The sequence below is a fragment of the Myroides indicus genome (assembly GCF_004364575.1).
Classification (GTDB): Bacteria; Bacteroidota; Bacteroidia; order Flavobacteriales; family Flavobacteriaceae; genus Flavobacterium; species Flavobacterium indicum_A.
Window position 1 is genome coordinate 57,672 of record NZ_SOAG01000007.1, and the last position, 45,426, is coordinate 103,097.

The following is a 45,426-nucleotide window of genomic DNA, read 5'->3' on the forward strand; positions in this document are numbered from 1 at the left end:
ATTACAGGACCTAGCATTTTACAAGGTCCACACCATACTGCCCAAAAATCAACCACCACAGGTTTATCTGATTTCAATACTACTTCCTCGAAAGTAGCATCTGTTATTTCTAATGCCATTGATATTTTATTTTAGTTACTTCAACAAATCTAATAAATAATTTAAACTTACCTAATCGAATCATATTAATTTTATCTATGAACTAATTGTTAAAACTAATTCAATTTAAAATTAACTTGCAATCTTTCTAACTCTTCGAGAAATTCTGCCACAATATTCACCCTGCTATTCTTACTGTTCATTTCCAACTTATTAATCACCCTATATTCTTCTTTTTTTGTTTCCATTGCCGGAACATTCTCTAGTTCAATATCCATTTCCTCCATAACTTCTCCATCATAATCTACATCTATCTGAGGTTTCCCCATTACAGGAATAAAAGTTTCATCTTCCGTTATTTTTTCAATTTCAGCAATTTCAAACGACACGGGTTTATCTCCCCGGTATCTATCAAAAATCTCTTTCATCTTTGTTAATTGAACCGGATGCAGTTCTTTCACATTCATATGTACCACTATTTTTTTGGCATAGGTCGGAATAACTTCATGAAGAAGCTTCACTTCCATAAACTGGATACGAGGTTCGCCTTTTTCTCCGGTATCTTTCCGTATCCACCCTTCTCGTATCTGAAGTTTTACATATACAAAAGTATTGTTAAGCAGAAAGTGTCTGAACTTTAAAAACTCTTCATTAAACATTCTAAAATCATAACTTTCATCATATCCTTCAATTGAAAACATAGCCCAATCTTTGCCCTTAGCAGAAGTTCTGAACTGAACATTATTAATCATTCCTCCAAAACTTACAGTTCTTCCTGTTAAAGCTTCCAGATTTCTCAACTCTTCAACCCTGAGATTACAAAAATAATTCATCTCAAATCTAAAATCATCCAGAGGATGTCCTGAAATATAAATTCCAACTACTTCCTTTTCCTTTGCCAGCTTTTCCATTGTCGACCATTCTTCACAAGAAGGTAAAAAAGGTTCCGGAATTTGTACTTCACTACTCTCTCCAAATAGGCTAACTTGAGCAGAATTTTCATTTTCCTGAAATTTAGCTCCGTATTTTACTGCTTTTTCTAAAAAAGTATTAGAATCTGATGAATCTATATAAAAATATTGCGCTCTGTGGGTATTGTCAAAACAATCAAACCCACCTGCCAATGCCAGATTTTCAAAAGCTTTTTTATTTGCTGCACGCAAATCAATTCGCTTTGCTAAATCAAAAATGGATCTGTATTTGCTGTTTTGTCTGTTTTCAACGATGGTATTTACTGCTCCTTGACCAACTCCTTTTACTGCCCCCATACCAAAGCGGATTTCATACTTTTCATTTACTGTAAACTTGTAAAAGGATTCATTCACATCTGGACCAAGTACCTTTAATCCCATTCGCTTACATTCTTCCATAAAGAATGTAACCTGTTTAATATCGTTCATATTATTTGATAAGACTGCCGCCATATATTCTGCCGGGTAATGTGCTTTTAAATATGCTGTTTGGTAAGCTACCCAAGCATAACAAGTAGAGTGAGATTTATTAAAAGCATAAGAAGCGAACGCTTCCCAGTCTTTCCATATTTTTTCAAGAACTACCGCATCGTGTCCTTTTTCTACCGCCTGATTAATAAACTGAGGCTTCATCTTATCCAAGACATCTTTTTGTTTTTTCCCCATGGCTTTACGCAAAACGTCGGCCTCACCTTTTGTAAAACCTGCCAATTTCTGAGACAAAAGCATTACCTGTTCTTGATATACTGTAATTCCATATGTTTCCTCCAAGAATTCTTTACAAGCTTCTAAATCATATACAATGGGTTCTTCTCCATTTTTACGACGAATAAAAGAAGGAATATATTCTAGTGGTCCCGGGCGATAAAGAGCATTCATCGCAATCAAATCTGCAAAAACGGTAGGTTTTAACTCTCTCATGTACTTTTGCATCCCCGGCGACTCATACTGAAACACTCCTACTGTTTCTCCCCTTTGAAAAAGCTCGTATGTTTGTATATCATCAATGGGAATTGTATCGGGATTAATCTCTATTCCTGTTCTATACTTGACAAGCTTAACAGTGTCTTTAATTAATGTCAGTGTTTTTAAGCCCAGAAAGTCCATTTTTAACAATCCAGCACTTTCAGCTACTGAATTATCAAATTGGGTAACATACAAATCGGAGTCCTTTGCTAAAACAACCGGGACAAACTTTGTGATATCATCCGGCGTAATAATAACCCCGCAGGCGTGTATTCCCGTATTCCGCATAGAACCTTCTAAAACCTGAGCCTGACGAATAGTTTCTCCCGCTAAAGTATCTTCTTTGGCTATGCTGATTAATTCTCTTACTCTGTCAAACTCCTCACTTCGCAAAGCCCCTTTTATCATGTTTTCTTCTTCAGACAGAAATCGGGCGAGATTCCATTTAGATGGCATCATACCCGGAATTAGCTTGGCAATTCTATCTGCTTCAAATAAAGGCAGATCTAAAACCCTTGCTGTATCTCGAATGGCTGATTTAGTTGCCATTTTACCATAGGTAATAATCTGCGCTACCTGATTTGCTCCGTATTTTTCAATTACGTAATCCATTACTCTGCCACGTCCCTCATCATCAAAGTCAATATCTATATCTGGCATCGAAATCCTATCAGGATTCAAGAAACGCTCAAAAAGCAAATCATACTCAATAGGATCTAAATTTGTAATTCCCAAGCAATATGCTACTGCAGAGCCCGCAGCAGAACCACGTCCCGGTCCAACAGAAACCCCCATGTTTCTTGCTGCCGCAATAAAGTCCTGAACAATTAAAAAATATCCTGGGTAACCTGTTCGCTCAATAGTTGCCAATTCAAAATCAAGCCGTTCCTGTATTTCTTCTGTTATTTCTTTATACCTCTTTTTAGCTCCTTCATAAGTTAAATGGCGTAAGTAATTATTTTCTCCTCTTTTGCCATTACCACCATCTTCTAAATCTCTGGTATCCTGAAATTCATGCGGTATAGCAAATTTAGGCAGCAGTACATCTCTGTGTAAAACAAAGGATTCTACTTTATTTATTATTTCTTCAATATTATAAATCGCTTCCGGCAGATCTTGAAAAAGCTCTTTCATTTCTGCCTCTGTCTTAAAATAATATTCCTGATTAGGCAATCCGTAGCGATATCCTCTTCCTCGACCAATGGGAGTAGATTGTTTTTCGCCATCTTTCACACACAGCAAAATATCGTGTGCATTTGCATCTTTTTTTTCTAGATAATATGCATTATTAGTCGCTACTATTTTAACTTTATGTTTACGGGAAAATTCAATCAAAACCTGATTGACACGGTTTTCATCTTCTTGTTCATGCCGCATAATTTCGATATACAAATCTTCTCCAAACTCACTTTTCCACCACAGCAATGCCTCTTCTGCCTGCTTTTCTCCCACATTGAGAATTTTACCAGGGATTTCTCCATACAAATTCCCGGTTAAAACAATGATATCTTCTTTATATTTTTTAACGACTTCTTTATCTATACGCGGAACATAATAAAAACCATCTGTATAAGCTATAGAAGCCATTTTTGCTAAGTTGTGATAACCCCGCTTATTTTTTGCGAGCATTACCACCTGAAAGCCATTATCTTTTTTAGTTTTATCTGCGTGATTTTCACAAACAAAAAACTCGCAGCCTACAATAGGAACTAATGGAGGCAAAGCTTTTTCTCCTTGTTCTATACGTGATTTATTCTGTGCTTCAATTCCTTTATTGTAATCACTAACCGCCTTTACAAATAAAAAGGCTCCCATCATATTTCCATGATCGGTCATAGCAACTGCCGGCATTTTCATTTCTACTGCTTTTTTAATCAAGCCGGGAATTGATATTGTAGATTGAAGAATAGAAAATTGGGTATGTACATGTAAGTGTGCAAATTGTGCTTTTTCGAATCTTTGTTTGGCTTCTTCAGAAATTACCTCTGTTGTATCCCCTTGTTGTTTTTGAAGTCTCTTCCTGATGTCATCAGAAGCTTTTTTTAGATTAATATGCTTTAATCCTACAGGTCTAAAAGGCTCTGGATTTACTTTTATATAATTTTCAATGTAGCCTTCTTCAACCTGAAGTTCTTCAACGCTAAATGCATTTCGTTTAATCAACTCTAAAAAGCAACGCGTAGTGGCTTCAACGTCCGCTGTAGCATTGTGTGCTTCTGCAAAAGGCTCTCCAAATAAATAAGTATGAAGCTCTGTTAAAGTAGGTAATTTATATCTACCTCCTCTACCACCGGGTAACTTGAGCATTTCCGCAGTTACTTCAGTACAAGTATCCAATACTGGTAACTTCGTCATTATAGAATCTATTCCTATCCTATAAAATTCGCACCCCATGATATTGAGGTCAAACCCTACATTTTGACCGACTATAAAGCGTGTTTTTGATAGAGCTATATTAAACTTTTCTAATACTTCTTTCAAAGAAATTCCCTGCTCTTCTGCCAATTCAGTGGAAATTCCATGAATTCGCTCCGAATCATATGGTATATTAAATCCCTCGGGTCTGACAAGATAGTCCTGATGTTCAATAAGATTTCCCATTTCATCATGTAATTGCCATGCAATCTGAATACATCTCGGCCAGTTATCTGTATCTGTAATAGGTGCAGACCAACTTTTAGGAAGTCCTGTTGTTTCGGTATCAAAAATTAAATACATACTTGATTTTGTGGATATTAATGTCAAAAAAAGTTTTATTCAGCCTATACAAAGGTACAAAAAAAGACCGCTTTAAAAAACGGTCTTATTATTAAAACAAACTCTTATTCTTATTTCGCCTCCCCTAAAGGAATTCTAAAAAACACTCCATCTTGGAAAGACTTTTTATCAACGTATTTCTTTTTAATAAATACCACCGCAGCTCCATCAGGAATATCATCAGGCATCTCACCTACTCCTCCTGTTTCATCAGGAGGTAACAAAGAAGCATTCATGTTAATGACAAATCTCCCTGAAATACTACCTGGCACTTGTTTTTCCGCCACATCAAAAATTACAAAGCCCGGATTTTCTATCTCTTTTTCATCTTTCCCTTTTATATCCGTACCATAAGATCCTATTACTTTTTCATCATCATCTAATAAAAAATATTCCGCAAATATTCCTTTAGTTTTATCAAATTCATATTTGGTTCCAAATTCATATTCAGGAACTGTAATCATTAGTTTTGTAGAATCCGTTACAGCTTCTATAACCAATCCTTTTCCACTAACAACTAAGGCTTTAAAATCCTGAGGTCTATATTCTGTAAATCTATTGTACGGAGACTGATTCAAAGCAGTAGTATCTGTAATTGCATCAAGGGTCATTTGAGCATGCATTCCGGGTGTTGCAAATTTAACATCGTTTTCACACGCTACAAAAGCTAAAGCAACTGCAAGTATTCCAAATATTTTTTTCATAGCAACTAACTCCTTTTTAATGTTCTATTAGGCAAAAATAGATTTTTTTGTCGATGAAAAAAACTTTTTTTAATATAATTTTAACCTTTAACATTTAATTTTTTTAATTGAAGTATACGTAGTTGTTTTTTAATAAAAAGAATTATATTTGCAAAAATTTTTAACCGAGGTCGGGTACCTCAAATAAATTAATAAAATATGTCTGTAAAAATTAGATTACAAAGACACGGTAAAAAAGGAAAACCTTTTTATTGGGTAGTAGCTGCTGATTCACGCGCTAAAAGAGATGGTAAATACTTAGAAAAAATTGGTACTTACAATCCTAATACTAACCCTGCAACTGTTGATATCGATGTTGACTCAGCTGTAAAATGGTTAGATAATGGCGCACAACCAACAGATACTGCAAGAACATTACTTTCTTACAAAGGAGCGATGTTAAAACACCACTTACAAGGCGGAGTTAGAAAAGGTGCTCTCACGCAAGAACAAGCTGATGCTAAATTTACAGCTTGGTTAGAGGAAAAAGCTGCTAAAATTAGCGCTAAAGCAGAAGGTTTATCTACTTCAAAAGCTGCTGAAAGAGCAAAACAAATTGCTGCCGAAAAAGAAGTTAGTGCAAAACGCGCTGCTGCTGCTCAGGAAGCAAAAGCTGCATCAGAGACTGCTAATGCAGAAGAAACTGTTGAATCAACAGAAGAAAACAACGAAGAAACTCAAGCTTAACCTAACAGCGATATGCGTAAAAAAGACTGTTTCTATTTAGGCAAAATCGCAAAAAAATTTAGCTTTAAAGGGGAGGTATTGATTTATTTAGATACTGACGAACCTGAGTTATACGAAAATTTGGAATCAGTGTTCGTTGAATTCAACGGACAACTGGTTCCTTTTTTTATTACACACGCTTTTTTACATAAAAACGATTTTTTGAGAGTTCGGTTTGAAGATTGTGACTCTGAAGAAGAAGCTGATAGTTTACTTGGCTGCGAACTTTATTTGCCATTATCTATGTTACCGAAACTTGATGGCAATAAATTTTATTATCATGAAATCATCGGATTTGATGTATTTGACATCAACAAAAAATATATAGGAAAACTCAGCTCTATTAATGACAGTGCTTCACAACCTTTATTTATCATCGATTTGCATGGAATTGAAATTTTAATTCCTATGATTGATGCTTTTATCCATTTAGTAGACCGAAACAACAAAAAATTAATACTGGATATCCCTGAGGGATTAGTTGAGCTGTATTTATAAAATTTTGAATCCAAAATCATTAAGGTTGCTATTTTATATTATCATCTTTATTTCGTTTTTTAAAGGTTAGGTATGTTTCAATTTAAACAATTCACTATACAGCAGGATAAGTGTGCGATGAAGGTAGGTACGGATGGAGTAATATTAGGAGCATGGACACCGATAGACAATAATCCTTACAATGTGTTAGACATAGGATCAGGCACAGGACTATTAGCCTTAATGATGGCACAGCGCACAGGTGCAGAGCAGATAGATGGAGTAGAAATAGACGAAAACGCACATGAGCAAGCTGTAGAGAACTTTGAGAACAGCCCTTGGGGTGATAGACTATTCTGTTACCATGCCGATTTAGAGACCTTCGCTAATGAGATGGAAGAAGAGTATGATTTAATTATCTCTAATCCTCCTTTCTATAGTGAAGATTATCACACAAATGATAAGCAGAGAGATACTGCTCGCTTTCAGGATGCGATGCCTTTTGATTTATTAATTGAAGCAGTAGAATATTTCTTGTCTGAGAAAGGTGTCTTTAGTGTAATTATTCCTGCTAAAGAAGAAGAGACACTAATGCGATTAGCAGCCGAGTTTGGTATCTATCCATTCAAGGTAACTCGCGTTCGAGGGAACGAACAAGCTGAAATCAAACGTAGCTTAATTGCTTTTTCACGTCAATTAGTGGAAAAAATCCCCTTAGATGAGCTAACTATCGAAGTAGAGAGACATCAGTACACCCCAGCATTTGAGGCACTTGTGAGAGATTTTTATTTAAAATTATAAAAAAAATTACTTTTATTTTGTTTATTCCAAAATAAATTAATGATATTTGTACCAACGAAAACAAAGAAGAAAAAATGAATACAGTTTATACAATGATGATGACAATGATGATGTGGAGAAATCCGCAGGGCTTGTTATTTGCATAAACTTAAATTCTAAATAACATATATAAAGCCCTTGCAATAGCGAGGGCTTTTTTTTTACACCAAACCAAACAGTATATAATTAGATAAATATAAATACCATGATTTTCAATACTAACACAATGATGATGGCAATGATGATGATGAACATGATGATGTTCACGACGCCCTATTGCCTAAAGCCAACGAGTTAGTTATAATCTAAACAAAGAGATTAAAATACTTGAAGTCCTTTTGGCAATGCCGAAAGGACTTTTTTTATGCCCTTTACTCAGTAGGGGTTAAGTACTGAGAAAATAAAAAACGAGTAACTAAAACATTAAAAAATATAACCATGAGCAATCTAAATTTTTCAACACAAGCATTACACGCAGGACACAATGTACAATCTACAGCAGGAACAAGAGCTGTGCCTATCTATCAGACATCATCGTATGTATTCGAAAATGCTGATCATGCAGCAGGAGCTTTTAACCTGTCTATCCCAGCGTATATCTATACAAGATTAAACAACCCTACTAACGATATCTTAGAACAACGCTTAGCAGCACTTGAGGGAGGTATCGGAGCAGTGGTAACAGCATCAGGAGCATCTGCTATCTCTACAACGTTCTTAACATTATTAAAAGCAGGAGACCACATCGTATCATCTAATAGCTTATACGGAGGAACTTATAACTTATTTAATGTTACTCTTCCAAGATTCGGTATCAACACCACTTTCGTAGATCCATCTGATGTAGAGAACTTCAGAACAAATATTCAAGAGAACACAAAAGCAATATTCGTAGAGAGTTTAGGTAATCCGAAGTTAGACATCATTAACCTAAAAGCAGTAGCAAAGATTGCACAAGAGTTTAAAATACCTTTCATCGTAGATAACACTGTTGCCTCTCCTGCTCTACTTAACCCTATCGAATATGGAGCTAATATCGTAGTACACTCGCTGACTAAGTATATCACAGGTAATGGTACTTCTCTAGGTGGAGCGATTATCGATGCAGGGACATTTGATTGGTCAAGTGGTAGATTCCCAGAGTTCACAGAACCTTCTCCAGGATACCACGGACTAATATATCACCAAGCGTTAGGTAATGCCGCTTTCATTGCCAAAATCAGAGTAGAAGGATTAAGAGATTTAGGTGCTGCACTTAGCCCATTCAATGCCTTCCAAATCATCCAAGGATTAGAGACATTGTCTATCCGTATCCAAAAGCACAGTGAGAATGCTCTTGCATTAGCAGAGTGGTTAGAGAAACAAGATGCTGTAGCATGGGTAAACTATCCTGGTCTGAAGTCAAGCCCTTACCACGACTTAGCAAAAGAGTACTTGCCTAAAGGACAAAGTGGAGTGGTAACATTCGGATTGAAAAAAGGATTTGAAGCAGCGAAGACAGTAGCTAACGAGACAAAACTATTCTCACTACTTGCTAACATCGGAGATACTAAGTCATTAATCATTCACCCTGCTTCTACTACACACCAACAATTAAGTGTAGCTGAACAAAAAGCAACAGGAGTAGCACCTGACTTAATCAGACTATCTGTAGGAATAGAAAACATAGAAGACCTAAAAGCAGATTTAGCTAACGTATTTAAAACATTATAAGATGAGGACCCAAACAGACATACTAAAACACATTCCGATAGACCCACACACAGGAGCCATAGCTGTACCAATCTATCAGACAACGACATTCGCTCAAGAGGCACCAGGAGTAAACAAGGGATTTGACTACACTCGTACTAATAATCCTACTCGTCAAGCTTTAGAAGAATTAGTTGCTTCATTAGAGAACGGTGCGAAGGGCTTTGCCTTCGGAAGTGGACTTGCTGCAATAGATGCAGTATTCAAGACACTAAGCCAAGGAGACGAAGTAATAGCTGTAGCGAATATCTATGGTGGAACTTACAGACTACTGAATGAGGTGTATGCGAAGTTTGGGATAAAGGCTCATTATGTAGATACAACAGTAGCCGCTAATGTAGAGAAAGCAATCAATGACAAAACAAAATTGATATGGATAGAAAGTCCTACTAACCCTACACTGCGTATATCAGATATACAAGCTATCACGAGTATCGCTAAGCAACATAACGTATGGGTATGCGTAGATAACACCTTCGCTACCCCAATAGCGCAGAAGCCGTTAGACTTAGGAGCTGATATCGTGGTACACAGTGCTACGAAGTATATAGCAGGACATTCTGATGTAGTAGCAGGATTAGTAATAACCAAAACAGAAGAAATCGGAAAGGTCATTAAGTTTCACCAAAACTCAACAGGAGCTATACTAAGTCCCTTCGATAGCTTCTTAACCATCAGGGGTATTGAAACACTCTTGTTGAGATATAAAGGTTGCTCTGAGAATGCTGTCCAGATTGCAGAATACCTCAGCACGCATCCGAAGATAGACAAGATATATTATCTAGGATTAAAAAGTCATGAAGGATATGAACTTGCTAAGAGGCAACAAAAGTATTTCGGGGGCGTCATCAGCTTTGATCTAAAAGAGAATACGAGAGAAGCCGCCTTACAAGTCATACAGAGTTTAAAGCTCTTTACCCTAACAGAAGGTTTAGGAGGTATAAAGAGTTTGAGCAATTATCCCTTTGAGATGTCTCATGGCTCAGTACCTAAAGAGACTAAAATACAAGCTGGGATAACAGAAAGTCTAATACGACTATCTATAGGATTAGAAGAAACAGAAGATTTAATAGAAGATATCAAACAAGCATTAGCACAATAAATAACAATAGAATACCATGAGTCGCTTACAAGAAATAACAATCACTAATCACACACTACCAAACGGAAGTACACATACTTTTCACTTCACCTATCAGGTGGTGGGACAACCTTTACACAGTGCTCCTATCGTATTGGTTAACCATGCTTTGACAGGGAATAGTCAAGTAGCTGGAGACAACGGCTGGTGGAATAGTTTAGTGGGTTATGACAAAGTAATCGATCTCAACAAATACACAGTAATCGCTTTTGATATCCCTGGCAATGGTTTTAACCAACAAGAGAGACACCTCATCCAAGATTATAAAGTACTAACGACTAAAGTTATCGCTGAAGTGTTTTGGAAAGCCTTAGACCGATTACACGTAAGTCACCTTTACGCAATCATCGGAGGAAGCTTAGGAGGAAGTATCGCATGGGAGTTAGCTTTTATAAGACCGACGGCAGTAGATCATTTAATCCCTATCGCGACAAGTTGTAAAGCATCAGATTGGTTAATAGGTAATGCCTTAGTACAAGACAGCATACTGAACAACTCATCAAAGCCGATAGAAGACGCTCGTATGCATGCTATGCTACTCTACCGCACTCCTGCATCGCTCCAGCAGAAGTTCGCCAATGGGTATAAAGAAAGTGAAAACCAATATGCGATAGAGAGTTGGCTTAAATATCATGGGCAGACTTTAGAAAGTCGATTTAAGCTACAAGCTTACAAGCTAATGAATCACCTACTCAAAACAATAGGTCAAGAACAGACCCAAGATAGTCTAAAGGCTTTTGCTCAACTAACAAGTGCACAGATACACTGTATAGCAGTAGATACAGATTATATGTTCACAAACAAAGAACAAGAACAGACAGTCGCTTTATTAAAGGACTGTTGCAAACACATTACATACCAAGAGATTCAATCAATACACGGCCACGATGCCTTCTTAATTGAATACGAACAATTAAACAATTTATTAAAACCATTATTCTAAAATCAGCACATCATGAAAATAGTAAAGTTTGGAGGAAAGTCTCTTGCATCAGGGCAAGCTTTTGACAACGTAAACAATATCATTAAGAAAAAGGTAAACGAAGGGCCTATTACCATAGTAGTTTCTGCTATCGGAGATACAACAGATACCTTAGAGAATATATTAGACTTAGCAAAGACTAAACAAGATTATACAACTGCTTTTGAAGCATTCAAAAACAGAGCATACCACAACGAAGCAGATATACATACAGAAATAGAAGTATTGAGCAAATTATACGAAGGAGTTTCTTTAATTGAAGACTATGGGTTAAAAATTAAAGACCAAGTATTAGCACAAGGAGAATTAATATCAAGTAAGATATTAGCTGCTCAGTTAAATGCCAAAGGGATAAAAGCCATTGCTGTAGATAGCCGTCAATTCTTTATCACAGATAACAACTTCGGTAGTGCACAAGCATTAGATGAAGTATCGAAAAAGAAGACACAAGCTTACTTTGCTAACTTAGACAAAGGGACTATTGCAGTAGTAACAGGGTTTATCGGTGCAACTGAGAAGGGAGAAACGACTACGCTAGGTCGCAATGGTAGTAACTACTCAGCAGCTCTATTAGCTAATTTTATCCAAGCAGATGAATTGCAAAACTATACTCACGTAGACGGTATCTATACTGCTAATCCAGATTGGGTAAAGAACGCTCAAAAGATAGAAGAACTTCACTTCGATGAAGCAAATGAGTTAGCCAACTTCGGAGCTTCTATCTTACATGCTAAAACGATATTACCTCTGGTAGAAAACAATATTCCTCTGCGTATCTTGAATACATTAAACCCAGATAACAAAGGAACATTAATCTCTAACAAGACTACTGCTAAAGGAATCAAATCTCTTTCTGTACAGTCTAATGTTGCCTTAATACAGTTTGAAGGACGTGGATTATTAGGTATCGTAGGAGTTGATGCACGTGTATTTACAGCATTAGCGAATGAAGGAATTAGCGTAGGTGTTATCTCTCAAGGTTCTTCAGAACGTGGATTAGGTTTTATCGTAGAAGAGAAAGATGCTGATAAAGCAGCAGAAGCACTAAATAGAGAATTCTCTAATGATTTCTATACTCGTGATGTGAATAGTATCTCTATCATCCGAGATATAGCAGTGATTTCTATCATTGGTCAGAACCTAAGCACATTTGACAAGCCTTATGCAGCATTAGTAAAGAATAAGATCGTTCCTATTCTTTTCAACAATACGGTAACAGGAAAGAACGTAAGCTTAGTTGTTCGTAAAGAAGAAGCGAAGAAAGCATTAAATGTCATCCACGGGCAAATATTCGGTATCGCGAAGAAGATAAACATCGCTGTATTTGGACACGGATTAGTAGGAGGAACTTTAATCGACCAGATCTTACACTCAGCTCAATCTATAGAAGGCAAAAAGAATATAGCTCTTAACATCTTCGCCATTGGTAACTCTAAAAAAGTATTACTAAACGATGGAGGTATTAACTGTAACTGGAGAGAAGATCTAAAAGAAAAAAGTGTTGCTTATACTATTCAAGAGGTAATCGACTATGCGAATGCTAATCACTTAGAGAACCTAATAGCGATAGATAATACAGCTTCTGGAGAGTTTATCAAGAATTATATTCCGTTAGTAGAGAATGGTTTTGACCTTATCTCATCGAATAAGATAGCAAACACCATCTCTTATAGCTTCTACAAAGAGCTTCGTCAAACATTAAAGGCAAATCACAAAGAATATCTATACGAGACAAACGTAGGTGCAGGTTTACCATTGATTGATACGATTAAACTACTTCATTTATCAGGAGAAAATATCACGAAGATAAAAGGAGTGTTCTCAGGAAGTCTAAGCTATATATTCAATAACTACTCTATCCAAGACAGACCATTCAGTGAAGTGCTGAAAGAAGCGATAGAGAAAGGATATACAGAGCCAGACCCACGAGAAGACTTATCTGGTAATGATGTAGGACGTAAGTTATTAATTCTTGCTCGTGAGTTAGACCTACAAAACGAGTTCGAAGAAATTAATATCCAAAACTTAATTCCAACAGACTTACAAGCTGTGGATACACCAACGTTCTTAAACAATTTAGAGAAGCTAAACCCTTATTTCGATAAGATAAAACAAGGCTTAGCACCAGATACAGTACTTCGCTATGTAGGAGAACTATCAGGTGACTTACAAGAGGACAAAGGAGTATTAGAAACAAAGCTAATCGAAGTACCTACTAGCTCAGCATTAGGACAGTTAAAAGGTTCAGACAGTATATTCGAGATATACACAGAGAGCTACGGAGACAACCCTATCATTATCCAAGGAGCTGGAGCTGGAGCATCTGTTACAGCACGTGGAGTGTTTGGAGATATCTTAAGATTAGCTGATAAATAAATTGGTTAACAGTGGACAGTGAACAGTTTTTTGCCTTCGGCATTGTGCACACATAGTATATCAATGTAGAGACGGATTATTATCCGTGTCACCCAAGGTTCATCAAGTCTATTAAATCTTAAAACAGGTAACTGAAAACTGTGAACCGTTATAGTGTCCCACTTTATGCTACCATTTAATACTATAATAATCATATTAGATCATAATAGTCAATTATGTAAAAAGACTTTATACAAGCGACTACTTTTGATTTGTATTTGATATATAACTATTACCCAAAAACTAAAGACTAACACCGTTAACTGTCCACTGTGAACCGTTAACCGTAAACTAAATAAAGATGAATACAACTAACAATGAAGAAGGCTGTTGTTTTGAGACACAAGCCATAAGAACACAGACAGAGCGCTCCCAATACAATGAGCACTCTACACCACTATACCTAACCTCTAGCTTTGTCTTTGACGATGCAGAGAATATGCGTGCTGTATTTGCAGAAGAAATACAACGATACTCTTACTCTCGCTTTACTAACCCTAACCAAACAGAGCTGGTTGAGAAGATACGTATATTCGAAAAAGCAGAAGCAGGTTTTGCCTTTGCTACAGGTATGGCGGCTGTGTACTGTAGCTTGTTCCCATTATTAAAAACAGGTGATCACATTGTTTCTTGTTCTAATATTTTTGGTTCTACGAGAGGGTTATTCAGTAATACCTTTCCAGAGTGGGGAGTTGAGACGAGTTACTTTGACCTTAATCAAGTATATGATGTAGAGCGTTTAATCAAACCTAACACTAAGATACTATTTGCAGAAAGTCCTACTAACCCAGGAGTGGACGTATTAGACTTAGCCTACTTAGGAGAAATAGCAAAGAAACACAACCTTATTTTTATCGTTGACAATACCTTCGCTACACCCTACCTACAGAACCCTATTACCTTAGGAGCTCATATCGTAGTGCACTCTGCTACGAAGTTAATTGATGGACAAGGTAGAGCCTGTGGAGGAGTAACTGTAGGATATAAAAAATACATCCATAAGATATATCTGTTTGCCCGTACCATAGGTGCTAGTATCTCTCCATTTAATGCTTGGGTATTATCTAAGAGCTTAGAGACATTAGCTATACGAGTAGACAGACATTGTGAGAATGCCTTGACTATAGCAGAGTATTTAGAACAACACCCTGCAGTAGAGTTTATCAAATACCCTTTCTTGCCAAGTCATCCACAATACGAAATTGCTAAAAAACAAATGAAACAAGGGGGTAACATCATTGCCTTTGGGATTAAAGGAGGACTAGATACTGGTAGAACATTCTTAGATGCTTTACAGTTATGTAGTCGCACTGCTAATCTTGGAGATAGTAGAACTATCGTTACCCACCCTGCTTCTACCACACATAGTAAGGTTCCTGCAGAAGAAAAAGTAGCCACAGGTATTACAGACAACCTGATACGTCTATCTGTCGGTTTAGAGAATACAAAAGATATTATCCGTGACTTAGAACAAGCTTTAACTACTGCACAGTAAAACAAGTTCAAGACACTTCAAAAACATTGATTAAAAGAGAAAATTATGTCAACAACACTTATACATACTGATATCAGAAGCCTATTAAAACAAAGAACATTAGTACTCGATGGAGCAATGGGTACAATGCTTCAGGCTTACCGATTCTCAGAAGAAAACTTTAGAGGAGAGCGCTTTGCTGATTTTGCTCATCCTTTAAAAGGAAATAATGACTTGTTGTCTATAACTCAACCTGACGTTGTAAAAGAAGTACACAGACAATATCTTTTGGCAGGAGCTGATATTTTATCTACGAATACCTTCTCGGGTACTACCATTGCTATGGCAGATTATCACCTTGAAGATATAGTATACGAACTAAACTACCAATCGGCTAAGATAGCGCGAGAAGTAGCAGACGAAGTAGAAGCTTTAGACCCTAATAAACCTCGTTATGTAGCAGGAGCTATTGGACCAACGAATAAGACAGCGAGTCTATCTCCTGATGTAAATAATCCAGGATATCGTGCCATTACTTTTGAAGAATTGCGTATAGCGTATAAACAGCAAGCAGAAGCATTATTAGACGGTGGATGTGACTTACTATTAGTCGAGACTATATTCGACACCCTTAATGCTAAAGCAGCTTTATTCGCTATAGACGAGATACAAGCAGAACGAGGTATCGATATTCCAATTATGATTTCAGGTACGATAACTGATGCTTCGGGGCGTACCTTGTCAGGACAGACTGTTGAGGCTTTTCTGATTTCTATAGCCCATATCCCTTTATTGAGTATAGGGTTTAACTGTGCTTTAGGAGCAGAACAATTAGAACCGTATGTAAAACAACTGAGTCAACACGCAGCAGTGAATATTTCTGCTCACCCGAATGCTGGTTTACCAAATGCCTTTGGAGAATATGACCAAACACCAACAGAGATGAAAGAACTAATCGATAGCTTCTTGAGTCAAAACTTGGTACAGATTATTGGAGGTTGTTGTGGTACTACACCAGAGCATATTAAGTTAATTGCTCAGGCAGTAGCAGAACACAGTAAAGATAGACAGCCAAAGCAATACAACCTAAAGCCTGTGCTTGCATTATCTGGATTAGAACCACTATATGTAACTGCCGAGGCTAACTTTATCAACATAGGAGAGCGTACCAATGTTACAGGTTCTCGTAAGTTCCTACGTCTGATTAAAGAAGAGAAATTTGACGAAGCCTTAGCTGTTGCAAGAGAACAAGTAGAGGGTGGTGCTCAGGTTATAGACATTAATATGGATGAAGGACTGTTAGACGGTGTACACTGTATGACTAACTTCCTTAATCTTATAGCCTCTGAACCAGATATTGCGAAAGTTCCTATTATGATTGATAGTTCTAAATGGGAAATTATCGAAGCAGGACTACGCGTAGTACAAGGTAAAGCGATTGTGAACTCTATCAGCCTAAAAGAGGGAGAAGAGTTATTTACCGAACACGCTAAATTAATTAAACGCTATGGAGCTGCCACTGTAGTAATGGCATTCGACGAAAAAGGACAAGCAGATTCTTTAGAAAGACGTATAGAGATATGCCAACGTTCTTATGATATATTAGTCAACCAAGTGAACTTCGCACCTCAGGACATCATCTTTGACCCTAATATATTTCCTGTTGCGACAGGAATGGAAGAGCACAACAACAATGCTTTGGACTTCTTTAATGCCACCAAATGGATTAGAGAGAACCTTCCTTACGCCAATGTAAGTGGTGGTGTAAGTAATGTTTCTTTCTCGTTTAGAGGGAATAATAAAGTACGTGAAGCGATGCATGCAGCCTTCTTATATCATGCGATACAGCACGGTATGAATATGGGTATAGTGAATCCTGAGATGTTAGAAGTGTACGATGAGGTAGACAAGGATCTAATGAAACACGTAGAAGACGTGTTGCTAAATAGACGTGATGATGCGACTGAACGCCTACTTGACTTTGCCGAAAGTATTAAAAATGAAAGTGCTATTCAATCAACCGAAATCAAAGTAGAGGAATGGCGTTCAGGTAGTATCCAAGACCGACTAACACATGCATTAGTAAAAGGAATAGAAACTTACGTCATAGAAGATACAGAAGAAGCTCGCCTAAGCGTGCCTCAACCTATCCAAGTCATTGAACAATACCTAATGAATGGAATGAATGTAGTCGGAGACCTATTCGGAGCAGGTAAGATGTTCTTACCACAAGTAGTAAAGTCTGCACGTGTGATGAAGAAAGCTGTAGCCTATCTACTTCCGTTTATTGAAGAAAGTAAAAAACAGAATGCAGAAGCCTCTGTAGGTAATGCTGGTAAGATACTTATGGCCACTGTGAGAGGGGATGTACACGACATCGGTAAGAATATCGTAGCTGTGGTATTAGCTTGTAATAACTATGAGATTATAGACCTTGGGGTAATGGTTCCACCTGAGAAGATCATTGAGACAGCTATTAAAGAACAAGTGGATATCATCGGACTAAGTGGATTAATCACACCTTCTTTAGACGAGATGGTACACTTAGCTAAAGAATTAGACAAGGTCAATAGCAATATTCCAATCATGATTGGTGGGGCAACAACTTCACGTGTTCATACAGCCGTGAAGATAGCACCAGAGTACAAGAATTGTGTTGTACATGTACACGATGCCTCACGTTCAGTGACCATTGCTAATCAGTTATTACAAAAAGAAGTTGAAGCAACATTTAAAGATAACATCAAAGAAGAATATGATCAGCTAAGACGCGATTACTTAGGTAGAGCAAGAGACAAAAGCTATATCACAATAGAACAAGCAAGAGCAAACAAAGTCAAGATAGAATGGGATGCTAAAGACATTGTCAAACCCAACTTTATCGGTACGAAAACCTTAACAGTAGAATTAGACGAATTATTGCCATTTATAGATTGGGCACCGTTCTTCCGTTCTTGGCAGTTGTATGGTAAGTTCCCTCAGATATTAACCGATGAGGTAGTCGGACAGACAGCTACTCAAGTATATGATGATGCCTTGATTATGTTAGACAAGATTATTAATGAACGTTGGTTCGAAGCACGAGGTGTCTTAGGCATTTTCCCTGCAAATCAAGTTAATGATGATGATATCGAAGTCTACAATGAACAAGGAGAAACATTAGATAAGTTATTAACACTGCGTCAACAATCATTAAAGAATATCAAGGCTCCGAATATTGCCTTAGCAGACTTCGTTGCTCCAAAAGAAAGTGGATTAGAAGACTATATTGGTTTATTCGCTGTCTCAACAGGTTTTGGAGTAGATGAAATAGCAAAAGAATACGAAGATGACCTTGATGACTATAACGCTATTATGGTGAAGGCCTTAGCAGATCGTTTAGTAGAAGCCTTTGCAGAATATCTACACCGCCGTGTCCGCAAAGAGATTTGGGGATATGCTTCTGCAGAACGCCTTAGTAATGAAGAACTGATAAAAGAAGCATATCAAGGTATCAGACCTGCACCAGGATATCCTGCTTGTCCTGATCATTTAGAAAAAGGTACAATATGGAAACTCCTACAAGTCGAAGAACGAATAGGTGTTAGTCTAACAGAAAGTTATGCGATGTTCCCTGCTGCTGCAGTATCTGGTTACTACTTCGCCCACCCACAGAGTAGATACTTTGGGTTAGGTAAGATAGAACAAGATCAATTAGAAGATTATGCCAATAGAAGAAATATATCAATAGAAGAAGCTGAACGTTGGTTATCTCCCAACTTAGCACAAAATAATAAATTAACGACGAACGAATCATGAAAGTAACAGAACATATCCAAAAAGCAAACGGTAAAACACAATTCTCTTTTGAGATATTACCTCCCTTAAAAGGGCAAAATATTCAAGGAATATTTGACTCTATCGAACCGCTAATGGAGTTTGATCCTCCTTTCATAGACGTAACGTATCATCGAGAAGAATATGAGTACAAAGAAGCAGGCAACGGACTGTGGGAAAAAAGAACAGTTAGAAAAAGACCAGGAACTGTCGGCATTTGTTCGGCTATCCAAAATAGATTCAAGTTGGACGCCATACCGCACATCTTATGTGGAGGATTCACCAAAGAAGACACCGAAAACTTCCTCATAGACCTTGATTTCTTAGGTATTGATAATGTTGTAGCCCTTAGAGGTGATGCTGTGAAGAACGAAACTTACTTCAAACCAGAACCTAAAGGAAATAAGTATGCCTCTGAATTAGTCACTCAGATTGCAGAGCTTAACCAAGGTATCTACTTAAACCCTGAATTAGAGAACACCAGTAAAACTGACTTCTGTATTGGGGTAGCGGGCTACCCAGAGAAACACATGGAAGCACCTAACTTTGATACCGATCTAAAATATCTAAAACAAAAGATCGATAACGGAGCAGAATACATTGTTACTCAAATGTTTTTTGACAACAGTAAGTTCTTTGAGTTTGTGGACAAATGCAGAGCCATAGGTATTGATGTACCAATCATTCCAGGGTTAAAACCATTAGCTACCCTAAGCCAACTCAATCTGTTACCTCAACGCTTTAAAGTTGACTTACCAGATGATTTGGTCGCTGAGGTACTCAAAGCAAAAGACAACACTGCCATCCGTGAGATAGGAATTGAATGGTGTGCTCAGCAGTCAAAAGAACTTATCGCTGCAAGCATCCCTATCGTACACTACTACTCTATGGGTAAATCTGATAATATCATTAAGATTATCAGACAAGCAACTATATAATTTAACCAATATATACAACTAAAAAACAAACCTACTCTTCTTAAAGAAGAGTAGGTTTTGTAAAAATAATTCTTATAAATAATTAGATTTTTTGCAAACTTTTTCCTAAAATTCCAATTTGACTTTTACTAATAACATTTAAATCATTTTTGTTAACAGATTTAATGCTTTGCCATTGAGCAGGTATGATATCACCTGTATAATCGTTTTTAATGGTTTTTCCAGATTTAAAAGTTGCTGAATATTTAACTTCTCCATCATAATATTCTCCATTCAGACCATTAAGTGCATAGCTCATTTTCAAATTAGATGAAGGCAATGGCAAGCCAGTAGTTTCATCCTGCTCTGTAAAATCAATAGCACTACCACCTGTAGCAGCAAATACTACAATATAATAACCTGTTACATTACTACCTGCAGGATCTGTACCTATTAAATTTCCACTCGCATCAAATACTGCTGGAGTACTAAAAAGTGTCTGAATTACATAATCAGCTGTTTTAGTTTGAGATAACCATATAATCTCGTCATCTTCAGTAATTCCTCTCGTACCTAAAAGCTCCTGAGTAACAGTGTAATCAACTCCATCATATGTCAGAGTTCCGTCTCCCGAAGGTGGAATAAACTCAATAACTTCAAATGACACCTTATTACTTTCTACATCACCTTTTTTAGCAATTGCTGTATAGGTTCCCGGTGCTTCTGTCTTAAATGAAGTACCTGTTATAGCTTTGTCATTTACATAAATCACAGCATCTGTAACCGGAAGATTCTTTTCATTCATTACAGTAAAAGATACTTCATCCCCCTCTGTGATAGTTCCTTCATTATCCAATTCTAAAACAAGTTTAGCTTCTGGTTCTGGATCAACGCCTTCTTTAGTTACTTTAACAGTTACAGCATTACTATCTTTAAACCCTTCTTTCTTTGCTACAACTTTGTATTCTCCCGCTGCATCAAATTTATGAGGGTTAGATATTTTATCAGAACCAATATAAAATTCTGCTCCTGATTCTACTTTATCACCTACCTTTACAGTAAAAGTAACTGATTCTCCTTCTTTAATTTCTTTCCTGTCTGCAGACAAGGATAGTGTCTTTTCGTCGCCGCCATTGCCACCATTGCCACTATCATCACTACTGCTACAAGAAACTCCGAATGTAGCCAATCCCGCTACAGCCAAAAACATAAATAATTTCTTCATAAACGTTTGCTTTAATTAGTTAATAATTGTTGTGCAATATAGAAACATTTTTTTAATCAACAAAAACTTTGGTTAAAATTTTCTTTAAAAAAAATACAAACAACTCATTATAAACATAAATCAATCAACAAAAAACAATTAGCCTTTCCATTAAACAACCAATACAATCAATTTTTACAGTATTCAAAAAAATAAAAGACAAAATATATCACGCTAAGATCCGGTTGCTCTTATATATTTATCAAAAGGAAACAAATATACAGGCACTATAATATATCTACATTTCTGAAACAAAAAAAGCAAATCATTATTTTTTCTTATATTTACTCAAAATAAATACATACAAACACCATGAAACTAAAGGAATATGAAAGTAATGAACTAATTGATAAATTGCCCAAGCATTTAAAACAATTTATCAAACCGCAAAATTATGAGGATTACACTCCTATTAATCAAGCAGTTTGGAGATATGTTATGCGGAAAAATGTAGATTATCTTTCCAAAGTTGCTCATAATTCTTATCTAGACGGACTTAAAAAAACAGGAATATCTATAGAGAACATTCCAAGTATGTATGGGATGAACCGAATTCTTAAAGAAATAGGATGGGCTGCTGTTGCTGTTGACGGATTTATTCCTCCCAACGCTTTTATGGAATTTCAAGCTTATAAAGTATTAGTTATTGCGTCAGATATTCGACAATTAGAAAATATAGAATATACTCCGGCTCCAGATATAATTCACGAAGGAGCGGGACATGCCCCCATTATAGCCAATCCTGAATATGCAGAATACCTCAGACGCTTTGGCGAAATTGGCTGTAAAGCTATTTCTTCTGCCAGAGATTACGAAATATATGAAGCCATTCGCCTGTTATCAATACTAAAAGAAGCAGAAGGTGTAGATCCCGAAGAAATTCAAAAAGCACAAGATCAGGTTGATTATCTTCAGCAAAATACGGGCGAGCCCTCAGAAATGGCTTTAATCAGAAATCTACATTGGTGGACCGTTGAGTACGGATTGATAGGTACAGTTGAAAATCCAAAAATATATGGTGCAGGTTTGCTTTCTTCGATTGGAGAAAGTACATGGTGTATGACAGATAACGTTAAAAAACTGCCTTATACTATAGATGCGGCTCTACAAGAATTTGACATCACAAAACCGCAGCCCCAATTATTTGTAACGCCTGATTTTGCCTATCTCAACGAGGTTTTAGAAAATTTTGCTAATAAAATGGCTTTGCGAACCGGAAAATTAGAAGGCGTTAAAAAACTAATTCACTCCAATGCTTTAGGAACAATTGAGTTAAATACAGGATTGCAGATTTCTGGTGTTTTTACGAATGTAATTGAAAGCGAAGGAAAGCCAGTATATATTCAAACTACCGGAAAAACTGCTTTAGCCTATAGAGAAAAGGAATTGGTAGGGCATAGCACAAAAACACATGCAGATGGATACGGAACGGTAATCGGCAAATTGAAAGGCATTAATCTTGCTATTGAGGACATGAGTCCAAAAGACTTAAAAGCCTATTCCATATATGAAGATAAACACGTAGATCTGGAATTTGAGGGAGACATTATAGTATCGGGAACTATTATTACGGGAACCCGCAATATTCAGGGAAAAATTATATTAATCAGCTTTAAAGACTGCACCGTAAAACACGGTAATGAAATATTATTCCGACCTGAATGGGGAATATACGATATGGCGGTAGGAGCAAAAATCGTATCGGCTTTTTCCGGACCCGCTGATTACAATAGCTTTGACTTAATTAACCACATTCCTTCTTCAAAAACCATTAAAGCTAAACGAGACGAACGCAAATTAAAACTAGAAAATCTATACGCAGATATCAGAGCATACCGAGAAGATAACAAAGACATTAATTTAGAGAAAGTACTAAACTTGTTAATTACGGAATACCCCGCAGACTGGCTGCTTTCTGTTGAAATTTTAGAATTGGCAAAAAGAGATAATAAAACGGAGCTATATAAAAATGCATTCGATCACTTGACAGTACTTCAATCCAACAGACCTGAAGTCGCTCATCTGATAAAAGATGGCATTAACATCATTAATATGTAATTCAATCAAAATATCCTTAAAAAGCTCACCTTTGTAACAAGATGAGCTTTTTCTTATTTCTTTATCTGAAACTCATAAAAGGATATTTCTCCAATAAAAAATCAATTTTTTCTATTAGTGTATCTAAAAAATTCAAGTGCTGTGTTGCAGTAGGATTAAAAGGGCGGTGATTTAGACCTTTCTGAACTTCATCTACTTTTTTCATGACAGAAATGGAATCCTCAGCAATGCAGTTTTCCACAAACTTTTCCCAGATATAATCAATCGCAATCTCATTGGGATGCAGCATATCTGCTTTATAAAATCGATAATCCCTTAACTCATCCATCATAATTTCGTACGATGGAAAATAAAAAAGTTCTGTACCCTTTAACTGCTCCAAAACATCCTGCATTGCCGCATGCAATAAGGCTTTACTTCGTTGATTTTCTACAATACCATCTTTAATATGCCGTACCGGAGATAAAGTAAACATAATTTGAATGTTAGGATTAAGCTCTTTTACTAAATAGATAATTCTCAAGTAACTTTCTACGATCTCATCATAGTTCAACAAGCGTTTAACAAATTCTGACTGAGGCACTTTATGACAATTAGCTACTATCTCTCCAGTTTGACAGTATTCATACACCCAAGCTGCTCCAAAAGTTAAAATCAGTAACGAAGATTCTTTTAAAGCTGCTTGCAGATCAAATAGCTTAATATTAAGTTTAGTAATTATATCTTCCTCTTCTAATTCATTCATATCTGAATGAACAGCAAAACAACTCCATATCTCATTATGACAAAATACGTCCTTCTCAGAAAACTCATATCCAGAATAAGCGTACTCTACTATCTGCTCAATTGCTTTGGGATGAAAAAGTATGCCAAACGGATTGACAACATTTTGAAATTGAAATTGCTTAAACTTCTTTCCTATATTAACAGCAAAACACGAACCTAAAGACAAAACCTTATCTTCATAAGTCAGCTGCTTGGGTAATTTGGATATAGGAACAACAGTACTGAATTTCATATTTGAATTTTATTTCCTTTAAAATTAAAAAAGATTCTCAGACGAGAACCTTTTTTATAATCACAATCTATTTTAAATAATCTTTTGCATGAGCGACTGCTTCTGCAATTCCAGCCGGATTTTTACCTCCTGCAGTTGCAAAAAAAGGCTGACCTCCTCCGCCGCCCTGAATATATTTTCCCAACTCTCGGACTATTTGTCCGGCGTTGAGTCCTTTTTGTTCTACAACTTCCTTAGAAACATAACAGGTCAACATCGGTTTATCATTACTTACACTGCCTAATAATACATATAAATTAGAATATTCATTTCCCAACTCATAAACTAAATCTTTAGCGCCTGCCGGATCCAAATCCACCTCAACCGCTAAAAACAAAATACCGTTTATCTCTTCAATCTTTTCTTTCAGCTCTCCTTTTATATTTTTCGCCTTTTCTTTTAGCAAATATTCTACCTGCTTTTTAAGCTTAGCATTTTCATCTTGTAAAGAAACCACTGTTTTAATCGTATCCTGCGGATTTTTTAGAATCGCTTTCAGTTCTTTTAAAATTTCTTCTTGATTTTTATAAAAATCTTCTGCTGCTTTGTTGGTAATCGCCTCAATACGGCGAATTCCGGCTGCTACAGCACCTTCACTCACAATCTTAAACTGCCAGATATCAGCTGTATTTGGAACATGTGTTCCTCCGCAAAGCTCTGCACTTTCTCCAAAGCGAATCATTCTCACCTCATCGCCGTATTTTTCTCCAAACAAAGCCATTGCCCCTTCTTCAATCGCCTGATTAAAAGGAATGTTTCTCCTTTCCACCAATGGTAGCTGTTCGTGAATACGATCGTTTACAAAATCCTCCACTGCTTGTAATTCTTCATCTGAAACTTTAGCAAAATGTGAAAAATCAAACCGCAAATGCGTTGGAGCGACTAATGATCCCTTTTGTTCTACATGCGTTCCCAATACTGTGCGCAAAGCCTGATGCAGTAAGTGCGTCGCTGAGTGATTTGCCATAGACTGTTTGCGGGCATCAGTATCTACCTTTGCGACTAATTTAGCCTCCAGATTAGAAGGCAGCTTTTTAACAATATGCAGAATTAAATTATTTTCTTTTTTGGTATCAATAATTTCTACCGTTTCATTAGCAGAAATCAACAGTCCTCTGTCTCCAACCTGCCCTCCTCCTTCCGGATAAAAAGGCGTTGCATCCAAAACAAGCTGAAACAATTTACCGTCTTTTTTACTGTCTATTTTTCTATATCGCGTAATTTTAACCTCATTTTCAAGCTGATCGTAACCTACAAATGTTTCTACATTACCTCCGACAAGAATAGTCCAGTCATCAGTCGATACTTCTGAAGCCACTCTCGACCTGTTTTTTTGTTCAGCCATTGCATCTTCAAAACCCTTTTCATCCAATTCCAATCCTCTTTCTCTTAAAATCAAGGCGGTCAAATCAATGGGAAATCCAAAAGTATCATATAATTCAAAAGCCTTTGTTCCTGAAACGACTTTACCTTGCGTCTCATCAATCACGTTATCCAGCAAATGCAATCCTTGCTCCAGCGTTCTCAAAAACGAAGCTTCTTCTTCTTTAATAACATTTTTTACTAAATCTTTTTGAGCTGTAATTTCCGGGAAAAAATCTCCCATTTGCTCACTTAATACCTCTACTAATTCATAAATAAAAGGTTCTTTTTTATCCAAAAATGTAAAAGCATATCTAATTGCTCTGCGCAAAATACGTCTAATCACGTAGCCCGCACCGTTGTTGGAAGGAAGTTGTCCGTCAGCAATAGCAAACGCTACCGCCCGAACGTGGTCAATAACAACCCGCACTGCTATATTTACTTTTTCTTCTTCTTCATTGTTTGCTTTTACCGTGTATTTAGCTCCCGTCAATTGGGATACTTTGGCAATTAAAGGCGTAAAAACGTCTGTATCGTAGTTAGATTGAACGCCTTGTAAAACCATGCAAAGCCTTTCAAATCCCATTCCTGTATCCACGTGTTGCGCCGGCAGTTTTTCAAGCGAACCATCTGCTTTTCGGTTAAATTCCATAAATACATTATTCCATATCTCCACTACTTGGGGATGGTCTGCATTTACCAAATCTCGTCCCGGTATTTCTGCTTTTTCTTCTTCTGAGCGGATATCTACGTGAATTTCCGAACAAGGTCCGCACGGTCCCTGATCTCCCATTTCCCAAAAATTATCCTTTTTATTGCCTAAAAGAATTCTGTCTTCTCCGATTAGCTCTTTCCAGATATCATAGGCTTCCTGATCAAAAGGAACATTTTCTTCCTTGCTTCCTTCAAAAACAGTTACATACAATATATTTTTAGGTATTTTATAAACTTCTGTCAGCAACTCCCATGCCCAGTTAATCGCTTCCTTTTTAAAATAATCTCCAAAGCTCCAGTTTCCAAGCATTTCAAACATCGTATGGTGATAGGTATCAATCCCCACTTCTTCCAAATCGTTGTGTTTTCCTGATACGCGAAGACATTTTTGAGTGTCGGCAATCCGCTTGCTCTTCGGTGTGGCATTTCCTAAAAAATACTCTTTAAACTGAGCCATCCCCGAGTTATTAAACATTAAAGTCGGATCGTTCTTTAAAACAATCGGAGCAGAAGGTACTATCAGGTGTTTGCGTTCTTCAAAAAAACTTAAAAACTTCTGACGAATTTCTTGTGATTTCATATCCTTTGGAAACTTTATTATCTTTTCAAATTATCAGTTTTTCATTTCTCTTTTTGTTAAATAACAGCTAAATCAGCTATCAAATAAGCAAATACAACATTTTATACTTTTTAAAAATGGGAGACAACCAAAAACATTTTTTACATTTGTTGTCTGGCAATTTTTTACACTGATAAAACATTAAAAATTTTCAGTGCAAAAATAGTGTTTTTAAAATTATGGCTAAGGTAAAATATTATTACGATCCGGAAAAATTAGCGTTCCTCAAAATTCGCCCAAGATATTCTAAACGGATTTCTAATATTATCCTGTTTATATTATCTTCTGCTGTTTTCGGTATTCTGACTTTATTTTTTTTAATTAATACTGATATTTTGGAAACCCCCAAAGAAAAAATACAGTCCAGAGAACTCACGGAATTCAAAACCAACTATCTGCTCCTAAACAAAAAAATCGACTTAATCGCGGAGGTATTGGACGAGTTAGAGGTGAGAGACAATGATATTTACCGGGCATATTTTAACACCGCTCCAATTCCGGAAGAACAGCGAAAATCGGGCTTAGGGGGAATTAATCGCTATAAATCATTTAAAGGGTTAAGTAATGAGGCTCTACTTACCACAACTAATGAGAAAGTAGACGAAATTGCTAAACAAACAGCTATTCAGTCGAGATCGTTAGATGACATTATAGAATTGGCAAAGGGAAAAGAAAAGTTTTTAGCTTCTATTCCGGCAATTCAACCCATTAAAAACGAAAATCTAAAACACATGGCTTCGGGCTATGGTTATCGCAGCGATCCCTTTACGAAAATCAAAAAATTTCACGCCGGAATGGATTTCTCTACTGACGTAGGAACTCCTATTTATGCTACCGGCGACGGCAAGGTTATCAGAGCTAATAATCGTTTATCCGGATATGGAAATTTAATTGAAATAGATCATGGATACGGATACCTTACCCGCTATGCTCATTTAAGCAAATACAACGTTAAACAAGGACAAACGGTAAAACGCGGAGATATCATTGGATATTCAGGAAGCACAGGAAGAAGTTCTGGTCCGCATTTACATTACGAAGTTCACTATCAGGGGAACGTAGTTAATCCGATTAATTATTATTACGGCGAAATTTCTGCCAAAGAGTTTGAATTACTATCGCAGGAAGCTAACCAAGAAAATCAATCTTTAGACTAATGGAGCTAAATTTACCAGATAAACGATATTACAGCATAGGCGAACTCGCCAAAGCTTTTGATGTAAACACATCTCTTTTGCGGTTTTGGGAAAAAGAATTTGATATTTTAAAACCCAAAAAAAACGCAAAAGGAAACAGAATGTTTACTCCTCAGGATGTCAAAAATCTATCGCTGATTTATCACTTGGTCAAAGAAAGAGGCTTTACACTGGATGGTGCAAAGGAATATTTGAAAAACAAACCCAAAGAATCTGTCGATAATTTCGAAATAATCCGTAAATTAGAATCTATAAAACAAACCTTAATTAACATTAAAAAAGAACTTTAATAACTTAATATCTATGAAAAAAACACTTCCTATCATTATTGTAATTGCTGTATTAATCGGCGGTTACTTTTTGCTAAGCATGAATTATCAAAACTCGGCTTTACAGTACAAACAAAATGTTGACAAATCGTGGGCAGATGTTGAAGGAGCCTATCAAAGAAGAAGTGATTTAATCGGCAATCTTGTAAATACTGTAAAAGGAGCTGCTGACTTTGAAAAATCCACTTTAGAAGCTGTAGTAAACGCTCGTGCAAAAGCTACCCAAACAACGATTGATCCGGCTAATCTTACTCCCGAAAAATTAGCTGAATTTCAACAAGCACAATCCGGCGTATCCAGTGCTTTAGGAAGACTATTAGTAACAGTGGAAAAATATCCTGATTTAAAAACGAATCAAAACTTTTTAAAATTGCAGGACGAATTAGCAAGTACAGAAAATCAAATATTAACTCAACGTACTCGTTTTAATCAATCTGTAGAAACCTATAATGGATATGTTTTAAAAATGCCCAACAAGTTTTTCCTGGGCAACTATCCTGAAAAACCTTTCTTTAAATCAGATTCTGGAGCAGAAAAAGCACCCGAAGTTCAATTTTAAAAAAACTTAAATCATAACCATGGATCATTTCTTATCCCCGTCAGAAGAACAAGAAATTGTTAATGCTATTATTCAAGCCGAAAAAAACACTTCGGGAGAAATTCGCGTTCACATTGAGCAAAGATCTGACCTGGATGCTTATGAAAGAGCAAAAAAAGTATTTTTTGAGCTGGAGATGCAAAAGACAAAAGAACGCAACGGCGTATTATTTTACGTCTGCCTAAACCCTAAGTCTTTTGTAATTTTAGGTGATGAAAAGATAGATCAGGTAGTAAAAACCGAGAACTTTTGGGAAGGAACGAAAGAACTGATTATAAACCACTTTAAAAACAAAATGTACAAAGACGGACTTGTTTATGGCATTTTAAAAGCCGGAAAAAAACTTCAGGAGTTTTTTCCGGCACAAAAAGATAATAGAGATGAATTATCCAACGAAATTTCTAAAGCCTAAAATATGAGCCAACTATTTCAAAAATTTTTAAAGTTGCTCATATTCTGGGTTTTCTTATTACTTTCTCAGTTCAATTATGCACAGTTTGATATTCCGGCAAAACCGAAAGAACAAAAACAAACCAGCGTATATGATTATGCCAATATTTTGGAAGAAAATCAGCGCAAAAGTATTGAACGAAAGTTAATCAACTATGCTGATACTACTTCCACTCAAATTGTTTTGATTACTATTCCATCGCTAAAAGGCGAAAATATTGGTCTTTTAGGTCCAAAATGGGGTCATGAATGGGGAATCGGTCAAAAGGGAAAAGACAACGGTATTGTAATACTTTTTGCCGGACAGGAAAAACAAATCGGAATTTATCCCGGCTATGGTATTGAGAGTAAAATAACTGCTGGTCAAGGGGGTGAAATTATTAGAAACGTCATTATTCCGGAATTTAAAAAGGGCGATTACTACAAGGGTTTTGACAAAGGAACTGATGCAATTATTTCTATGTTATCAGGTACGTATCAGTCCGATGGTTCTAGAATATCAGGTGATAACGAGATAGGCGGATTAGTTTGCTTTTTCTTCTTTATATTTATTTTTGTCCTTATTATGTTGTCTAAAAAGAACAACAAAGGTGGAAAAAACGGTGGACGAAACGGAGGTTTTTCTACACTTGCCGATATGATTATATTAAGCAGTCTGGGCAGAAATAGCTCTTGGGGTAGCGGTGGCGGATGGAACTCCGGCGGTGGTTTTGGAAGTGGCGGCGGATTTGGCGGCGGCTTCGGAGGAGGGGGTTTTTCCGGAGGAGGATCAAGTGGAAGCTGGTAGTAAATCATAAATAAAACACGGTTATTTGTACAGATAACCGTGTTTTTTTAATAGGTAGTACATCGCGTGTAAGAGTGAAAATTAAAAAAATCAGTATTTACCTATTATTCTTTATAACAATACACAGTAGAATTTCCTTCTTTTTTTGATAAACCAAAATTTAGAGGTTGTTTTAATAATCTTCCTTATCGTATAATTTTCATCAATTAGTCTTAAATGTAATTTATAAGAAAGTTCTTCCAAATAAATGACTTTCTGATTAGCATTAATAGCTTCATCTAATTTAAGCAAAAAATCACTATATTCTTTTTCCAGATTACTTTCCCTCACATCCATTTTCGCAACAGTTTTCATGATCTCAGTTGGTTTTTTGAAATTCTCTTATTTCTAAAATGTATCCCTTGTTTTAAAATTAACATTAAGTAGTATTAACAAATATATTTTATAAATACATGGAACAACATTCAAAAAATGATAGTATATCATTTATAAAAAGAAATATATTCTTTATAGTGATAATTTACTATATTTGACTAACTGAATATATAAGAATATGAGTGTTGTAAGCAAAATTAAGAGATATAGAGAAGCCCGAAATTTTACTCAAAATTACATGGCAGAACAATTGGATATATCACAAAATACATACTCAAAAATAGAAAGTGGAACTATAAAGCTAACTGTAGACAGACTTGAACAAATATCTGATCTTCTAAATGTTCCTATTGAGGATATTTTATCGTCTTCTGACGACCAGCACTTTAATTTTCACAACAGCACTATAGAGAAATTCTACGGTTATATTGAGAATATTCAGGAAGATAATAAAGAACTTTTGAATACTACAATTCAAATACTCAACGAGCAGATTAATTATCTGCGCAAAGAAAACGAAAACCTAATTGCAATTATTTCTAAGAATAACCGCGATTAACGAGTTACCCATTAAAAATAAACAAAAAAACCATTAATTAAAATTAATGGTTTTTTTAACATTACATATTTGTAACAGTAGCATTTAATACAGTGCCCTCAGAAGTACTTGTTTTAACCACTTTACCATTTTCAATGATTTCTGCTTTCAATTTACCAGGTTTATCATCCGTTGTAAATCCTACTGCTCCTGCGGAAATTCCTCCTTTTGATTTTACCTGCGTTTCCCAAGAACTCTTATTTACATCTGAATAGGTCTCATTACTCCCATCTGCTTTTGCTACTATAATCATCTCTATATTAGCATTCTCTGATCCTGTAAACTTAACTGTATAAGTTTTCTCAGAATCACCACCATTATTATCATCACTTTTACTACAAGATACTCCTAAAAGAGTAGAAGTAAACAATAAGGCTACTAAAATTTTTTTCATAAAAATTGTTTTAAATTATATTAATAAAAAACAAATTTAATCTTTTTTTACAATAAACAACATAAATAAAAACAGAATCTACATTCTCATTATTCTTCCCCCTACTCTGTTTGCTCTCATTTTTGAATCTTTCCCTCCAAACTCATTTAGCTTATAGATTAATGAAAACATTATGTACCGCTTTAAAACCAAGCTTTCCTGATCGACAATTTGGGTAGGGTCAATAGTTCTTGTAGAACTTGTATTTTGATTTAGCACATCGTAAACTTTAACCCGGGCTCTCATCTTTTTATCTAAAAATTCATATGCCAGACTCAAATTCCACATGTAAAAAGAGCGTTGATATCCTTTTGCAATCTGAGAATTATAGCTATATCCAAAATCATTTCCTAAAATTACATTTGAAGGCCAATAGGTAGTTGTTTGAAGGTTAAAATTGTGTACAAAATTAGTTGCTTTATCAACCGTAAAATTATTGTATTTTGAAGTATAACTGCTATAATTATACGAAGGTCGAACAGTTAAAAATTCTCCGTAATCATAATTTAAATAAACTCTGGGTGAAATAGAACTGGATTTAGAATCATACATGGCTCCGTCAATATATCCTTTTGAAACAGATTGATTAAACCTTGCTCCAAAGCCAATTCTCAAAACGTGTTCTTCCCATTTATAATTTTTATACCAATCTCCGCCTAAAGACCAGTTATAACTTCCTGATATATTTTTAAAGGTTGAAATACTTTTCATATCATCGTCATACTCCACAGAACTGGTAACTTGATTGTTAAAAACAGACGCAGAAATATTTAGGTTATATCCTTCTCTTTTCTCAAAATCATACGATCGAAAACTGGTTTGAATTCCGTGTGTTCCAGTTGGTTTTAAATCAGGATTCCCTACAATTGTATTAAGCGGATTAGAAATATCTGTAATATCCAATAACTGACTTGCGCTTTGATAAGATACATTGTAATTATATGAAAGCCATAGGAATTTTTGTTTATCTATTCTATAATTAAAAAATAAAGTGGCAGAAGGATCCATATAATATTTATCTAAACTATAATTCTGATTAAAATATTCTGCTGTAGCTGAGTTTTTTACAATATTTAAATCAGTGCTTGCACTTACAAAAAACTTTTTGTGTATATAAGTAAGCTTTGTAAAAGGTGCTATCTTATTTTGTGTAGTATTAAATTTATTGGTTTCCAATTTATTGATTTCAGAATACATTTGCGAAGTTTCGTCAAAATCAAACACCTGTAAATCTTCTATATTTTGTCCTCTTGTCCACTTGGCTCCTATTCCCAGTGCTAAAGAATCCGTTATTGGCTGATTATACTCTGCGTCAACTGTATAGTTATCGGAATGTGATTTGTTGTTTTTAAACTGCCTTCTGACATCATTCTCTTTTTCGGACTGATAAAATCTGGTTTCAGACTCATACAGTGTTTCGTTATCTTTAGTACTGTTGGAATTACTAAAGCCTAAAGTCAAAAACTGTCCGTCTTTTTTAAACTTTCGAGTATATCGGATAGTATTTCCAAAGTCAAAGCTTTTCCCTTCAGTTCTGGACTGTACTTCGCTATCATTCAACAATACTCCTTCCGCATCTGTTGAGACCTGATTGGATTCATTAAATGAATGATTGTGATTTTCAGAAAACTGAGGCGTGATGTATAATGCGTCTTTTTCTCCTATATAGTCAATCGTAAAATTAGCTCGGTGTCCTTCTGACTCATTCTCAGAAACAGACGTAGCCTGATTATTAAACTCCCCGGAGGGCAAAAACTTAACAATCGCAGAATTATTCCAGTTTTCTGTTTCTGCCTTATTGTAATTATAGCTTCCGTTTATTTTTAATTTATCCGTAAAATCATCGCCGTAATTCAATCCTAATATTCTGGACTCAGTGATTCCTCCTCTTGAATTTTTACCGGACTGCATGTTATCAAAAATATCATCCATTGAAAATCCAATCGCATTGATATTATTAGCAGAACCTATTACGCTTATTTTTCTGGCATTATTAAAATAATTTAAAAACAAACTGCTTTCATATCGGTCGTTAGTTCCATATCCGCCAGAAATCTTTCCAAAATACCCTTTATTTTTATCTTCATCGATCGTAATATTAATGCTGGCATCATTTGAAGTTGAACGCTCACCTGTAAATTTCTGTTTTTTGCTTTTTTTGTCGGTTACCTGTACCTTATTAATTATTTCTGACGGAATATTTTCTAATGCAATCTGACCGTCTTCTCCAAAAAAAGGCTTTCCATTAACCAGAATTTCACTGACCTGCTTTCCGTTAATACTTATCTTCTTTTCTTCGTCGATCTGTATTCCAGGCAGTTGTTTTAGAAGCTCTTCCAAATTTGCATCCGGACGTACTTTAAACGAAGAAGCATTAAACTCCAACGTATCTTTTTTAATACGGATTGGCGGTACTTCAGCAGTGATAACAAGCTCATCCAGATTAGTAGATAAATCTTGTAAAATTAAATTACCAAAATCAACAGAACTATCTAAACCCTCGTCAAAATATTTGGTATACTCTCTGTATCCCAGCATAGAAATTTTTAAAACGACGGGATCAGTTCGTTTTTTGACTTTCAATTCAAAAACCCCCTTAACATCCGTCATCGTATATTCTATTAAAGTAGAGTCTTTCGCTTTTGACAAATAAACTGTAGCAGACTCTATCGGTTGCTTTAAAGAGTTTATGGCACTACCTTTTAAGATTACATCATTTTGTGCAGCAACACTTAGAGTAAAAAAGACAAAAATATATACAATTAAATTTTTCATTATAAAAAAGCGATCAGTGTATAAATACAAAGATCGCATTATTATTATTTTTGACGGAAAAAAATATCGATTGGCACTCCTTCAAAATCATATATTTCACGAAGCTTATTCTCGACAAATCTTTTATATGGATCTTTAATATATTGTGGCAAATTTGCAAAAAACACAAACTGAGGCGTAGGTGTTGGCAACTGCATGCAATATTTAATTTTAATATATTTCCCTTTAATTGCCGGAGGAGGTGTACTTTCTATAATCGGCAACATGGTTTCATTAAATTTTGAAGTAGGAATTCTCTGCTTTCTGTTTTCAAAAACCTTTACTGCCACTTCCAACGCTTTTAATAAGCGTTGTTTAGTAACTGTTGAGGTAAATATAATCGGAACATCTGTAAAAGGAGCTATTTCTTCGCGAATCTTGTTTTCAAACTGAACTGCCGTCATTGTTTCCTTATCAATCAAATCCCATTTATTGACAAGGATAACCACTCCTTTTCTATTCTTTTCTGCCAGCCAAAATATATTTTGATCCTGTCCCTCAAATCCTCGAGTAGCGTCAACCATCAGAATACACACATCACTATGTTCAATAGCGCGAATGGAACGCATAACAGAATAAAACTCTAAATCTTCTTTTACTTTTGCTTTCCTTCTGATTCCGGCAGTATCTACCAGATTAAAATCAAAACCAAACTGATTAAATCTCGTATCAATTGCATCTCTTGTTGTACCCGCAATATCTGTCACAATGTAGCGGTCTTCGCCTATCAACGCATTAATAAAGCTTGATTTTCCCGCATTCGGTCGTCCAACTACTGCAAATCTCGGAAGCTCTTCCTCTTCTGTTTGTTCTATTTCCTCAGGTAAAGCAGCTACTACTGCATCCAGCAGATCTCCCGTTCCGCTACCGCTCATTCCTGCAATAGGAAATATTTCTCCCAAACCTAAATTATAAAACTCATAGGTGTCATCCATTCTGTTTCCGCTGTCAACTTTATTAACAGCTAAAAACACAGGTTTTGTTTCCTTGCGCAATAACTTAGCGACCTCTTCATCCATTGGGTTAATACCTTCTTCAACATCTACAACAAAAACAATAACGTCAGATTCATCAATTGCCAATTCAACCTGACGGCGAATTTCGGACTCAAAAATATCTTCTGATCCTTTTACATACCCTCCGGTATCTATTACCGAAAACTCTCTCCCGTTCCACTCCGACTTACCGTAGTTTCTATCTCTTGTAACCCCGCTGACTGAATCAACAATAGCATCTCTTCTTTGAATCAATCTATTAAAAAACGTTGATTTTCCTACATTTGGTCTTCCAACTATGGCAACTATACTACTCATACTTATTTTAAATATGTCGCAAAGTTAGTATTTCAATGCGATTTTTTATTTTTTTATTTTACTATTTCTTCTGATTGTATCCAAAGCGTCGCAATTGATAATCATTATTTCTCCAGTCCTTATTGACTTTTACAAAAAGTTCCAAATGCACTTTTTTCAAAAAAAACTGTTCCATTTCTTCTCTTGCCGCTATTCCAACTTTTTTTAAGGCAGAACCTTTATGTCCGATAATAATCCCTTTTTGACTATCTCTCTCAACCATAATTACCGATTTGATACGGATAATATCTTCCGCTTCTGTAAACTCTTCTGTTTCTACTTCTACCGCATAAGGAACTTCTTTATCATAATTTAAAAGGATTTTTTCTCGTATAATTTCATTTACAAAAAATCGCTCCGGTTTATCTGTCAGCGCATCTTTTGGATAATAGGGCGGACATTCCGGCAACAACTCTAAAATCCGATCAAAAACAGTTTGTGTATTAAATTTTTCTAGTGCCGAAATAGGATATATCTCTGCATTTGGTACTTTTAATGACCACAATTCAACTTGTTCTTCTAATTGTACCTGATTAGACCTGTCTATTTTATTCAGCAATAAAATTACCGGAACTTTAGCATTTGTTATTTTATTAAAAAAATCTTCATCCTTTAACTCTTTTTCTCCAACCTCCACCATATACACTAAAATATCAGCATCTTCAAATGCAGATTTTACAAACCCCATCATGGATTCCTGTAATTCATAAGCAGGTTTTATAACTCCCGGTGTATCTGAAAACACAATCTGGTAATTATCTGTATTGACAATTCCTAAGATACGATGTCTTGTAGTTTGTGCTTTTGATGTAATAATGGATAACCTTTCTCCTACAAAAGCATTCATAAGAGTAGATTTCCCCACATTTGGATTTCCTATTATATTGACAAAACCTGATTTATGTTTCATAAAAACTTTTTTATTGTCGCAAAGGTAGTTTATATCAATGACATAGTAAAAATAATTATTTTCACACTCTAATTTCTTGTGTAATTAAATATAAAGTTTTATATTTGCACTCACAAATCGCGGGATAGAGCAGTAGGCAGCTCGTCGGGCTCATAACCCGAAGGTCACAGGTTCGAGTCCTGTTCCCGCTACTAAACAGGACAAATGAAATTTATTTTCGTTTGTCCTGTTCTTATTTTGGAGTAATCCGTTGTTTATCTGAAAGATATGGTGTGCGATTACGTTCATTCGGGCGGTTCGATAAGTTTTTCTGTCAAACTCCAATTTTTCAGGGAATAGCAGCTAATTACAATTAGATTATATTATAAGCTTATTGAACGCTAATTTTCGGAGAAAAAAGCATCTGCATACCTCTATAAACTGGAAAAACAGACGGCAGAAATGAAAGAATTGTTCTTGAGAGTTCTTGTTCTGACCGCAGAATTTGAAAAGAAATACCTAGACAGTGAAAAGCAGTCGGTAGAATGATATATCACAGTAGTTTTTCTTAGAAATAATTGCTAATGAGCGTCTATGAGCCTTTTAATTTATAAATTTGAGTATTGTTATAATTCAAAAGATAGAAAGAATGAAGAAGACACTTGAATATTTAAAGGAAAAAGCAAAGAATAATCAAAAGATTTCAGCACTAACAGCGTATGACTATCCAACGACTAAAATTTTAGAAGAAGCTAAAATTGATATGATAATTCTTGGTGATAGTGTTGGAACGAATGTTTTAGGATATAACAATGAAACCGAAGTAACGTTAGAAGATATTATTCATCACACAAAAGCGGTTTATAGAGCAATTAAAAATATTTTTTTAGTAGTCGATTTACCTTTTCAAACTTATGACACGCCCAAAAATGCTGTAAATAATGCTAAAAAACTGATTGCTCTTGGAGCAGACGCTGTTAAATTCGAGGGAATTAATCTTCCGGTCTTGAAAGCGTTAAAGGCTGAAAATATTCCAGTAATGTGCCATATTGGACTTAACCCACAACACGAACAGGAACGTATGCAAAGGGGAAAGGTTGCAAAAGGTAAAAGTTTAGGAGAAGCTACAGAGCTTATAAACGGTGCTAAAATTCTGTCTGATAATGGTGCTGATTTGATGATATTGGAAAAAATTCCTGAAAAAGTTTCTAAAATCATTTCGGAAAATATAAGCACTATTACAATCGGTATTGGAGGCGGAAAATTCTGCAATGGACAGATACTGATAATCAATGATTTATTTGGTTTAAATGAAAGGAAATTTAAGCACTGCCCAGAGTATATAGAATTAAGAAACCCTATGATTGAGACCGTAAAAAAATATATTGATGAAGTAGGAAAAGTTCAATTCCCAGAGAAGCACCACGCTAATATTATAAAGGAAGATGAATATAACAAATTAGTAGGTTGGTGTAAAGAAAACAATATAAAAGTTTAAAATAAGATGACAATTTATATCTGTGTATAAATTTAGAACCAAAATAATTATTAAGCCTTTCCGTAAGTTACGGAAAGGCTTTTGTTTGAGTATAGAATTTTATAAAGAGTGAAAATATGATTGCAGAAATCGGAAAAGAGAGCAATATGTACGGCGCGATTTTGTACAATCAGCAAAAAGTGGACAGGGAAAACGCAGCGGTTTTGTTTCTGAATAAAATACCCAACACAATGCACGACAGGTATTCCGCAGCGTATTTCAATAAATGTTTTGAGCTGTATCTGTCGGCAAACATCAAAACAGAAAAGACGGTACGGCATATCTCATTGAACCCCGACCCGAAAGACAAGGCAAGTGATGAACAATTTACGGAAATGGTACAGGAATATATGGAGCGTATGGGCTACGCAATCAGCCCTATATTGTTTTCAAACATACGGACATAGACCGTACACATATCCATATCGTTTCGACCTGCGTAGGCATTGACGGCAGGAAAATTCCCGATGATTACGACCCCCATGTTCAATAACTATCTGTCGGGATTTGGAAACAAAATACAATCTGTACAAAGCTACCGAGCAGGAGCAGAAACAAGCCGATAAAATTTTCAAAAAGGTAGAACAGCATAAAGGCGATATTAAGAGTCAAATCGCTTCGGTAATACGGCATTTGTCGAAATATTATCAATACACAAATCTTGAAGCATATAATGCCCTGCCTTCGTTTTTTAATATCACGGCAAAGGAAATAAAGAGTGAAATAAACGGCAAGTTTGTACATGGACTGGCGTATTTCGCACTGAATGGTAAGGGAAAGAAAATAAGCAATCTTTTCAAAGCATTACTATTCGGGAAAGATGCAGGAATTGTGCAACTACAAAAACACTTTGAGCAGTCCAAAGAGAAAATGCAAACCAACCCCGCAAGGTCTGTTCTAAAAAATATTGACAACGGTAGCCGTACCGTTTGTAACGGTTTGCAGTTAGGCAAGAACCTTTCAGCAAAGGTATTCAACAATTGGTGGAACAACGGAAATAAACCCGAATTAAAAATACAGAACAGTTCTGTTTCCAACACGAACATAATAGACAATTAACCGACAAAAAAACTTTTTGAGTTTACTGCGCAGGAACATTCGCACAGTTCTGATTTGGAATTGTTCAGCTTGTTATCCGATGCACAGGGCGAGAATTACGAAGAAGAACAGTTTGCCCAACGAATGAAGAAGAAAAAAAGAAAGGCGAAAGTGTAGGACATATTGCTTAGGCAGTCGGCTTTGAAGATTCTGTTTATTTCAACAAGGTTTTAAAAAAACATTTTGGTTTCCCGCTTTCTATGGCAAAAAAATAAAATACATTATTTAACTTACTCATTATACAAAACCTCAGACCTATCAAACTTTACAACTTATTAGGTCTCTTTTTACACATCATTAATAAACAAACAGTTACATTTTTAATTAATTAAAAGACGCATAAAAAACACCAAGTTTTTGCGTGATTTTTACCCATAAAAGCCTGTGAAAGCCTGTACATTTGCAGTGAAGATTCAAACAAAACGTTTGATTTTATTTCATTACTTACTCAATAGTTTAATTACTAAAAATGTTTAACAAATTCAATTATTAAAGATGAGCACAAAAGGATGCCTAAAATTAGCAACACTGATTTTAACAACTATTATGTTAGGATCTTGCGGTGGTGTGAAACCGTATCAAACCGGAATTAACTCTCAAACTCAGCGTGTAAATTCGCAACTAAAAAGAAGTGACTATACAATGATGGATCAACAATTCACAGGGTCTGTAGTGAATAAGAAAAAGTTTAAAAAATACACATTAGATCAATTAAAAGAAGCTGCTTTTATGGAAGCTGAGAAAGCTGCTATAATGGCAGGGGGAGATGGTGTTTTAAACCCTGTTTATATGGTAGATCAGAAAGGCAAAAGATTTTATGTTACAGCCCGCGTAAAAGCATATAAACTAAAAAGTGATAACGAATATCTTGACATGGAGAACAATTTAAAACACAATCCAAACAGTTAATTCACTTAATTTTTATTTATAAAAATAATTACAAATACCTACATAATAAATTAAATATATCAAATAATCCATATAATTAAAACAATAACAAAAAATGATGAAAACTTTTTTTAAAATTTCGATTGTAGCTACGTTATTTATGTTTGTAGCCTGTAGTAGTGATGATAGTGGAAGCTGTGACGAAGCTGCACTTATGACAGCTTATGAAACAGCTTATGATAAATATGACGAAGATCCAACAGATGCAAACTGCCAAGCAGTTGTGAGAGTTATTAAAGAAGCGCTTACTAATAATTGTATTAGTAAAGAAGATGCCGATGATTATGGCAGTGGTTTGCCTTGTTACTCGTCAGGCGGAAATACTGATGTGCCATCAGGAGGAGACGAATGTGATTCATTAAAAGCCTCTGCTACAGCTGCATTAAGCGCTTATAACAGCAATTCAAATGAAACTAATTGTCAAAATGCAGTGGAAGCTATTTATAATGCATTTGATGAAGGGTGTTTAAGCATGGCTGAAGCTAAAGGCATGGCTGAAGATCTACCATGTTTTGATATTAATGATTATTTATAATAATCAAAACTCACAGAAAAGCCGTCATTCGTTGGCGGCTTTTTGTTAAGAAAGAAACCACTTTATAGTATAGATATTTTTTAAAATTCAAAGAATACAGTATCCTCCTAATTGTATCTCCGGCTTTGAATTGCGCAGTAGAAATATTTATATTTCCGTTTATCTGCACAGTCTTTTAAAGCAGTCTTTACAGCCTGATTAATTAGAGTATTATAAATCAATTGCATGTCTGCAATAAATTATTTCATATCCTTACTCCCCTTATCTTAATATAATTACAGATATAAACTCCATTAGCGTATTTATTTTAAAAACGCTTTTTTTATTTTTCTTGTTTTATATCATTTTTATATTATCTTTGCACCCGCAAAACCATAACTAAAGGCGGGGTAGCTCAGATGGTTAGAGCGCAGGATTCATAACCCTGAGGTCACGGGTTCAATTCCCGTCTCCGCTACTAAATAGGAGAAGTAATTGTAATTTATTACTTTTCCTGTTTTATTTTTAAACAAGTTTAAATAGTTTCTCTATTTCTATAATTATTTTTCCTTATCTTTGCAAAGAATTTATTATAACAGGCTTCTGCCTTTGCCCTTTCTGAAATAGTTTAAAAGCATTTTTTTTCTCTCTCAGTTTTTGCTTTTTCAGTTGCCATTTTTTTAATCTTATATATTTTTACCATGAATATTTTTATTGGCAATCTGAATTTTCAGACAACAGAAGACGAATTACAGAATTTATTTAACTCTTTTGGAGAAGTATCTTCCGTAAAAATTATTACCGACAAATTTTCCGGTCGATCCAAAGGTTTTGCTTTTGTAGAAATGCCTGATACAGCACAAGCAGAAAATGCTATCAACGAGCTTAATGACTATATGCTAAACAACAGAAATATGGTTGTAAACGAAGCAAAACCGAGAGAAAATAACAATCGTTTTAACAGACCTCGCTATTAATTTTATTATACCTATTAGCATAATAAAACACACAAAATCCTTTTTAAAGGACTGAAATAAAAAACAGTACTCGTAATTACGGCAAGTCTATTATGAATTTTGAAGATTTAAAACTTATACCGCCTATTATAAAGGCGGTAAATAAGATTGGTTATACCGTTCCTACTGAAATACAATATCACTCCATTCCTCACATATTAAAAAGAAATGATGTTATTGGGTGTGCACAAACTGGTACAGGAAAAACAGCTGCTTTTGCTATACCTATTTTGCAATTGTTGCACGGAAAATCTTCTCAAAACAAGCATATTCGCTCTTTAATATTAACACCTACACGAGAACTAGCTATACAAATAAGTGAAAACTTTCAAATGTATGGCGAATATTTAAAACAATCTCATCTGGCAATTTTCGGAGGAGTTCCGCAAGAAAAGCAGATTTCAGCAATAAATAAAGGTGTTGATATATTGATTGCAACTCCGGGAAGGCTTTTAGACCTTATGAACCAAGGATACATAAATTTATCTCAGATTGAGATATTTGTGTTAGATGAAGCCGACCGTATGCTGGATATGGGATTCATTAATGATATAAAGAAAATCCTTAAAAAGATACCTGTAAAACGGCAAACTTTATTCTTTTCGGCTACCATGCCCGACAGTATAATAAAATTTGCTCAGACGATTCTGAATAATCCTAAAGAAATTAATGTAACTCCTGTTTCTTCCACCGCTCAAAACGTAAAGCAATCTGTTTATTTTGTCGAAAAAAATGAGAAACTGAATCTTCTTATCAATCTCTTGACAGATAAATCTATTCAACGTTCTTTAGTTTTTGCACGTACTAAATACGGTGCCGATAAATTAACGAAAAAACTGGTTAAAGCTGGAATTCAGGCGGCAGCTATTCACGGAAACAAATCGCAGAACGCAAGACAAAGAGCATTAGAAGATTTCAAAAACAGCCGTATCAGAGTATTAATCGCTACAGATATTGCCGCAAGAGGAATTGATATAGACGAGCTTCCGCATGTAATAAATTACGAGTTGCCTGATGTTCCTGAAACTTATGTTCACAGAATCGGAAGAACAGGTCGCGCAGGAGCAGCTGGAATAGCTGTTTCTTTTTGTGATCCAGAAGAGAAAAAAGAGCTAAAAAACATTCAAAAACTCATAGGTTTAAACATACCAATAGTAAAGACAGAATAATAAAATCACAAATTAAATTCATAATATGGCGGATTCTTTTGGCAAAAAAGAGAACTCAAAGAAAAAAGCAAAAAAGCAGCAAGAAAAAGCAGCGAGACGAGAAGATCGTAAAACCAACAATAACAAGGGCAAAGATTTTGACGATATGATCGTTTATGTTGATGTTAATGGGAATTTTACTTCAATCCCTCCTCACCTTCAGAACAGAGAAGAAGATTTAGCAAAAGCAAAAAGACCGGATAGTAATACAGAAGATACTCCAGAGAATGCTTTTACCGGAACAGTCACTTATTTCAGCGAAAAGGGATATGGCTTCATCACTGAAGACAGAACTGGAGAAAATGTATTTTTTCATCACGGTCAGCTCAATCAAACTGTCAATAAAAATGACAGAGTCGGCTACAAAAAAGAAGGTACTCCAAAAGGATACAAAGCAATTGATATAAAAGTAATAATTAATTAAAATAAAAAAAGAGATGTACGAAGGCACAGTAAAATTTTTTAATCAAACCAAAGGTTTTGGATTTATTTCACAAGCAAACGGAAATGAAGACGTTTTTGTTCACAATACAGGATTGCTAGACAATATACGCGAAAATGACAAAGTTGTTTTTGATATAGAACGCGGACAAAAAGGTTTAATGGCAGTAAACGTAAAAAGAAAGTAGTAACAACTATTTTGTTATGTATCAAGAGGGCGCATGAAATTATCATACGTCCTTTTTTAATACCAATTTTTATTGTCCTTCTGTTTATTAAAGACTGACTTTAAAGTTTTTTCTTATCGAAACAGCTTAGATATTATAAAAAAACAGTATCAACAATAATAACAAAGATCCTGAAAAATTTGTTAAATTACAAATTACACATTTAAAACCTGTAAACAAACGCATTAATATTCATCCCCGCTCCCACAGAAGCAAATAAAACAACATCTTCTTTTCGGATAGAATGCTGAGGCAATTCTCCTCTTTTTATCATCGTCAATAATGACGGAATGGTAGCTACACTACTGTTCCCCAGTTTATTAATAACCATTGGCATTATATTTTCGGGGACTGTCTTGTCATATAATCGATAAAACCGGCTGACAATAGCTTCGTCCATTTTTTCATTTGCTTGATGTATAATGATTTTATCTAGCTGATTAATAGCATACCCACTGTCGTCAAGACATTTTTTCATTGCCTGAGGAACATTAATAAGTGCAAATTCATAAATTTTTCTGCCATTCATTTTGATGTATTTAATATCCGGGCAGCTTTGATTATTATATGACTTACCAAAATATAAATAATCTTTTTCCTTTACTGTAAAGGATCCCGAAACATGTGATTTTATCCCAGAATCTCCTTCGCTGATTTCCAAAACCGCAGCACCTGCTCCATCTGCATAAATCATACTGTCTCTATCGTGAATATCAACAACTCGAGACAGAGCTTCTGCTCCAATTACCAAACATCGTTTGGCAATACCTGATCTGATAAAAGCATTTGCTTGAATTACTCCTTCAATCCAGCCAGGACATCCGAATAAAATATCATACGCTACGCAAAAATTATTTTTAATTTTTAAAAGATGTTTAACTCTCGATGCCAAACTCGGAACCATATCCGATTGGACTGTACCAAAACGGACATCTCCAAAATTATGAGCAAATATGATATAGTCTAATGTTTCCGGATCAATTCCCGAATCTTCTATAGCTGATTGGGCTGCCATAAAACCCAAATCAGAAGTCACCTGATTATTACTAGCATAACGCCTTTCTTCAATACCTGTAATTTCTTTTAACTTATCGGCAATTGTTGCATTATCTTGTTTTAAATCTTTGCCGCTCTCATCTAAAAAACGATGTTTGTCAAAAAATAAATTGGTAATAGTTTCTGAAGGAATATAGTTTCCAACTCCTATGATTTTACTTGTCATTCTAAATAAGTTATGCTCTGCTTTAAACTTCTCGCGTGGAGAATAAGTAAAGTGATATATTAATATAACGGCAAAAAATTAAAAAAAGTATTTTCTCCTCATCTTGATTTATAGGAGTTAATCAACAAAAAAGAGGATTAATAACTAGAAGTGGTCGGAAGAAATTCTGACCACTCTTTTTTTATATAATAGGTACTTTATTAGGATCTCCTCCTGTTAAAGCTACAATAAGCGCAATAATCAA

The 45,426-nt window shown here is 35.4% G+C and carries 37 protein-coding genes, 2 tRNA genes and 2 pseudogenes (1 of these 41 cut by a window edge); 29 read left to right on the plus strand and 12 right to left on the minus strand.

The features are described 5' to 3' along the window. The 3 genes from trxA to C8P70_RS04255 form a co-directional block, all read right to left on the minus strand. Nucleotides 1-119 carry the start of a thioredoxin gene (gene trxA / locus C8P70_RS04245; protein ID WP_133712098.1) on the minus strand. Its footprint begins 199 nt before the window's first position, so only the first 119 of its 318 coding nucleotides appear in the window; its start codon is at nt 117-119; its stop codon lies beyond the left edge, outside the window. A gap of 96 nt (nt 120-215) precedes the next feature. Then, nucleotides 216-4,754, minus strand: a complete 4,539-nt coding sequence (gene dnaE / locus C8P70_RS04250) for a DNA polymerase III subunit alpha (RefSeq protein ID WP_133712099.1) — start codon at nt 4,752-4,754, stop codon at nt 216-218. A 110-nt stretch (nt 4,755-4,864) separates the two neighbouring features. Continuing rightward, nucleotides 4,865-5,497: a DUF6252 family protein gene (locus C8P70_RS04255; protein ID WP_133712100.1), complete on the minus strand. Its 633-nt coding sequence runs from the start codon at nt 5,495-5,497 to the stop codon at nt 4,865-4,867. Between the two features lie 198 nt (nt 5,498-5,695). Between C8P70_RS04255 and C8P70_RS04260 the strand changes: the two genes are divergently transcribed. From C8P70_RS04260 to metF, 10 genes are all read left to right on the plus strand, one after another. Beyond that, complete coding sequence (locus C8P70_RS04260) at nt 5,696-6,223, plus strand: 30S ribosomal protein S16 (RefSeq protein ID WP_133712101.1); 528 nt, start codon at nt 5,696-5,698, stop codon at nt 6,221-6,223. A 12-nt stretch (nt 6,224-6,235) separates the two neighbouring features. After that, entirely contained in the window at nt 6,236-6,760 is a 525-nt protein-coding gene (gene rimM, locus C8P70_RS04265) for a ribosome maturation factor RimM (protein ID WP_133712102.1), read from the plus strand. 72 nt (nt 6,761-6,832) lie between these two features. Then, on the plus strand, nt 6,833-7,540 hold the full coding sequence (locus tag C8P70_RS04270) for a tRNA1(Val) (adenine(37)-N6)-methyltransferase (RefSeq protein ID WP_133712103.1): 708 nt from the start codon (nt 6,833-6,835) through the stop codon (nt 7,538-7,540). Between the two features lie 477 nt (nt 7,541-8,017). After that, the gene (locus tag C8P70_RS04275; RefSeq protein WP_133712104.1) at nt 8,018-9,292 is read left to right on the plus strand and encodes an O-acetylhomoserine aminocarboxypropyltransferase/cysteine synthase family protein; all 1,275 of its coding nucleotides are present in this window, start codon (nt 8,018-8,020) and stop codon (nt 9,290-9,292) included. Between the two features lies 1 nt (nt 9,293). Beyond that, a complete protein-coding gene (locus tag C8P70_RS04280; protein ID WP_133712105.1) occupies nt 9,294-10,433 on the plus strand; it encodes a trans-sulfuration enzyme family protein in 1,140 nt (379 codons plus the stop codon). 16 nt (nt 10,434-10,449) lie between these two features. Beyond that, complete coding sequence (locus C8P70_RS04285; RefSeq protein ID WP_133712106.1) at nt 10,450-11,415, plus strand: alpha/beta fold hydrolase; 966 nt, start codon at nt 10,450-10,452, stop codon at nt 11,413-11,415. A gap of 12 nt (nt 11,416-11,427) precedes the next feature. Then, nucleotides 11,428-13,830 carry a bifunctional aspartate kinase/homoserine dehydrogenase I gene (thrA, locus tag C8P70_RS04290; protein ID WP_133712107.1) on the plus strand — a complete coding sequence of 801 codons (2,403 nt, stop codon included), beginning with the start codon at nt 11,428-11,430 and terminating at the stop codon, nt 13,828-13,830. A gap of 340 nt (nt 13,831-14,170) precedes the next feature. Then, nucleotides 14,171-15,364, plus strand: coding sequence for a trans-sulfuration enzyme family protein (locus tag C8P70_RS04295; protein WP_133712108.1), 1,194 nt, complete (start codon nt 14,171-14,173; stop codon nt 15,362-15,364). Nucleotides 15,365-15,409: 45 nt separating this feature from the next. Then, on the plus strand, nt 15,410-19,141 hold the full coding sequence (metH, locus tag C8P70_RS04300) for a methionine synthase (RefSeq protein WP_133712109.1): 3,732 nt from the start codon (nt 15,410-15,412) through the stop codon (nt 19,139-19,141). Further along, complete coding sequence (metF, locus tag C8P70_RS04305) at nt 19,138-20,097, plus strand: methylenetetrahydrofolate reductase [NAD(P)H] (protein ID WP_133712110.1); 960 nt, start codon at nt 19,138-19,140, stop codon at nt 20,095-20,097. Before metH ends, metF begins: the two co-directional genes overlap by 4 nt. 82 nt (nt 20,098-20,179) lie before the next feature. Here the strand turns inward: metF and C8P70_RS04310 are convergent, their stop codons facing one another. Further along, nucleotides 20,180-21,301 (minus strand): hypothetical protein, encoded by a 1,122-nt coding sequence (locus C8P70_RS04310; RefSeq protein ID WP_133712111.1) that lies wholly within the window; start codon nt 21,299-21,301, stop codon nt 20,180-20,182. A 351-nt stretch (nt 21,302-21,652) separates the two neighbouring features. On the opposite strand from C8P70_RS04310, the gene C8P70_RS04315 reads away from it, so the two are divergent. After that, nucleotides 21,653-23,398 carry an aromatic amino acid hydroxylase gene (locus tag C8P70_RS04315; protein ID WP_133712112.1) on the plus strand — a complete coding sequence of 582 codons (1,746 nt, stop codon included), beginning with the start codon at nt 21,653-21,655 and terminating at the stop codon, nt 23,396-23,398. Nucleotides 23,399-23,459: 61 nt separating this feature from the next. On the opposite strand, the gene C8P70_RS04320 is transcribed toward C8P70_RS04315, so the two are convergent. Further along, the gene (locus tag C8P70_RS04320; protein ID WP_133712113.1) at nt 23,460-24,416 is read right to left on the minus strand and encodes a GSCFA domain-containing protein; all 957 of its coding nucleotides are present in this window, start codon (nt 24,414-24,416) and stop codon (nt 23,460-23,462) included. A 67-nt stretch (nt 24,417-24,483) separates the two neighbouring features. Continuing rightward, nucleotides 24,484-27,111, minus strand: coding sequence for an alanine--tRNA ligase (alaS, locus tag C8P70_RS04325; protein ID WP_133712114.1), 2,628 nt, complete (start codon nt 27,109-27,111; stop codon nt 24,484-24,486). Nucleotides 27,112-27,329: 218 nt separating this feature from the next. Between alaS and C8P70_RS04330 the strand changes: the two genes are divergently transcribed. From C8P70_RS04330 to C8P70_RS04350, 5 genes are read left to right on the plus strand one after another with little or no spacing between them, the layout of a single operon-like run. After that, the gene (locus C8P70_RS04330; RefSeq protein ID WP_133712115.1) at nt 27,330-28,307 is read left to right on the plus strand and encodes a M23 family metallopeptidase; all 978 of its coding nucleotides are present in this window, start codon (nt 27,330-27,332) and stop codon (nt 28,305-28,307) included. Further along, nucleotides 28,307-28,636, plus strand: a complete 330-nt coding sequence (locus tag C8P70_RS04335) for a MerR family transcriptional regulator (protein ID WP_133712116.1) — start codon at nt 28,307-28,309, stop codon at nt 28,634-28,636. The genes C8P70_RS04330 and C8P70_RS04335 overlap by 1 nt, the downstream gene beginning before the upstream one ends. 13 nt (nt 28,637-28,649) lie before the next feature. Further along, a complete protein-coding gene (locus C8P70_RS04340) occupies nt 28,650-29,234 on the plus strand; it encodes a LemA family protein (protein ID WP_133712117.1) in 585 nt (194 codons plus the stop codon). Between the two features lie 19 nt (nt 29,235-29,253). Further along, nucleotides 29,254-29,685, plus strand: coding sequence for a TPM domain-containing protein (locus C8P70_RS04345; protein WP_133712118.1), 432 nt, complete (start codon nt 29,254-29,256; stop codon nt 29,683-29,685). 3 nt (nt 29,686-29,688) lie between these two features. Next, nucleotides 29,689-30,510, plus strand: coding sequence for a TPM domain-containing protein (locus tag C8P70_RS04350; protein ID WP_133712119.1), 822 nt, complete (start codon nt 29,689-29,691; stop codon nt 30,508-30,510). Nucleotides 30,511-30,621: 111 nt separating this feature from the next. On the opposite strand, the gene C8P70_RS04355 is transcribed toward C8P70_RS04350, so the two are convergent. After that, nucleotides 30,622-30,864: a hypothetical protein gene (locus C8P70_RS04355; RefSeq protein WP_133712120.1), complete on the minus strand. Its 243-nt coding sequence runs from the start codon at nt 30,862-30,864 to the stop codon at nt 30,622-30,624. 199 nt (nt 30,865-31,063) lie between these two features. On the opposite strand from C8P70_RS04355, the gene C8P70_RS04360 reads away from it, so the two are divergent. Next, a complete protein-coding gene (locus C8P70_RS04360) occupies nt 31,064-31,444 on the plus strand; it encodes a helix-turn-helix domain-containing protein (RefSeq protein ID WP_133712121.1) in 381 nt (126 codons plus the stop codon). Between the two features lie 61 nt (nt 31,445-31,505). On the opposite strand, the gene C8P70_RS04365 is transcribed toward C8P70_RS04360, so the two are convergent. The 4 genes from C8P70_RS04365 to era form a co-directional block, all read right to left on the minus strand. Next, nucleotides 31,506-31,877: a hypothetical protein gene (locus C8P70_RS04365; protein WP_133712122.1), complete on the minus strand. Its 372-nt coding sequence runs from the start codon at nt 31,875-31,877 to the stop codon at nt 31,506-31,508. A gap of 78 nt (nt 31,878-31,955) precedes the next feature. Then, nucleotides 31,956-34,691, minus strand: a complete 2,736-nt coding sequence (locus tag C8P70_RS04370) for a TonB-dependent receptor (protein ID WP_133712123.1) — start codon at nt 34,689-34,691, stop codon at nt 31,956-31,958. A 44-nt stretch (nt 34,692-34,735) separates the two neighbouring features. Then, nucleotides 34,736-36,043 carry a ribosome biogenesis GTPase Der gene (gene der / locus C8P70_RS04375; protein WP_133712124.1) on the minus strand — a complete coding sequence of 436 codons (1,308 nt, stop codon included), beginning with the start codon at nt 36,041-36,043 and terminating at the stop codon, nt 34,736-34,738. Between the two features lie 61 nt (nt 36,044-36,104). After that, nucleotides 36,105-36,992 (minus strand): GTPase Era, encoded by an 888-nt coding sequence (gene era / locus C8P70_RS04380; protein ID WP_133712125.1) that lies wholly within the window; start codon nt 36,990-36,992, stop codon nt 36,105-36,107. 118 nt (nt 36,993-37,110) lie between these two features. Here era and C8P70_RS04385 point away from each other — a divergent pair. From C8P70_RS04385 to C8P70_RS04435, 12 genes and pseudogenes are all read left to right on the plus strand, one after another. Next, nucleotides 37,111-37,183 (plus strand) — tRNA-Met (locus tag C8P70_RS04385). Nucleotides 37,184-37,376: 193 nt separating this feature from the next. After that, nucleotides 37,377-37,520: pseudogene (locus tag C8P70_RS13965) on the plus strand (plasmid mobilization protein); the annotation flags it as partial. A 100-nt stretch (nt 37,521-37,620) separates the two neighbouring features. Continuing rightward, nucleotides 37,621-38,469 carry a 3-methyl-2-oxobutanoate hydroxymethyltransferase gene (panB, locus tag C8P70_RS04395; protein ID WP_133712126.1) on the plus strand — a complete coding sequence of 283 codons (849 nt, stop codon included), beginning with the start codon at nt 37,621-37,623 and terminating at the stop codon, nt 38,467-38,469. 230 nt (nt 38,470-38,699) lie between these two features. Beyond that, nucleotides 38,700-39,001: pseudogene (locus C8P70_RS14175) on the plus strand (relaxase/mobilization nuclease domain-containing protein). A 14-nt stretch (nt 39,002-39,015) separates the two neighbouring features. After that, nucleotides 39,016-39,567 (plus strand): hypothetical protein, encoded by a 552-nt coding sequence (locus C8P70_RS14180; protein WP_317128262.1) that lies wholly within the window; start codon nt 39,016-39,018, stop codon nt 39,565-39,567. A 534-nt stretch (nt 39,568-40,101) separates the two neighbouring features. Continuing rightward, entirely contained in the window at nt 40,102-40,515 is a 414-nt protein-coding gene (locus C8P70_RS04405) for a hypothetical protein (protein WP_133712127.1), read from the plus strand. 94 nt (nt 40,516-40,609) lie between these two features. After that, nucleotides 40,610-41,089, plus strand: coding sequence for a hypothetical protein (locus C8P70_RS04410; RefSeq protein WP_166666171.1), 480 nt, complete (start codon nt 40,610-40,612; stop codon nt 41,087-41,089). 383 nt (nt 41,090-41,472) lie between these two features. Beyond that, a tRNA-Met gene (locus C8P70_RS04415) sits at nt 41,473-41,546 on the plus strand. 223 nt (nt 41,547-41,769) lie between these two features. Then, entirely contained in the window at nt 41,770-42,045 is a 276-nt protein-coding gene (locus C8P70_RS04420; RefSeq protein WP_133712129.1) for an RNA recognition motif domain-containing protein, read from the plus strand. A 92-nt stretch (nt 42,046-42,137) separates the two neighbouring features. Then, nucleotides 42,138-43,253: a DEAD/DEAH box helicase gene (locus C8P70_RS04425; protein WP_133712130.1), complete on the plus strand. Its 1,116-nt coding sequence runs from the start codon at nt 42,138-42,140 to the stop codon at nt 43,251-43,253. A 25-nt stretch (nt 43,254-43,278) separates the two neighbouring features. Further along, a complete protein-coding gene (locus tag C8P70_RS04430) occupies nt 43,279-43,716 on the plus strand; it encodes a cold-shock protein (protein WP_133712131.1) in 438 nt (145 codons plus the stop codon). Nucleotides 43,717-43,729: 13 nt separating this feature from the next. Continuing rightward, a complete protein-coding gene (locus tag C8P70_RS04435; protein WP_133712132.1) occupies nt 43,730-43,921 on the plus strand; it encodes a cold-shock protein in 192 nt (63 codons plus the stop codon). A gap of 202 nt (nt 43,922-44,123) precedes the next feature. On the opposite strand, the gene C8P70_RS04440 is transcribed toward C8P70_RS04435, so the two are convergent. Next, a complete protein-coding gene (locus tag C8P70_RS04440; protein WP_133712133.1) occupies nt 44,124-45,182 on the minus strand; it encodes a 3-oxoacyl-ACP synthase III family protein in 1,059 nt (352 codons plus the stop codon). Nucleotides 45,183-45,426: the final 244 nt, after the last annotated feature.

Coding starts and splice junctions, on each gene's coding strand:
- dnaE (WP_133712099.1), bottom strand. CDS start 4,754: ATGTATTTAATTTTTGATACCGAAACAACAGGACTTCCTAAAAGTTGG.
- C8P70_RS04255 (WP_133712100.1), bottom strand. CDS start 5,497: ATGAAAAAAATATTTGGAATACTTGCAGTTGCTTTAGCTTTTGTAGCG.
- C8P70_RS04260 (WP_133712101.1), top strand. CDS start 5,696: ATGTCTGTAAAAATTAGATTACAAAGACACGGTAAAAAAGGAAAACCT.
- rimM (WP_133712102.1), top strand. CDS start 6,236: ATGCGTAAAAAAGACTGTTTCTATTTAGGCAAAATCGCAAAAAAATTT.
- C8P70_RS04270 (WP_133712103.1), top strand. CDS start 6,833: ATGTTTCAATTTAAACAATTCACTATACAGCAGGATAAGTGTGCGATG.
- C8P70_RS04275 (WP_133712104.1), top strand. CDS start 8,018: ATGAGCAATCTAAATTTTTCAACACAAGCATTACACGCAGGACACAAT.
- C8P70_RS04280 (WP_133712105.1), top strand. CDS start 9,294: ATGAGGACCCAAACAGACATACTAAAACACATTCCGATAGACCCACAC.
- C8P70_RS04285 (WP_133712106.1), top strand. CDS start 10,450: ATGAGTCGCTTACAAGAAATAACAATCACTAATCACACACTACCAAAC.
- thrA (WP_133712107.1), top strand. CDS start 11,428: ATGAAAATAGTAAAGTTTGGAGGAAAGTCTCTTGCATCAGGGCAAGCT.
- C8P70_RS04295 (WP_133712108.1), top strand. CDS start 14,171: ATGAATACAACTAACAATGAAGAAGGCTGTTGTTTTGAGACACAAGCC.
- metH (WP_133712109.1), top strand. CDS start 15,410: ATGTCAACAACACTTATACATACTGATATCAGAAGCCTATTAAAACAA.
- metF (WP_133712110.1), top strand. CDS start 19,138: ATGAAAGTAACAGAACATATCCAAAAAGCAAACGGTAAAACACAATTC.
- C8P70_RS04310 (WP_133712111.1), bottom strand. CDS start 21,301: ATGAAGAAATTATTTATGTTTTTGGCTGTAGCGGGATTGGCTACATTC.
- C8P70_RS04315 (WP_133712112.1), top strand. CDS start 21,653: ATGAAACTAAAGGAATATGAAAGTAATGAACTAATTGATAAATTGCCC.
- C8P70_RS04320 (WP_133712113.1), bottom strand. CDS start 24,416: ATGAAATTCAGTACTGTTGTTCCTATATCCAAATTACCCAAGCAGCTG.
- alaS (WP_133712114.1), bottom strand. CDS start 27,111: ATGAAATCACAAGAAATTCGTCAGAAGTTTTTAAGTTTTTTTGAAGAA.
- C8P70_RS04330 (WP_133712115.1), top strand. CDS start 27,330: ATGGCTAAGGTAAAATATTATTACGATCCGGAAAAATTAGCGTTCCTC.
- C8P70_RS04335 (WP_133712116.1), top strand. CDS start 28,307: ATGGAGCTAAATTTACCAGATAAACGATATTACAGCATAGGCGAACTC.
- C8P70_RS04340 (WP_133712117.1), top strand. CDS start 28,650: ATGAAAAAAACACTTCCTATCATTATTGTAATTGCTGTATTAATCGGC.
- C8P70_RS04345 (WP_133712118.1), top strand. CDS start 29,254: ATGGATCATTTCTTATCCCCGTCAGAAGAACAAGAAATTGTTAATGCT.
- C8P70_RS04350 (WP_133712119.1), top strand. CDS start 29,689: ATGAGCCAACTATTTCAAAAATTTTTAAAGTTGCTCATATTCTGGGTT.
- C8P70_RS04355 (WP_133712120.1), bottom strand. CDS start 30,864: ATGAAAACTGTTGCGAAAATGGATGTGAGGGAAAGTAATCTGGAAAAA.
- C8P70_RS04360 (WP_133712121.1), top strand. CDS start 31,064: ATGAGTGTTGTAAGCAAAATTAAGAGATATAGAGAAGCCCGAAATTTT.
- C8P70_RS04365 (WP_133712122.1), bottom strand. CDS start 31,877: ATGAAAAAAATTTTAGTAGCCTTATTGTTTACTTCTACTCTTTTAGGA.
- C8P70_RS04370 (WP_133712123.1), bottom strand. CDS start 34,691: ATGAAAAATTTAATTGTATATATTTTTGTCTTTTTTACTCTAAGTGTT.
- der (WP_133712124.1), bottom strand. CDS start 36,043: ATGAGTAGTATAGTTGCCATAGTTGGAAGACCAAATGTAGGAAAATCA.
- era (WP_133712125.1), bottom strand. CDS start 36,992: ATGAAACATAAATCAGGTTTTGTCAATATAATAGGAAATCCAAATGTG.
- panB (WP_133712126.1), top strand. CDS start 37,621: ATGAAGAAGACACTTGAATATTTAAAGGAAAAAGCAAAGAATAATCAA.
- C8P70_RS04405 (WP_133712127.1), top strand. CDS start 40,102: ATGAGCACAAAAGGATGCCTAAAATTAGCAACACTGATTTTAACAACT.
- C8P70_RS04410 (WP_166666171.1), top strand. CDS start 40,610: ATGATGAAAACTTTTTTTAAAATTTCGATTGTAGCTACGTTATTTATG.
- C8P70_RS04420 (WP_133712129.1), top strand. CDS start 41,770: ATGAATATTTTTATTGGCAATCTGAATTTTCAGACAACAGAAGACGAA.
- C8P70_RS04425 (WP_133712130.1), top strand. CDS start 42,138: ATGAATTTTGAAGATTTAAAACTTATACCGCCTATTATAAAGGCGGTA.
- C8P70_RS04430 (WP_133712131.1), top strand. CDS start 43,279: ATGGCGGATTCTTTTGGCAAAAAAGAGAACTCAAAGAAAAAAGCAAAA.
- C8P70_RS04435 (WP_133712132.1), top strand. CDS start 43,730: ATGTACGAAGGCACAGTAAAATTTTTTAATCAAACCAAAGGTTTTGGA.
- C8P70_RS04440 (WP_133712133.1), bottom strand. CDS start 45,182: ATGACAAGTAAAATCATAGGAGTTGGAAACTATATTCCTTCAGAAACT.